Genomic DNA, 57,671 nt, shown 5'->3' with positions numbered 1-57,671 from the left:
TGGGGTTGCATCATGTATTTGATGGAAATGGAGATGAGTCCAACGGTTGCAGCAGAGTAGACCCTGACTACTGCACCGATACGCCTTTTTATGATCGAAAAGGCTACGTCGATAACTACCGAAACCTTCGGCAGCGGCGACAAGCCTGCAATGGCGTCAGTTATGAGAGCAACAATATCATGGATTATTATCTTTCCTACGAAAACTCATTTACCCGTCAGCAGCGGGAACGCATTCGCCACACATTGACCTACGGACTTTGGGTGCCTCAGGGGACCAATAGCCGCGCCAGGCAGGAAGCAGGGGAGGGGTTTGTTAAAAAACCGGATGATTATCGCTACGTACCCCCGGAGATTTGTGCACTGGAAAGCCATTAATCCTATTTTTTTGAAAATAAATCCGCAGGTGGACTTACTGTACCAGGAAAGCGCACCTGCGAATTATCCTGTTTTCCTGGCTACACCTCGTCCAGCTTTTTAATGGAAGCCGAATTGATGCAATACCGCAAACCTGTCGGTTTTGGTCCATCCGGAAAAATATGTCCTAAATGACCATCACATACATTACACTGCACCTCCACGCGCCGCATGCCGTAGCTTGTATCCATAATATACTGAATGACATTGTCAGCAACGGGAGCAGCAAAACTCGGCCAACCTGTACCTGATTCAAACTTCACCGTGGAGTCAAAAAGTGGTGTGCCGCAGCCCCGACAGCCGTAAAGTCCCGGCTCGTGGCGCTCGCAATATTCGCCGGTAAAGGCCCGCTCTGTTCCCTTCTGACGCAGAATGTGGTATTCTTCCGTAGAAAGTCGCTCCTTCCATTCCGCTTCGCTCAGCTGTACCCGGCTTGGTGGCTGAGGATTGCCTTTGGCGGCATATTCGATAACATCATTCCAATTCATGCATAATTTTTTTAGTGATTAATAAATCCACGTTTTTCAAAACATACAAATCAGTATTTTGAAAAAATGGGTGCTTTTATTCTTAACAATAAAAAAATTACTGAAAAGATTAACTGCATAAAGTCATGTACGCAGTAAGATTTTTTTATCTGACGTACATATAGTAAAACAACTTCTTTATATAATACTATCTATCTTACTATTATTCAATTTTCTACTGGTTTTGAGGTAAAAAAAGTGTATACTTGTCTTATGTACACATCTAAGAAAATTTCATACCTATTTTTAATTATTTAATGTAACCAAAGCGATGGAAGTCGGTTTGGTTGCAGGGTTATTTTTTTATAAAAACAAAAAAATCAAGAGCTAGTGAGAAATGTGATGATAGTAGCCGGGTGTCTTGCCGGATTGCTGAGTCTTCCGGTGCACGGTGGAACAAATGCAGCAGAAACTCTTTTGGAAACGCATCTGACAGTTCCCAAAGACCGGGGCGAGATACTTGGAAAAATACTGGATGCGGCCGATGAAAACCCGGCAGCATTTGCTACCGTAGCCCTCATGAACCTGGATTCCACGGTTGTCAGTGGCGTGGCGGCTGATGAAAACGGTGTTTTTCTGTTGGCAAATGTAGCACCGGGCAACTACTTGCTTCGCATTACTCTGCTGGGCTATACCACCCTTTTTGTGCCAAACGTCACGATGCCTACCGAAGTAACTACTACCGATTTAGGTATTATACGCCTATCTTCCACTTCGCAGGATCTGAACGAAGTGGTGATTCGGGCCGAGAAAACCATGATTGTTTCTGACATTGACAAAAAGATTGTCAACGTCGGAAAAGACCTGTTGGCCACAAGCAGCAACGTAAGTGAATTGCTGGAAAAAGTGCCGTCGGTTTCATTGGACGAAAACGGAACTCCGATGGTCCGTGGCAAAGGCAGCGTAGTGGTGCTCATCGACGGGAAGCCTTCGACGTTGTATGGCAACGATGTGGCTACCGTGCTGCAATCGTTTCCGGCTGAGTTGATTGAACGGATTGAGGTTATGACTACGCCCTCCGCTAAATATGAAGGCGAAGGCGCTTCGGGTGTGATTGACATTATTACTAAAAAAACCAATATTCGGGGTACTAGCGGGAGCGTACGGGCATCGTTGGGTACGTTCCAAAACAACAACGGCTCCGGTTACATCAGCTACAAAACCGGTAAATGGGCTCTTCGGGCTTCGGGCAGCGCGCAGAGCCGGCAATGGTACTTTCGGCGGGAATTGAATCGGGAAAATTTTCCGGGAGATACTTCCACTTTTTTTACGCAAAATGGAACCGGAAAAGACCGAAACACAAATCTGTTTGGCCGTTTGGGGGTAAATTATGAATTTAATGAAAAAAATACGCTGGGTCTTACGCTGAATTATTCCGAAGACAAAGGCCTGAACCAAAACGGGAATTTCAACGAAACCCGTTCAGAGTCAGGAGCACAGCTCGAACAGTTTGACCGCTACACCAACGGAACTTCCTCCGGCGATAATATCAACATGAATCTGGATTACCGCAAAACGTTCGATAAAGAGCGGCAGGTTTTTACGTTCACGGCTAACTATTCCGAAGGTGACTCCGAAGGCGAATCAGAGTTTGATCAGACGAGCGATTTTCCTGCGCTTGTGCGTCGTCAGCGCAACCTGCGCAACAGCGACCGCAAAAGCCTGTTTCTGGATACGGATTATACCTGGCCCATCACGGTCAACTCTACTTTGGAAGTGGGCGTGCGCACCCGCCTGAACCGCCGGACAAGCACCAATTCTTTTTTTCTGTACGATCTGGAAACAGAAGTTTATGAGTTTGATGAAGACGTAAGCAACGAATTTGGCTACTCGGATGCCATTCATACGGGTTACATGACTTTTTCCCAAAAGTCGGACGCGTGGGGAATTCGCGGAGGTTTGCGCCTGACCGATGCCACGCAAAACATCGACCAAAGTATTCGTCAGCCAGCCTTTTCGGCGCACTTTCTGATGTTGGTTCCTTCGCTCGCTATCACCCGCATGCTCGACGAAGAAACGCAGATTAAGCTTAATTACAGCCGCCGGGTACAACGCCCGCAGGCCGATATGCTCAATCCGTTCACAGATATTTCGGACCCGCGCAACATTCGGGAAGGAAACCCAAATCTGACACCGGAGTTTACCCACAAAGCCGAAGTGGGCTATTCACAGTACAAGCAGGAAGGCGGCTGGGGACCCTCGCTTTTTCTGGATTATTCCAACAACTCTATTACCCGCATTCGCACCATTGACGACGCCGGTATTTCGTATTCAAGGTTTGACAACGTGGGCCGTGAATTGTCCTATGGTTTTGAAACCGACGTTTCTAAGAAAGTAGGTGAAAAATTAAAACTCAACGCGAGCGGACGGGTATTTAGAAGTGAAGTAGTGTCGGTAGCAGCGAATATTAACAATCAGATTTGGAGTTATTCGGGCAATCTCAACGCATTTCTTGAACTTCCCCTCGCGCTTCGAGCCTCTGCCTACCTGACCTACGACGGCCCCCGGGCTATTGCCCAAGGCACGCGGCAGGGTGTGTTTGTGGCCAATATGGGCTTACGTAAAGATTTCTTTGAGCGCAAAGGAACGCTGTCCTTCAATGTGCAGGATTTGCTTCTGTCGCGAATGTATAAAAGCGAAGTAAGCACCGACAGCTTTGTTCAAAACTCGCTTTGGCAACGAACCAACCGCTATTTGGGGGTAACGTTCCACTATCGTTTTGGAAAAATCTCCGGCTCAGGTGGAGAAGGTTCCGACGCTTAGTTTCTCTGTTTATAAAAAGGGATAAGGTTTCAAAAACCTTATCCCTTTAATTTTCCATTTCAGCTTTCAGATTCAGTCTAAGTAGTCATAGCCGCGAGCAAATCTGCCTGCGTGATGATATGTACCTGATTGCCTTCGTCCCGAACGAGCAACGCTTTATTTTCCCGGTCAATAAGCGACGAAAGTGTATCAACCGTGCTATCAAGCGCTACAAATTTGAACGGCTTATCCATCACATCGGCCACGAGTTGCGTACTCACCTCGGGATTTTCTATTAGTCGGTGCAAAATGACCGAATCCGTCAGACTGCCCACTACCTCGCCTTCGGCATCCATCACCGGAATCTGCGAAATACTTTCCCGATTCAAAAGCCGGATGGCTTCCGCTACCCGCGTATCGGGCGTAACAGTCAGCAGGAGCGATAGCCCATTTTTTCGATGCACAATATCTCGGGCCGTTGCGTAGGTTCGTTCCAGAAACCCATGATCTTTCATCCAGGTATCATTATAGATTTTGTTCAGGTAGCGGGTGCCGTGGTCTGGTAAAATGATCACCATCACATCGTCTTCCGTGAGGGTAGTTCTGGCGTATTCCAGCGCTCCATGCACCGCCGAACCGCAGCTCCAACCCACAAAAAGTCCCTCTTCGCGGGCAAGTCGGCGAGCCATAATGGCTGCGTCTTTATCAGTAACTTTTACAAAATGATCTATGACTGAAAAATCGACATTTTCAGGTAAAATATCTTCTCCGATTCCTTCGGTGAGATAAGGGAAAACCTCTTTTTCGTCAAAAATTCCAGTTTCCTTATATTTTTTAAAAACTGAACCGTAGGTGTCAATGCCTACCGTAACGACCTCGGACTTCTGTTCTTTCAGAAATTTTCCGATGCCGCTCATTGTTCCGCCCGTCCCTACGCCTGCGGCAAAATGCGTGATTTTCCCCTTGGTTTGATCCCAGATTTCGGGCCCGGTTGTTTCATAATGTGCCAGTGAATTGGACGGGTTGTCGTACTGATTGGGATAAAAAGAGTTTGGAATATCCCGGTTGAGACGCTTAGCCACCGAATAGTAGCTGCGAGGATCGTCGGGCAGTACGTTGGTTGGGCACACAACTACCTCGGCACCTACGGCTCTCAGAATGTCAATTTTTTCCTGCGATTGCTTATCGGCCATTGTAAAAACACAGGAGTAACCTTTGGCAATAGCCGTCAGGGCAAGGCCCATGCCGGTGTTTCCGCTCGTGCCTTCGATGATCGTGCCGCCGGGTTTAAGGCTGCCGTCTCTTTCGGCGTCTTCTACCATCCGAATCGCCATCCGATCTTTGACCGAATTGCCGGGATTGAAGTATTCAACCTTCACGAGGATTGTGCCTTTTATACCTTTATTGACTAGGTTGAGCCGCACCAACGGAGTATTTCCAATGGTGTCAATGATTGATTTATAGTAGTTCATAGGATTAAATTGATGAAGTTCTTGTGTAAAAATAGCCTTTTTTATCCATAGAAACGGGAGGCGGTTGTCAGTCAAAAATCAAGTTTCAGACGCTGGAACAGTTTTTGTAATACTTAAATAGTTTAAACAATCAGAAAGGAAATTTGCAAAAAACGACTATTCTGTTGAAAATTAGCGTTTCATTAAAAAAGCGTCAAGCCCTTACTTCTTTTATTCATTATACTTTAAAATACCATGAAAAAGCTCCTCATTGTTTGTAGTCTCATTTTAGCCGTAGTAGTTAGCTCCTTTGCTCAAAAACCCATGCCTGTCGATTCGGTGTTTGCCCGCTACTACGAAGCCACCGGCGGAAAAGCACTTTGGGATGGACTCAAAACCTATACGATCAAACGCTCCTATAAATCAGGTTCTGCTGCAGATTATGATGCAGAAATCTATGTCTCTATGCCGGAGAAAGCCATTAGTAAGTCTAAAATTATTTTGAAACGTGACTTTGTTTACGCTGTGAAAGGGAATGAAGGATGGCTAAAAATTCCGCTCGGAAGCTCTGATAAAGTTACCAAATACCAAGTGAAAGATCTGAGTCAGGCCGAGCAGGGCAACCTGCGCATGGAAATGTATGATCTGCTGGCACCATTCATTGATTTCAAAACCCGTGGTCTTGTAGGTACGTTGGTTGGTACGGAGAAAATCGATACTACAAGTGTATATCACGTTGAATTACAGGGGAAAGGTGTAAAATATAATCTTCATTTTGGCGTAGGTTCGGGCTTGCTGATCCGTGAAAAAGCAACGCAGGGTACGGAAGTAATTACGCGGGATTACAGCAAATATGTCAAATCCAAATACGGCATTTTGTACCCTTCATCCATCACTGAAACATCAAGCAAGGATAAATCCAAAGTAACTATTACTTCCGAGCTTGCAGTAAATGAAGCTATTAAGCCCGAAGTTTTTAAGAGATAAAATCTTGATTTTGCCGGTGGGATTTTCTGCCGGCAAAACGAATTACCCGAACAGAGAAATCTCATTTTTAAACCAGCATCATTCAGGAGTAGGTAAAATTATTCCTAAGGTCTTTTTGACAAGCGTCTCTTTATGAGGAAAGCAGTAACCGTATTGGCTATCATCTTTCTGGTGCTCTTTTTGCTGATTGGGGGAGTGTTTTGGGCACTCGAAACTCCGGCCGGGCAAAATTTCCTTACGAAACAGGCGACTGCTTACCTGCGCAAAAAACTTGATACACGCATTGATATTAAGGCCATCCGCCTGAGTATTCCCGATTGGGTGGCTCTGGAAGGCGTTTACATTGAAGATAAAGCCGGCGATACTCTTGTAGCCGGAGATCGGCTGTACGTAAACATTGATATGTTCAGCCTGATCAAAGGCAACATTGGGATTAACGAAATTGAGGCCGAAGGTCTGCGGGCAAACGTGAGCCGAACGCTGCCGGATACGGTGTTTAATTATCAATTCATCGTAGATGCTTTTGCCAGTAAAGAACCCGTGCCGGAAGACACGGCGTTTGCTCCACTCGACATGCGGTTGGATAAAATATCACTCAAACGTGTCCATGTAAGTTATCAGGATGTTGTTTCGGGTACGGATGCCGAAATCCGAATTCCTTCGGGTGAAGTTCTTTTCAGTGCTTTCAATCCTTCCTATTCCCGCTACCATCCCCAACGGACCGTTTTGACGGGCGTTCGTGCAAATCTGAAAATGTATGCGCCGTTGGTTGCGGCCACGCCTTCATCATCCACAGCTACCGCTCAAAATGTCGCAGATACACTCGATGTAAACGTAGGCGATGTAGATATTCGTGATTTTGGATTGACGTTTGTCGATGATGTTTTGGGACTTTCGAGCGCGGTTCAGTTGGGTCGTCTCAATGGAAAGCTGGAACAGGTATTTGTGAATAGTCAGCAAATCACGGTAAATACCGTAAATCTGGAAAAGACTTCGGCTACCGTTGAATTTGCCAAAAGAGCCAAAGTTGTATCTAAAAATGAACCATCAACTTCCGGCGAAGCGTCGCCCGGCGAAGCGTCGCCCGGATGGACGATTCGGGTCGGGAGTTTGAAGTTGACGGATGTAAACGCCGCCTACGACGATCAGAATGAAGCAAAAATTCCGAGAGGAATGGACTATGCTCACCTGGGAATTACTGGTCTTACGGCAGATTTAACCAACTTTATTTTCAGTACAGACAGCATCGCCGGATCGCTGGAACGAGCCGCTTTCCGCGAAAAAAGTGGTTTTGTGTTGCAGCAGGCAAAGGCAGATTTTGCCTATGCCTCCACCCAAACCTATCTGCGCAATTTTTATCTCAAAACTCCTTCTACCGTTTTGCAGGATGAGCTTGTGCTTCGCTACAAAAATCAGGAACAACTTACCGAGCAACTCGGACAGGTAGGCGTGTCGGTACGCCTCAAATCCAGTCAGTTGGCGTTTCGTGATGTACTCTTGCTCGTTCCGGATTTAAAGGACACCCCGCCTTTTAGCAAAAATCCAGAGGGTGTACTCAAAGGTGATGCGCTGATTACGGGGACTGTCAATAATTTACAAATCAAACAGGCAAATTTCAGTACGCTTGATGGCACGATTCTACGTACCACGGGCCGCATTCGCGGACTACCGGACACGGATCGGTTGGCTATGGAAATTGATTTGGGTGAATTTTCTACGACCCGACAGGACCTTATGAAAATTTTGCCGGATAGTTCGCTGCCGTCTTCTATCGAACTTCCTGAGCGCCTTGCCTTGCGTGGAAAACTAAACGGAACACTGGAAGACCTGACGATGGATGCCGTGATCGAAACTTCCCTGGGTAACGCAAGCTTTGATGGTGCTATCAAAAATGCCACGGATTCAGTGCGGGCTATGTACAATGGACAGCTGAGCCTGGAAGAATTTGATTTGGGGAAATTTCTCAAACAGCCTCCCGAAGAGCTGGGGAAACTAAGTCTTCGGGCCGACGTCGACGGGCAGGGCTACGATCCCAAAACGATGCAAACTCGCATCAATGGAACTGTGCAAAGCGCTTCTGTGAAAGGCTATACGTACCAGGACCTTAATCTGACCGGAACGCTGGAAAACGGAAGAGGCGATTTTAAAGCAGGAATTACGGACCCAAATGTCGATTTGGCGCTCAACGCGCAAGTCGATTTAAATCCTGAATTTCCAACCGTAACAGCTTCGGGCACTATTCAGAAACTTGATTTAAAAGCATTAAATCTTTATGCAGAAGAGCTAAGCCTTTCGGGTGCTATTGATGCCAATATGACATCAACGGATCCAGCAAATCCGCTGGGCACCGTATCAATCCGAGATTTGGTAATGACCACCACCGGTGAGCCTGTTCGGATCGATAGTGCAGTAGTGGAGCTGAGCAGCGAAAATTCCATAAAAACCGCCCGTGTCGAATCGCCGTTCCTAAAAGCTACCGTTGCAGGCACCTTTGATTATGAACATTTGGGCGACATCGTTCTCTCAGAACTGAACACTTATTTCACGCTCCCCGACAGCCTGTTTGCTCCGGCGCCCACGCCTTACGAGCTTTCCGTAGATATTCGTTTGGCCAATCATCCGCTCATTCAGCAGTTTGTGCCGGCGCTTATGCGTATGGATACCGTCCGCCTGAACGCCAGAATTGATAGCGACGCTGATAGTAGTTTGCTGGCAACACTGAGCGTACCGTTGCTTGAATACGATAGCATAAGGACTGACAACGCACGGTTAAATCTCGTTGGGCTGGGACAGGAAGCTACCGTTTCCGGGCAGGTTGAAAAGGTAGAATCAGCGGCATTTCGGGTCAGAAATGCTTCTATTGATGGTACTGTGGCCAACAATACGGCGCTGCTCACGCTGCTGGTCAGAGACTCCGTCGATAATCCACAACATACCGTGGGCATGCGCCTGGCGCAGGTCGACAACGCCTATCGTTTTTCGCTGAGAGACCCGCTGGAACTCGACTATCGCATCTGGCAGACTGATTCGGCAGGCTATGTTCAGTATTCGCCTGCGGGCATTCTGATTCAGAATTTTGGTATTAATCGGGAGGGACAAAGTATTTTGGTTCAATCACAAACCGAGCAACCCAACGGCCCGCTGAAAATTAGTGTGGATAGTGTCGGCATTGGGCAGTTCATAGCCCTGGTAACGCGCGATTCTACGCTGGCCGATGGTAAGCTGGACGGCGATATTGAACTAAGAAATTATATGGAAACGCCATCCTTTACCGGCGATTTACACATAAAAAACCTGACAGTTACCAACATCCCGATTGGTGATGTAAACCTTGACGCCACCAACGAAAAAGCTAACCGTATTTCTTTGGATGTAAATCTTATCAGCGACCTGAATGATCTGAAATTGACCGGAGACTATATCACCAATGGAGAAACGTCCCTTGATTTTGATCTTGATATAGCCAAACTCAGTGCCCGTACGATCGAGGCATTCAGCTTCGGTGAATTGCGCAACGCACGCGGAAATCTTACCGGCAAAACTTCGCTGGACGGAACTGCTGAAAGCCCCATTTTAAACGGCGCATTGCGATTTGACAGCGTGGCTTTTGACGTGACGCAGCTCGGTGCCCGCTACCGGCTCAACGATCAGGCGATTACTTTCGACCGGCAGCGAATTTTGTTTAATTCCTTTACTATACAGGATACGCTGAATCAAAAACTGGAAATCAATGGCAACGTTTCTATCGCTACGCTGCCCGATGTGGGCTACGATTTGAGCATGCGTGCCAACGATTTTACGGTGCTCAATGCCAGCCGAAAAGACAACGACTACTTCTACGGCAAAGGTATTATTGATATGGTCCTGAATGTCAAAGGAAAGGGTGCAGAGTCAATTATTGACGGAACCATCAAACTTCGGCCCGGAAGCGATATAACGGTGCTTTTGCCGGATGATGCGCAGGGCGCAGGTTCTACCGAAGGCATCGTGCAGTTTGTAGACATGAGCGATTCCAGCGCTGTGGCAACCGTCGATAGCAGTGACATTGAATCCAGTTTACGAGTCGATTTTGCTTCCGAACTTTCCCTGAACATTGAAGCTGATGACGAATCGCAGCTAACGATTGTGATTGATGAACTCAATGGAGATAATATCAAGGTCAAAGGAAACGCTCAGCTAAACGCAGGTATTGCGCCAAACGGACAGCTCTATCTGCTGGGACTTTACGAGCTCACCGAAGGCTCTTATGACCTGACTTTTGAGGTGTTGAAAAAACAGTTTACGATTCAGAAAGGAAGTCAAATTCTCTGGACAGGAGATCCGCTGGAAGCACAGGTCGATATTACGGCTGTATATGCTGTTAATGCCGATTTGGTAGCCCTTGATGCTACGCAGACTGATTTGGGAAAAATTCCGCTGAATGTACTACTCAAAATCAACGGGAATTTGAGTAGTCCCGTCGTGTCCTTCGACATTGAAGTTTCTGAGCGTTTAGGCGAAGACGATGCCCAACGGGTGGAACGCAGCAACGTATTGACCAACCTGCGCAACAACACGGCTGAACTTAATAAACAGGTATTTGCGCTCCTGGTTCTGAATCGTTTCATCACCGATCAGACAACGGGTAGTTCAACTTCGGGCGTTAGTGCGGAGGCAATTGCGCGGCAAAGCGTAAGTCAGTTGCTGAGCGATCAGCTCAACTTGCTGGCTTCGGACTTAATCAAAGGCGTAAATGTGAACTTTAATCTTAATTCAACAGCCGAAGGCTCGGCCGCCCGAACCGATCTGAACGTAGGCCTGAGCAAAGCCTTTTTAAACGATCGGCTCACGGTATCGGTGGGACGTAATTTTGAACTGGAAAACAGCAATGGCTCCGACGCTTCTTCTACCGAATTGTTTGACAATGTAGCCGTTAACTACGCACTTACCAAGGATGGACGGTACTTGTTCCGGGCCTATCGAAAAAATCAATATCAGGCAGTTTTGCAAGGGTTTATTGTAGAAACAGGCCTAAGTTTTATCGTAACACTCGACTATGACAAGTTTAGGGAGTTGTTTCAAAAAGAAGTAGAATGAGACTAGCCGTAATCTATTGTGTTTTGGCCGGATTGCTTGCCACCGGATGTTCCGTTTCCAAATACGTTCCGGCCGGGGAAAGTCTGTATGTGGGCGGAAATGTGAAGGTAATTCCGGATTCTTCTGCCAAAAAAGATGTGGGTGATCTGGAAGATGAACTGGAAAATTTGCTACGTCCTACGCCCAACTCTACCATTTTTGGTTTTCCTCATAAGGTTTGGCTATACCATGTAATGGGCGAGCCCCGGAAAGAAAAAGGGTTTAGAAACTGGTTTCGGAAGAAATTCGGAGAGCCGCCGGTCTACGCTTCGCAACGGGTGGTATCGGCCAATAGTGAAATTTTGACAGGCTACATGAACAACAACGGGTACTTTCGCTCGACTGCTACGGGGGAGCTGCGCGAAGGTAAAAATCGTACGGCAGAAGCCTACTACGAAGCATTTGTGAAGCCACGCTATTTTTTAAATGAATTGACTTTTGTTACAAAAGATACCATCAATACTTTCAACCGGGATTTTCTGACTACCCAAAAACAAGGAAAAGGGACGCTTCTCAGAAAGGGGGATCCCTACCGGCTGGAAGCAATAGAAGCTGAGCGTCGGCGGGTAGACCGCCTTCTGAAAGAAAAAGGATACTACTATTTTAACCCCGATTACCTGATTGCCAAAATCGACTCGACGATCGGAGAGCGCAAAGTCAATGTATTTCTGGAAGTAAAACCAACAACCTCGCAACTGGCTTTGAAGCAATATTTTATCCGGGATGTATACGTTTACGCCGACTATAATTCTCTATCACCGGATACGATGCCATCGCAGGCACGACTGAGTGAAGGGCTGCGAATTGTGGATCCGGAGCGGCTCTATCGGCCCCGGATTTTTGATGACGCCATCGGTTTTACCCGGGGGAGCATGTACAACAGCTCGATTCACGATGTGTCGTTGTCGAGGTTGATTAATCTCAAAAATTTTAAATTTGTTAAAAACCGCTTTGAACTCGTAACCCGTTCTGACTCGGCGATGCTCGATGTGTTTTATTATCTCACGCCTGTTCAGAAAAAATCGTTGAGAGCCGAATTTAGCGGAGTAACCAAATCCAACAACCTGGCAGGTTCGCAGGTTGATTTGTCGTGGAGCAATCGAAATCTATTTCGTGCCGCAGAATTTCTGCGAATCAGCGCCATTGGCGGGATCGACTTTCAGGTAGGAGGAGGCAATGCAGGAGGAGGTGACAGCCTGGCCGCCAATGACTTTGTGCGGTTCAACGTGCAGGGCGAGCTGTCGTTTCCCCGGTTCATTATCCCGTTTTACAAGCCTAATCCGGCTGAAAGTCAGTCGCTGCCGCAGACCATTTTGACCACCGGCTATGAAACGTTGAATCAGCAGGGGCTATTTACCCAAACCTCCATTCGGGGACAGTGGGGCTACGTGTGGCGCCGAAATGCGGAAGTAGAACACAGCCTGACGCCTTTTGCCCTGAACGTGATTCGACCACGAAATATCAGTGAGTTGTTTATTGAGCGAATTTTTGATAGTAATAATCCAAACGATCTCATACGATACCTTAGAATCCTGGAAAATCGCCTGATCTTTGAAGGACTTTATACAATAACCTATCGACCTACCCCCGGCCTTTTTTCCAAAAATCAGTTTTTTCTAAGTGGCGGTATCGACATTGCCGGGAATATAGCCGGTTTGTTTGACAAAACTCTGGGCGGAGACGACGGCCAATTGTTTGGTATTCCTTTTGAACAATTTGCCCGTTTTGACGGCGAGGCTCGGTACTATCGCGATATTTCGCCAAGTCTGCGATGGGCAAGTCGCTTCGTGGGTGGACTTGGAATTCCCTATGGAAACTCAAAATTACTACCACAATTTAAGCAGTATTTTGCCGGAGGAAGCACCGGCATCCGGGCGTTCAGAGCCCGTACGCTGGGACCGGGCGCTTTCTATGCTGACTCCGTAACGCGGTCTATTTTTGGTAATAATTCGTTTGGAGATATACGGCTGGAACTGAGTTCTGAGCTGCGAATCAAGTTCTCATCGCTCATCAACGGTGCACTGTTTGTCGATGCCGGAAACATCTGGACCTATGGCAACACGGAGGATTATGGACAGCAAGCTGCATTTTCCAAAGACTTTTACAAGCAAATCGCCGTGGGGGGGGGCGTCGGCCTGCGGCTGGATTTTTCTTTTCTGGTCTTTCGCCTTGACCTTGCCACACCCTTTCGGAAGCCATGGTACCCAACCCTGGAAACGCCCAAAAATCCGTGGGTATTCAACGAATTTAATTTGAGAGATAAAAACTGGCGTCGGGAAAACCTGATTCTTAATATTGCCGTGGCGTATCCCTTTTAACGCTCATGGCTCCTTATTCCCGAATCGACTGGCAAAGCTCAATCAGTACGCCGTGCGTATTTTTTGGATGTAAAAAACATACCAATTTCTGGTCCGCCCCGGGTTTGGGTTCCTCGTTGAGCAGGACAAACCCCTCGGCTTTGAGTCGAGCCATTTCCGCCCGAATATCGTCTACCTCAAACGCAAGATGATGGATTCCTTCGCCTTTTTTTTCAAGAAATCGGGCAATCGGACTATCGTCCCGGGTTGCTTCCAGAAGTTCTATTTTGGTTTCATTGATTTTAAAAAAAGATGTTCTAACGCCTTCTGTCGCTACTTCCTCGTGTTTGTAAGGAGTCGAATTCAGTAGGGTAGAAAAAAGCGCATCCGCAACGCTCAGGTCTTTGACGGCAATGCCGATATGTTCTACGTTGGTAAACAAAACGATGAATGGTTTAGGAGATTATACAAAAAAATCAACGGCGATTGTCCTGTCCGCCCACCATGCTCAAATAGCTTTCGTAGCGGCTTATGGCAATGCATCCTTCGTTTATACCTTCCTTGACAGCACAGCCCGGCTCATTGATGTGCAGGCAATCGTGGTAGCGGCACTGATTGAGGAGCTCACGCATTTCGGGAAAATAATGGCTGATTTCTGCCGGGGCAATGTCGGCCAATCCCAGCTCTTTAATGCCCGGTGAGTCCACAAGGTAGGTGTCCGGTTCAAGCTCAAACATTTCGGCAAAAGTGGTCGTGTGAACGCCTTTATTGGCAAAGGACGACACCTCTTTTGTCCGCAGAGCAAGATCGGGTGCAATGGCATTAATCAACGACGATTTGCCTACACCCGAATGCCCCGAAAGCACCGAAACTTTCCCACGCAGAAGCGCCCGGACCTCTTCGATCCCCTTTCCGCTGAGGGCCTCGGTTGCGAGGCAGGTGTAGCCAAGGCTCTCGTATAGTTCCCTGAGTTCAGCCTCAAATTCCAGCATGTCGGCATTGAGCAGATCCTGTTTATTGAAGATCAGAATCACCGGAATACGGAACGATTCTGCCGTGACCAGAAAGCGATCTATAAAGCCCAAAGAGGTACGGGGAAAGTAAAGTGTAGCCACCAAAATCGCCTGATCAATATTCGCCGCCAACATATGCGCATGCGCCGTTTTGTGGACAGACTGCCGGATCAGGTAGTTCTCACGCGGATCTATGTCCAGAATGATGCCCGTGTTTTCAACCGCATCTTCAATATCAAATTGTACTTTATCGCCAACAGCAATTGGGTTGGTAACTTTTAAGCCCTTAATTTTAAACTTACCTTTCAGACGGCATTGCCACATGTGCCCGTCAGCGTCGCGTACGTCGTACCACGAGCCGGTTGAGCGCATCACTAGTCCTTTTTTCAAATTCTCCTGGTTTTGAGTGTTTTTATAACTAACACGAAGATAACAGATGTTTAGGATTGATTTTTGATGATCTTTTTCAATCAAACCTCAAAAACATTTAAACGAAAGATTTTTTTAATAAAAATAAAGGGATAAAAAATCAGAACTTTGTTCTTTACTAAATAGGTAAAAAGCAAAAAAGAGAAATAATGGGTGGAAAATAAGAAAGAAAACCAAAATTTATTACTTGTTTATGTATCTTCATGGTTATTAATATTTTTTAATAATTATTTTTTTACCTTTACAAAAGTGCGCAAAAGTAGATTGTGCAACCTTTTTTGGCCTGGCACTAAAACCTTTTTTTAACCAAAAAATACTTTTCTAAACCCGCTATACACATTTATGACAACTATTTCCGAGGAAGCCAATTCCGTCATTGATATTCGAAGAAATCGCCTGAGAAGTAGTCTGATTCTGGAATTATACAAAGCAGGGCAGACATCAATTAATAAAATGGCCCGCCTGTTTCACGCAAGCATTCCTTCGGCCACGGGCATTGTTAACGATCTTATCAAGGAAGGGTGGATCCACGAAACCGGTACCGGCCCTGCGCGCGCCGGGCGCCCGCCAGTGCTGTACGGGCTCAATGCTCAGAAATATTTTACGCTTATTATGGACATCAACCGTCATGATACGCAGCTAGTCATATTTGATCTTGCCAATCAGCTGATTGTAAGGCGTCAGGTGGATTTGAAACTGGAAGATGCCGAAGGTTTTCTGGATGCACTTTTTTCAAAAACGGACGCATTTTTAAAATTTCATGGCATCAAACCTGAAAAACTTTGGGGCATTGGTGTGTCAATGCCGGGTCTGATCAATGCACAAATAGGAATCAACCAAACCTACCCCAATCTTACGCGTGCGGACCAATCGCTGACAGCTCGGTTGAGCGAATATTTTCAGCTGCCGGTAGCGCTTATCAACGATACCCGCGCCACCACAATTGGTGAGCATCGCTTTGGTTTGGCCAAAGAAAAAAAACACGTACTGACCGTAAATATCGACTGGGGCGTTGGTTTGGGTATTTTGGTCAATGGAGAAGTATTTACCGGAGCGTCGGGTTTTGCCGGCGAGCTTGGGCACATTCAGGTGCAATCAGACGGTCTGCTGTGCCACTGCGGAAAGATTGGCTGTCTTGACACGGTTACTTCCGGATTTGCCCTAATCCGGCAGGCCGAAGAAGGAATTCGGTTGGGTCGCATTACGATTTTGCCACAACTTTTGCAGGAAGGTGAGCGGCTCGAAACCCATCATATCATCCGGGCAGCGCATAATGGCGATGAATTTTGCATTGATCTTTTGAGCAGGCTGGGCATGGAACTCGGCAAGGGAATCGCAACTGCGGTACATCTTTTTAATCCCGAAATAGTAATTGTAACCGGAGTTTTAGCCGAAGCCGGTCCATTCATTTCCAATCCGGTCGAGCAGGCAATTCATAAATACTGCCTGTCAGATTTCAAAAATTCACTGACCGTCCGAATTTCACAGCTGGGAAGTAAAGCTCGTTTGTTGGGAATTCAGGCTCACCTGATTGAACATTTGGTGTCAAAAGAATTCAGCTAGATCAACTTTTCGTACTTCTAGGATTTCAATAATTTCTCAACCTGCTTCATCACGGCTGCGGTAGCGCCCCTGTGTGCCTGCACGTAGGCCTGATTGATTTTGCCGCGCTTTGTACGTAGTTCCAAATCGGTTAAAAGCTCCGTAAGTGCGGCCCGGCAAGCTTCCGAATCAGGCAGCGCAAGGGCGCCTCCCTGCGAACAAAGATCGACGGCTTCCTGAAATTTCAGGTAATTTCTATTGCCAAACAGCACCGGCAGGCCGTACGTGGCTGCTTCAAGAATATTATGTAAACCCGCCCCAAAAGCCCCACCAATGTAGGCGACGTGCCCATAGCGATACAGCGACGATAACATCCCGATGTTGTCAATCAATAAGTTGGAGTACGAAGAAAGCGATGCAACATCAAATTGCGGGGACGTATATACAGAGTAGCGCAGCGTTTTGCCGGGCAGGGTTTGCTCCCAACGCTGCAAATCTGCCTCATGAATTTCGTGAGGCGCTACGATGGTTTTTATTGGAAAAGATAATCCTGAAAGCGCCGAAACAAGCACTGCACGGTCAGCTTCCCAGGCTGAGCCGACAATAAGACAAGGCAAACTGCCAACAAAAGCAGCGATTTCAGGGAGTTTGCGGGCAGCTTCCGCAAGTTGACCGACACGGTCAAAGCGTGTATCTCCGGCTATGGTAACATCTTGAATTCCAGCATCTTTTAGCAATTCTTCCGATTCTTTATTTTGTACAAATAAGTGGTTGAAGTAAAGCAGGATATTTCTGTAAAATTGACCATAGGGCTTAAAAAACAGTTGGCCCGGCCTGAAAATCGCTGAAAAAGAAAGAATTACAGCGTGGTTTTGGCGTAGTTCGCGCAAATAGAAATGCCAGAATTCATATTTAATAAAAAAAGCAATTTGTGGCTGCAACAGCTGAACCAACTGTCGGGCATGCGTGGGAGAGTCGATGGGTAAGTAGGTTACGTAGTCAGCGCCCGCATAGTTTTTCCGAACTTCATAACCCGACGGAGAAAAAAACGTCAGGAAAATAAAATACTCCGGATACTGCAACCGAAAGGCCTCAATGACCGGGCGTCCCTGCTCAAACTCGCCCAACGAAGCGGCATGAAACCACGCCACGGGCCGATGCTTTATACGGCCCGGAAGTTCGGCCTGAAGCTGCGCAAGCAAGCCCCGGCGGCCCTGCACCCACAAGCGGGCTTTGGGATGAAACAAGGCTGCAAACCGCATCAGCAGTGCGTAGCCTTCAATAGACAGTCGATATAGTAAAATAGCCAAGAAGCAGATCGTAAAAGTTGCACAAAAGTAAGGATCATAAATCATTCTTTGTTGCCCGGAAGAAATACCTCACCGACCTGTCTGTTTTTGTGTACATTTTTTTAGCTACCCAAAAGACAGTTTGCTTAGGCAGGTCAAAGCTATCTTTATGTATTTTTTGATAAATTTTTGGGATTCAGAATTCTGCCTCGTCGAGACCTGGGAAACTTTTTAGGAATGGCTTTCGGTTTTGGAATCAGGGAGAAAATAATCACTCCGTTTAGAAAAGAACTTTAAGGAAAATACCTATGAATTGGACATCACTCGTGGAGGAGTCTCAACTGGAAAATATTCGGGAAGAATCTCAGCAACACCCGGTCTTGATATTTAAACACAGCACACGGTGCTCCATCAGTTCAGCCTCGTTGGCGCGATTGGAAAGAAACTGGAAAGAATCAGACGTAGCCGGAACCGTACCCTACTACCTGGATTTGATTGCCAACCGCACAGTATCTGCCAAAGTAGCCGCAACCTTCGATATTCCTCACCAATCGCCGCAAATTCTGTTGATTTCCAGGGGTGAATGCATTTATGATGCCTCTCACTTTGACATTAATTTTGCAGAAATTCAGCAACAGTTGAGTGGCATCGAAGCCTGAATTTTAGCTTTGATAAAAAAGGCCGGACCTCTCACTTTTTTGGGAAGTCCAGCCTTTTTTTGGTTTTAAAAACTAGGCAACTTCCCACGAAAACACCACGGCCTGCTCAATATCCGGGTGAAGGCTCAGGGCTACGGGACAGGTATATGCCGCTCGTTCTAATTTTTGTTTATCGGATTCAGCAATGGGCTGAGCCGTGCGCATCGTCATCAGAAGCTCAATTCGGTGAATGCGGCGCGGAGCCTCGGAAGTCATTATCTTCGTAATTTCCATCGAAGAACCTATCAGGTCAATGGCGTCGCGCCGGGCCACAATGCCCATAATGGTCATCATACAACTCCCCAAAGCGCCTGCTACGAGATCCGTGGGAGAAAATGCCTCGCCCTTTCCCTGATTGTCGGTGGGGGCGTCGGTCAGTAGTTGGGTAGCGGACTGCACGTGCATGGCACGGGTGCGCAAGTCGCCCAGGTATTCGGTGGTAATCGTTGGCATAAGATTATCTAATGTAGGAAAAGAACATAAATTTATAAAAAACCGTTAATGTGATACGTTAGAGAGGTAGGAATTAAACAAATTTCTCTATTTTCACTTACTTTTAGATCAGAGAAATCCAGAGGGTTATGAAACATAAAGACATTTTACTGGTGGGGAGTTTGCTGCTTTTACTGGCCAACACAGCCTGGTCACAACGGCGAACGGAGCCGGACGCAGATATAGAAAAGTACAACTCCCTGGCTTCGCTTGGAGTAACAACTAACACTAATTCGGGGATTTTGGGCGGAATTGTTGCCCGGCATTCACAATCCATTTCGGGTACCTTTTTGGGCAAGCAGCAGTTTAGATACCTGGCCGTTGAGCTCGTAAATGTAAAGCATCCCAAAGAGCTCTCCTCACAAAATTTTGTGACCGGCTCGCGATTTACCTATGGAAAACAGAATTACCTGTTTGTGCTACGTCCCGAATATGGCCGCGAGATCATGTTTTTCAACCGCCACGCAGACGAAGGGATTTCTATTAGTGGAATAGTGGCAGCAGGGCCGTCTATTGGACTCGAAAAGCCGTATATGATTCAGTTTCAGTCGCGTCCGGGCGTAATCGTCAACGAGCCGTATGATCCGGCCAAGCATGGCCAAACGGAACTGATTGTGGGATCGGGAAGCTTTTTTTCGGGTTTTGATAAAATGAAAATTGTGCCGGGCCTACATCTGAAAACCGCCCTCAGTTTTGAATTGAGCGCTTTTCGGGAAAACATGACGGGCCTGGAAATTGGCTTTATTGCCGAGGCTTTTTCACGGCAAATCATCATTATGCCTTTTGCCGATAACCGTAGTTTTTTTACTTCGGGCTATGTGACGCTTTACTTTGGAAATAAAAAATAGTGGATGCAGCACCCGGTTTCTGCACTAGGTTTCCGGGCATTTTCTTTTTGAATTATTACTAAAAATTTACATGATCGAATTACCTGTAATACCCTCTGAGCGTAAAAAACGTCCTGATTGGCTTCGCGTAAAACTACCGTCCGGGCCTGATTTTCTTCGGGTGCGTCAGCTGGTGGATACCTATAAATTACACACGATTTGCGAAAGCGGCAGTTGTCCCAATATGGGCGAATGCTGGGGAGCTGGCACGGCTACTTTTATGATTTTGGGGAATGTCTGTACCCGAAGTTGCAGTTTTTGTGCCGTAGCTACGGGCCGCCCCAACGAATACGACACCGACGAGCCGCAACGCGTAGCCGAGGCGATTCGGCTTATGGGCGTCAAACACGCCGTGATAACGTCTGTCAATCGGGACGAACTGAAAGATCGGGGTGCCGAAATATGGTACCAAACCGTGCGGTTGGTAAAAGAACAAAGCCCGCAAACGACCATCGAAACGCTGATTCCGGATGTGAAAAACAACTGGGATGCTCTGCATCGAATGATCGAGGGCGGACAGGAAGTTGTGTCGCACAATGTCGAAACCGTGGAACGCCTGTACCGTGGGGTGCGTCCGCAGGCAAAATATAGCCGTAGCCTGGAACAGATCCGCCGAACCAAAGAGGCTCGCTGCCGGACAAAATCCGGCATTATGCTTGGTTTGGGAGAAACAAAGGAAGAAGTATTTCAGGCAATGGACGACCTCGTTGCGCACGGTTTGGATATTCTGACGCTGGGCCAATACCTGCAACCAACCAAAATGCACCACGAAGTAATCGAGTGGATTACGCCCGAGTTGTTTGAACTTTACCGCGAAGAAGGACTGAAACGTGGACTAAAATACGTAGAATCCGGCCCGTTGGTGCGGTCGAGCTATCATGCGGAGCGACACGTGAATGTGCCGATCTGATCGGGCTGCCGGCTGCGCTGGCACGATTTATTTTATCCTTGGGTAAACCAGATCAGGAATATTCTGTTTAGGATCATAGGCCCCTGTCATTTTTCTGGCGGGGGCTATTTACTTGATACACTTCCCTTTGCCCGGCAAAGGATTCTACAGGCCTATGAAACGTTACGATTATATCCTTGCAGGCGGCGGACTCGCCGGATTGAGCCTTGCCTATTACATGAATCAATCGGTGCTGCGCAACAAGTCCATTTTAATTATTGATAAAGAAGAAAAAAAGAAAAACGACCGTACGTGGTGTTTTTGGGAGAAAGATTTGCCCAGTGCCTTTGATCCAATTGTGTATCGTAGCTGGGAGAAGGTCATGTTTTTTGGCAGCGATAATTTTGAAAAAAAACTGGATCTTGGCGATTATATGTACAAATGGATTCGGGGAATTGATTTCTACGATTTCGTCCGCACTGATCTAGCATCCAATCCCAATATTACCTTCCTGTACACGTCTATTGAGCGCATCACCGATACGGCTGACGGCGGTTTTGTGATTACCGAAGAAGGGCAGTTTATTGCAGATTATGTATTTGACAGCATTACTCCGCTCGCCATTGACAAGGACAATCGCCACAACATGCTTCAGCATTTTAAGGGCTGGGAGATTTCTACACCACACGCCACTTTTGATCCGCTGTGCCCCACTATGATGGATTATCGGGTACCGCAGGAAGGGCCGGGTGTTCGCTTTTGTTATGTTTTGCCCGTTGACGAGCACCGCGCAATGGTAGAATACACCGTTTTTTCAGACAAACTCTTAGAGCCGCAAGACTATGTGCGAGAGCTGCACAGCTACATCCGCGATGTTTTGCAGATCACAGAGTTTACCATCGAAGCTGAGGAATTCGGGATTATTCCTATGACCGACGAGCACCCCAAAACCTCCAAACGCAACCGCGTGATTCGTATTGGAACGTCGGGAGGATTTGTGAAGGCCTCTACGGGCTACGCTTTTGTGCGTACTCAACGGTTTACACAGCAACTGGTAAGTCAGCTACTGACGGTGGGAAAGCCGTTGCGCCGGAAAAGAACGCTCTTTCAATGGTTCAAAAATCTACTGGACAGCACCCTCCTGAACGTGCTGCTGAAACAACGCTATTCGGGCAAAGCGGTTTTTACACGTTTGTATAAACACAATCCTACACCCCGTTTGCTGGCTTTTCTGGACGAGCAAACGAGCTTTTGGGAAGATCTCAAAATCATGTCAACGGTTCCGATTGCTCCGTTTACCAAAGGTATGTTTGATTCCCTCGTCAGGCGATTTTAGAAATTACTGTTCCGGTGGCGAAAACTTATTTGGTTAATTTCCCGAAAAAATTCAATTTTGTGCCAGCATCCAGAAGCTTCGGCAGAAGCGCCAACCGGGTTAGAACACCACGGTGGTAAAATGAACGATGTGGGTTTGAAAGAATTAAGTCCTGCACGGAGCATTTCCGCTAGTCCAGTGCGGATTTTTAACAACCAAAAAAGTTCGATCTTCCTGCCTCTTCATTGGATAGAAATACTGTATCAATCCAACTTATTTATTTTCAAAAAATCTTTTTATGCCCTATCTATTTACTTCGGAGTCTGTGTCGGAAGGACACCCCGATAAAGTAGCCGACCAGATTTCGGATGCCCTCATTGATAACTTCATGGCGTGGGATCCGAGCAGTAAAGTAGCCTGCGAAACACTTGTAACCACTGGGCAGGTAGTTTTGGCCGGAGAAGTAAAAACCAATACCTACCTTGATGTGCAGAAGATTGCGCGGGAGGTGATTCGCAAAATTGGATATACCAAAAGTGAATACATGTTTGAGGCCAATTCCTGCGGCATTCTCTCGGCCATTCATGACCAAAGTGCTGACATTAATCAGGGAGTTGACCGGGCAGCCTTAAGCGAAGATTTTGAGTCCAAGGCCAATGCACAGGGAGCCGGAGATCAGGGCATGATGTTTGGCTATGCCACTCGTGAAACCGAAAACTACATGCCGTTGGCGCTCGATTTGGCCCATAAAATCCTGAAAGAGCTTTCGCATATTCGCAATCATGAATCAGGGTTGATTCCGTACCTCCGGCCCGATGCCAAGTCGCAGGTAACGATTGAATACAGCGATGATAATGTACCGCAGCGGATTGACACAATTGTGGTTTCGACGCAGCATGATGACTTTGCCAGCGAAGCAGAAATGCTCGAAAAAATTAAGTCTGATATTATTTCATTTGTTATTCCCCGTGTAAAAGCGACGCTTAGCGAGGAGTTGCAGGCGCTGTTTACCGAAGATATTACGTACTACATCAACCCCACGGGCAAGTTCGTTATTGGCGGGCCCCACGGCGATACCGGTCTGACGGGCCGTAAAATTATTGTGGATACCTACGGTGGCAAAGGTGCCCACGGTGGCGGTGCCTTCTCGGGCAAAGATCCTTCCAAGGTTGACCGCTCGGCGGCCTACGCTACCCGGCACATTGCCAAGAATATGGTTGCTTCCGGTCTGTGTGATGAGGTGTTGGTACAGGTATCCTATGCTATTGGCGTGGCTAAGCCCTGTGGGCTTTTTATTGATACCAAAGGTACAGCCAAGGTAGATTTGACGGACGGACAAATTGCCCGTGAAATTGAAAAGATTTTTGACATGCGTCCTTACGCAATCGAAGAGCGGTTGAAACTTCGCAATCCTATCTACTCAGAGACAGCTGCTTACGGGCACATGGGTCGGGTAAATGAAGTGGTAACGAAAACCTTTAAAGGCGCTGACGGAACCGAAAAAGTATTGGAAGTAGAACTATTTACCTGGGAAAAACTAGATTACGTAGACGCAATCAAAACTGCATTTTCAATCTGATTTTAGGTAGAACCAGGTTTTAATTTATAAGCAATCGGCCCGGTGTTTCCACCGGGCCGATTGCTTGTTAGTCCCGTACATACACCTTCACACCGCCGATTCGACCGGCTAAGAAGTTGTAAATAACCGCCACAAGCGCACCGGCGATCAGCCCCAGAACCCCGTACATAATCGGGAAAAGGATGGCCATAAAAATGCCTCCACCGACGAACATTCCAGATTGCTCCGAATTAATAAGAGACCCAAACAGAGATCCAAAGGCAGCCACAAATAAGCCAATAACCAGACCAATCGTGGCCAGTATAGCACCGTACATCATGGCAACGGAGCCTACATCCAAACGGGTAATTTCTTTTTTCATGCGTACAAAGAGGTTAAGGATAAAAAAATGGGGAGCAGATCGAACGATCTACTCCCCAAAATACTACATTATGAGCATATTATAAAAACTGAACGACACTTTCGAGCCCTATGCCACGAGAGCCTTTAATCAGAATGTCTGTCTCTGCCTGTGGGTTATCCATAATCCAGTTGTGCAGAGAGAATTTATCCGGGAAATAGTACGCCTTTGGTAAATGCATTAACGCGTGCCTGATATGGTTTCCTGAAAGAATCACGATGTCAAAATTCCCCGAAGCGATCAGCTGACCCAGCGCCAGATGCTCCGCCTCGGTTTCGGTGCCCAATTCAAGCATGTCGCCTAAAATAACCATTTTTCGGACAGCCTGCCGTTTTATGAAATTTTCAAGAGCCGCTTTCATCGAACTCGGATTGGCATTATATGCGTCAAGCAAAATTGTGTTGCTGCCTTTTTTGAATAATTGCGAGCGATTGTTGTCGGGTTCATACTGCGAAATGGCACAATGTGCGTCCGTTTCGTCTACCCCAAAATACCGGCCAATGGCAAGTGCAGCGCAGATATTATCAAAATTATACTGTCCTGGCAGGTGCGTGACGATGGTTTCTTCATGATTTTTTTCGTACACTACAAAAGGATTTTCTTCCACCAAAACAGGCTCTGATTTTGCATTTTCGGAGCGATAAAATACAATTTCACCAAAGGAATGCCGCCGGGCTACCATTTCCATCAGCGTATCGTTTGAGGCATTTACAAACACCACTTTTTTCTTTTTGGCCAAAAAGTCATACAGCTCTCCTTTGCCCTTTTTGACGCCATCAATTCCTCCAAAACCTTCCAGATGCGCTTTCCCAATATTGGTGATCAGGCCGTGCGAAGGCTGTGCTATGCTGCTGAGAAGAGCAATTTCCTGCTGATGATTGGCACCCATTTCTACCACTACCACGTCATAGTCAGCCGGATTAACAGCCAAAAGCGTGAGTGGAACGCCGATGTGATTGTTCAGATTTCCCCGTGTAGCGTAGGTCCGAAACTTACGGGCAAGCACCGCCGCAATGAGTTCTTTGGTTGTCGTTTTTCCGTTGGAGCCCGTCAGGCCTATCACCGGGATTGTCCAGCTGCGGCGGTGGTGCCGGGCAAGGTCCTGTAATGTAGTGAGGACATTTTCAACCAGCAAAAACTGATCTCCCTGTACTACCAAAGGATCATCCACAACGGCGTAGGCGGCGCCCAGTTGCAGCGCCTGCGCGGCAAAGGCATTGCCATCAAAATGATCTCCTTTAAGGGCAAAGTACAGGCAGCCCGGTTCTATTTTTCGGGTGTCAGTACTGACCAAAAAGTTTTTAGAATAAAGTGTATACAGCTCTTCAAGTGTAATTTCCATGATTTTTTAATTTTCTTATGACAACAAGGGGCTGGAATTCGTTGTAATTTAGTACACCACTGCATCTGCACAGGGGTGTACAGCTATTAGCGGATTCTTTTCTGAACCATTGCCTGATTTAGAAGGAAACGCTCCAAAATTACATCAAATTATCCTCAATGAAACGGAATCTGTACCTATACTTTGCGTGTCTCATCGGCCTAAGTGCTGCATCTCCGGTTCGAGCGCAGCAGGCGTGGTTTCAGCTCGATACGCTTACCCCCGTGATCCGCAACGCGGTTCCGTTGCAAAATCCATGGGCCGGAGGGCTCAATGCAGGGCAATTTTCGACCATGGATCTGAACAAAGACGGTGTGCCGGATCTGGTCGTTTTTGATCGCACCACCAACCGCGTCAGTACGTTTGTGGGAGATGCAGCCACTAAAACCTACCGGCACGCTCCCTACTTTGAAACGCTGTTTCCGTCGATGGAAAACTGGATGTTGCTGGTTGATTTTGATGCCGATGGTCAGAAAGAACTTTTTACCCACACGCCACAGGGAATTCGGGTATACAAACAAACAACAACCGCCACAAACTGGACCTGGAAACTGCACAAACCTTTACTCAATTCGTACGGTTTTTCCGGGCCTCTCAATTTGCTGGTAGTTGCTACGGATATTCCTGCATTAATCGACGTTGACGATGACGGGGATATGGATATTGTGACGTTTGAGATTCTGGGGAATTTTGCTGAAATGCACCAAAACATGAGCATGGAGCGCTATGGCGTGCCCGATAGCCTCGAATTTGTCAGAAATGGATTGTGTTGGGGTAATTTTGTAAAAGAACACTGCAACGATTTTAGTTTGGGAGTAGACTGTGGGTCGCTCGAAAATCTGAAAGACCCGCTTCCCAACGGGCGCATCATGCACGCCGGGAATTCTATTCTTTTGCAGGATTTGAATGGAGATGGCAAAAAAGATATGCTCATGGGGCACGTCACCTGCGACAACGTAGCCCGGCTCGTCAATACGGGTACCAACCGGGTCGCTAGTTTTACAAGTTTTGATATAAATTTTCCGGCCAAAGATCCCATCAACTTTACGATTTTTCCGGCTGTATATGCCGAAGATGTTGATTTTGATGGCAAAAAAGATTTACTCGCCGCGCCAAATGTCTACACCAACGAAGGCAATCTGATGGACTTTCGGGCTTCTGCCTGGTACTATCACAATGCGGGGACCGAAAACCTGCCGGAGTACGTGCTTCGTCAAAAGGATTTTTTGCAGGATCAGATGATTGATGTGGGTGAAAATGCCGCTCCTTCGTTTTTTGATATAGATGGTGATGGCGATCAGGATATGCTGGTGGGCACGGGCGGAGTGCGCGGTGCAACCGGTTTTAGGGGGAGTTTGCTCTTGTTTCGTAATGTTGGCACGGCACAGGAGCCTCGCTTTGAATGGGTAAACGATGAATATCTGGATTTCTCCAAAAGTATTCAACTGACGCAGGTAAAACCCCAATGGGCCGATTTTGATGGAGATGGCGTGGCTGATCTGGGTTTTGCCGGAATTTCTTTCCAGGGTTTGGAATATCGCTATTTGCCCAATCGTGCACCACAAGGCGCTGCCGTTCGGGTGACCATGAGCGAAGCGGTTGTTGTCAGACTCCCGGCGGGTGTGCAGGCGAGTGATTCGCCCTATTTCTATGATACTGATCAGGATGGTGATCTGGATCTGATTGTGGGAAAAGCGCAGGGAAATATTGAATATTATCTAAACACAGGAACTGTCCGTCAGCCGGTATTTGACCTGCAAACCGAGTCACTTGCGCAGGTCCGTTCAAATTTTGCCGGACGCTTTGTCTCCATTTCAGTGGCAGATATGGACCTGGACGGGCGGCCCGATTTGCTGACTGCCGACCAAACAGGCATGGTACGTATATTTCATTCGGGAGCCTGGGGCCAATGGACCCGCCGTGATAGTTTGCTGGTTGGCTTTGGAACCAATACCCTTGCCCCAAAACTCGGTGCTTATCTTCATGCCACCACGGCTGATTATTCGGGAGATGGCAAACCCGATGTAGCCGTTGGAACTTACGGCGGGGGCGTGCGACTGCTGCGCAATATTCTCCCAGTCAGCATCACGTCGGTGGAGCCCTCGCCCGCAGCTACGCTGGTCGTGTATCCCAACCCAGCCAGAAATTATGTGCAAATCCGAAGTAGGCAGGAAGCATTTCTGGATATTTTTACCTCCGATGGAAGGCTAATGAAAGAAAATTTACAGCTAAAATCTACTACCGAACTAAGCCTCGAAGTGTCAAAATGGACCCCGGGGCTGTATATTTTTCGGGCTCGTTACCCGGACCGTCAAGAGAGCCACAAAGTGATGGTAGAATAATCGTACGCAACTATTTTCATGTAAAATGGCACGCTTTTTTCTTGGAAAATCAGTTTTAGTAGGAAAATTTGCAGACCCGGCGCCCGAAAGAGGTTCCTGGGAACCGATGATCCATCGGGGAGAAACGATTGGCGCAGCGCTCCGCACCAAAAACAAAGTGAATCCCGTGTTTATTTCTCCCGGTCATTTGATTGATTTATCGACCTCGGTGGCGCTTACTTTACAGTGCTACACGGGCTATCGCTTGCCTGAACCAACACGGCAGGCGCACCTTTTTGTAAATGAACTTCGGCGGAAATATAAAATCGCACAAACCGATTTTCCGACAACTCTTTTTGAAAGCTGAACTACCCAAACAAATCACTCGACAGGTAGCGGTCGCCGCGGTCGCAGACAATCGTCACGATGACGCCTGAATCCAGTTCCTGAGCCAGTTGCACGGCAGCCCAGGCAGCGCCTCCGCTGCTCATGCCCGCAAAAACGCCCTCTTCACGAGCAAGGCGGCGAGTTGTGGCAGTAGCATTATCAGCCGAAACTTCAATAACCCGATCTACCCGCTCGCGTTCAAAAATCTTTGGCAGATATTCTTCGGGCCATTTCCGTATACCCGGAATACTCGATCCATCCGTAGGCTGACAGCCGACAATCTGAACGTCAGGGTTTTGCTCTTTCAAAAAACGTGACGTGCCCATGATGGTACCCGTAGTGCCCATTGAAGAAACAAAATGAGTGACTTTCCCGGCCGTATCCCGCCATATCTCCGGTCCGGTGGTGCGGTAGTGTGCTTTCCAGTTATCCGGATTGGCAAACTGATTAAGCATAAAATAGCCGGGTTCCTGCGCCTTTGCGTCGGCGTAGTCACGGGCACTTTCAATGCCGTCGGTCAGGGTTACTTTGGCGCCAAACGCTTCCATGGTCAATACACGCTCCCGGGTTGAGTTCGCGGGCATTACGAGCTCAATATCAATTCCATAAATACTCGCAATCATAGCAAGTGCAATACCCGTATTTCCGCTTGTCGCTTCGATGAGGCGGGTTTTGGCGTTGATTTCCCCTCGATCCAAAGCGCCCTTAATCATGCTGAATGCTGCCCGATCTTTCACGCTGCTTCCGGGATTATTCCCTTCCAGTTTTCCGTAAATAGTTACGTTTGGATTGGGATTTATGCGTTTTAATTCAACAAGTGGCGTGTTGCCAACGAGGTCAAGAATTGAAGAGGCCATGTAGTGTTCGGTTGGAAATTGCAGGAGTAGCAACGCCTGATAGTATAGTAATTGAATAGACTTTTAACGCAGCAAAGCTATCAAAAGGTTCTTTTAAAATTTAGAGGTCAGACTTTTTTTCCTGCCATTTTTCTACAAAGCCTTCCCAACCCTGTTTTAGGTTTAGGTCAAATTGATTGTACGGAATTTCAATGGAATTTTCCCGAAACTTTTCAATCAGCTCAAATCGAATTTCGCTCTTCACGTATTCAATCCGCCAGGCACTGTACGTCCAGAAAAGTAATTCGTAGTGCATGCCCGATTCTCCAAAATCCATGAGCCGAACGGTTACCGGCGGATTCTGCGCTACTTCCGCATGAGTTTGTGCGGCTGCCAGCAGGAGTGCTTCCACTTGCCGCGGATCGTGCTTGTAGGCTACACGAACGGTAATGATAAACCGGGTCAGGGAACGATTATGTGACCAGTTAATGATGTTATCATTGATAAATTTTGAATTCGGAACGATTAATCCGATCGAATCCCGGGTTTCGAGCTTGGACGTTCGCAGGCCGATGTCGGTTACCCGGCCTACCAGTCCGTTGTCAAGTTCAACAATGTCGCCAATATTGATACTTCCTTCAAAAAGCAAAATCAAACCCGATACCAGATCGTTGAATGTTTGCTGCAAGCCAAGCCCGACGCCCACCAACAGCGCCGCCGAACCTGCTAAAAGCAGCGAGAGCTGAACGCCGATGACTTCCAGGCCGAAGATAATGACAAGCACATAAATGAAGTATTTGATCAGCTGAATGACCGCTTCCTGCCGCCCCTGATCCACCTGTTTGCGACGAAAAAAGCCCTGCCGGAGTATCTTACTAAATACCCAAACCAGCAACCGGGCCACCACAATCAGCAACAGAATCAGGAGTACATCAAAAACCGTAATCTGATAGTTTTTAATTTTCAACAAATCAAATTCCAGAAAGCGCTGTACCTCCCGGGGAAGCCCGCGACTGATTTTCTGCGCTCCTTTTTCAAGTGCAGGTTGTGCCTGAGCCAGAATGAATTGGAATATCATTGGTTTCAAAGCTTAGTCAGAAACAAAAATGCGATCATGGGTTGGTTGTAAAAAAGCTAAGCGTACCCAACAAAAATTCGTCGAGAGCGGTATCGTGATCAGCATTTTGAATTGGAATCAGGGAGACATTCGTAGCACCGCGATTTTTCATCGCATTGAAAGCATTCTCAGAATTGAAATAGAAAACCAGCCGATCAGCAGTGCCGTGGTACAATTGAGTGGGCGTACGGGGTTTCCAGTCGAACACATCGTTGTCCGCAACGGCGTTCAAAAAACCGGTGTCCGTTCCCGAATTTATTGCCTGTTTGAAGCTATCTGTAAAAATGGTATTGAACGAAACCGGAATAGGAGCATTCTCCGCCTGTTGTTGAATCTGACTTGCGTACGGTTCCTTGAAATAGTACGACGCCGGGCGGTTGAGGCCGTACACGCGGTCGTAGGTCAGCGTTACCCACAGATAGGAGCGATTGAAGCCCGAAATTCTGTGAGTTTCCGTATTGATCAGGTACTTCATGAACGAGGTTTTGTCGTAGGCGCCCGCTCCGCAACTCGACGCCCGCAGGTTAAATTCGGTAGCCGCATTTTCTTCGATTTCTTTTTGCAAACTCATCGTGGCATAGCCGCCTTCTGAGTAACCTGCAATGTACAGCCGCTCGTCCCAGTCGATTTCGTCCTGATTGGCCAGAAATTCTTTGGCCGCCCGCAACATATCCAAAGATGCCGAAGCCAGGCTTGCCCGATGTTCGTAGGGATGCGGCAAATCTTTGGAAGCACCATAGCCGATATAGTCAGGATAAGCAATAATATAGCCCAAAGCGCCAAAAAGCGATCCGGCAAGGTAGGCTTCACTGTTTGCATTGAAGTTGGATGGTGCCTGCTCGTCGCTTGTAATGGTACCGTGTTGCACACTAATCAGGGCGGCGGGCTGAGTAGTAATCGGAATAATGAGCGCACCGGAAGCCAGGATTTCGGTGCCGTCCGTATTTTTTGTTTTGTACGTGAGGCGATACGCTTTGACGCCATTTCTTATAAATCCCGGCAAGAGCGGATTAAGACCGCTGACTTGCTGAATGATGTTTTCACTGGAAAGTTCAGTGATGACGCTACTTTCAACAAGATAGCTATTTTGGGGTGGGGTGGGGGAATCTTCGCGTGAGCAGGAGGTAATTATCAATAAACTCCAAGCCAGTAGCCAAAGACTTTTTCTAAAAATAAATAGTTCAGAACGCTGTTTCATAAAAATCTCAAAATAGTATTGTGTATGTGAGCTATAACGAAGGGTCGGTGGTTTTCGTTTGAGTTCCTGGTTTGTAAATGTACGGGCAGGCTGATTTTCGATTCAGAGAAATTTATTTTTCCAGTAAATCTTACGCATAATCGTGGAAAAGGTCTGCTTGAATCTTGACTAGGGAGAAAATCTAAGGTGAGATCATGGAATGAAATTGCTCAGGAATCCTGCATACATGCAACCGCCATCAAACTTTCTGGAAGTCTAATGGCGATTGGTATTCTAATTGAATTCAATTTATTTGGTAATCAAGCAGAATCAGAATGAACTATTTTACAAAAAACATTTTAATAGTCTGAAAATCAATTAGATGAAAAAGCTAATAACCAAAAGCTAACAGCTACTTTATTCCTGATCCATGTACCATTGCAGAATACGTGCGGCGGCGTCGGGCCGTTCGACCATTCCCATGTGCCCGGCTTCGGCCAGAATAAACGGGTAGCCCTGACGGGGAAGCCGTACCTGCTCCATGACTTTCTCAAAGGGCACGAGCTGATCCTGCATGCCAATCACGAAAAGTACCGGAAAAGGGAGCTGCCGAAGTACGTCCGTACGGTCGGGGCGGTCGCGCATCGCCTCCATACCCACGGCAAGGGCCTCCGACGATAGCTGACCATAGCGCTTGCTGTGCTCCTGAATTTTCTGAGGAAAAACTTCCTTGAACCTGTCTCCGAATAAATTTCCAGTTGTATGTTTAATAAAAGCTTCGGCTCCGTGCGTACGAAGCAGATCGATCATTTGGTTGCGCTGATGCTTCTTGGCATCCGGATCGGCAAGTGCCGACGAATGAAAAAGGCCAAAGCCTTCCAGCATTTCTGGGTATTTTGCCGCAAAAGCCAGGGCAATATATCCGCCCATAGAATGCCCGATGAGCGTGCAGCGGGAAATACTGGCATTGGTGAGCAGGCGATGCAGCTCGTCTGCATAGTCGTCCATGGAATGGCAACTCGTCAAAAACGAAATATTGGGCCGAATAATGGTATACGACTCATTAAGCAGAGGGCAAAGTTCATCCCAAATGGTATGATCCATTCCGTGGCCGTGCAGTAGTACAAGTGTTTTTCTTTGAAGTCCCATGAGGCGTCGGTTGGTTAGGGTTAGGTTAAAACTACAAAAAAGCGCGCTGTGTCTGAAACATCAACGCGCTTTTTTATGATTAATCTTTTGTGAACAAAAATCGGGAAGTAGTAAACTACCCGCAAAAGAGAGGGCTAGGCCGATGTTTCATCACGTAGCGCCCGGCGCAGGATTTTTCCTACGTTGGTTTTGGGTAGTTCGTCCCTGAATTCAATATGACGGGGGCATTTATAAGCCGTCAGGTGTTCTCTGTAATAGGTCATTACCTGCTCTTTGGTCAGGTTTGGATCTTTTTTGACCACAAATATTTTTACAGCTTCCCCTGACTTTTCGTCGGGCACGCCCACGCAGGCCACTTCCAGAACTCCCGGACATTGGGCTATAACTTCCTCTATTTCATTTGGATACACATTAAAGCCTGAGACCAGAATCATATCTTTTTTGCGATCCACGATTTTGAAATAACCATCAGCACTACGGACACCCACGTCTCCGGTTTTGAACCATCGCCCACTTTCATCTTCAAACATAACCTTGGCGGTTTCGTCGGGGCGGTTGTAGTAGCCGGGCATTACCTGCGGTCCTTTGGCACAAATCTCGCCGGGTTCGTCATCGTCGGCCCAGGTGCCATCTTCCCGCATGATACGCATTTCGGTACTTGGCCAGGGAATGCCGATAGATCCAATGCGGTTTTCGCCAACAAGCGGGTTGGAAGAAAGCACCGGTGATGTTTCCGAAAGACCGTAGCCTTCGGCGGGCAAACAGCCGGTGGCTTTGTACCAACGCTCAGCCACGACGCTTTGCAGTGCCATGCCGCCAGCCGAAGTGATTTTTAAGAGGCTAAAATCAACTTCGCTAAATTTTGGGTTGTTCAGCAGGCCATTGTACAAAGTATTCAGGCCGGTAAAGATTGTTACCCGATATTTTTTCAAATCCTTAATAAACCCATCCATATCGCGCGGATTGGTAATTAACAGATTCATGCCGCCGCTTTTCAGGGCTGATAGTGCGTTAACCGTCAGGGCGTATACGTGATAGAGCGGTAGCGCTGCTACAATTACCGGATTGTGCAGGTTTTCGCCCATCAGCGGTTTTAGCCATTCGTTGTTGGCTTCCACGTTAGAAATCAGATTGCGGTGGTTGAGCATTGCACCTTTGGATACGCCCGTGGTGCCGCCGGTATACTGAATGAAGGCTAGTTCAAGGTTAGAAACATTTGGGCGTTTGTAGCTCGCAGCAGCGCCTTTGCTAAGGGCCGTTCCAAAAGAAACCGCCGTAGGAAGGCTATATGCCGGAACCATTTTTTTGATATATTTTACTACGGTATTGACAATCAGTTTTTTAGGAAAACCCAGCAAGTCGCCAATTTCTGTAACTATTACATGCTCAATTTTTGTTTCGGGCAGTATTTTTTCAAGATTATTGGCAAAGTTGGCCAGGATTACAATGGCTTTGGCACCCGAATCCTTGAACTGATGCAGCATTTCGCGGCACGTATAAAGAGGATTGGTGTTAACGATAGTAATTCCCGCACGCAGAGCTCCGAACATTACTACCGGATATTGCAGCACATTGGGCATCTGAATCGCCATACGGTCGCCCTGCTGCATGCCGATGCTTTGCAGATATGCCGCAAAATCGCGCGACAGGCGGTCGATCTCACCGAATGTCAGCTCTTTACCCATATTTGAATAGGCTGCCTGCCCGGCATATTTCTGGAAACCTTCTTCCATTAATTCGAGCAGCGAAGGATACGCATCAGGATTTATCTCATAGGGAACTCCCTTAGGATAGGCGCTTAGCCACGGATATGTTTGTTGATTGACGACGGACATAAGATATTTTATGGAGGTTAGTAGGTTGATTTTGCTTTTTAAAGATAACGAAGAAATAGCGTTTCAAGTTAAAAAAATATTGGTTGAATACCATTTTTGAATCAAAAATTGGCTTTTCCTTCGGGAAAAATATTTTTTTTAGTCTCCTATAACTACTCTTTTGTCCACTTTTCACCTAATTCCAGTACATAATGCGGGGTTTGGTATTGTTGCGCAGCTTTTACAAAAACCTGCGGATCTTCGGTATTGAACTCAAACATGTCAAAATGATGCGGAATGACGCAGCCCGCACCAATGACCGAGCCAAGGCGGGCGGCTTCGTCGGCGCTGAGATTGCCAGCCACCCGACGTTCGGGCCGGTTGCCGTTGATGGGCAAAAAGGCCAAATCCAAAGCATACGGCATGAGCAGATCAGCCAGGCCGTCAAACCATAGCGTGTCGCCGCTGTGATATACCCGATATCCGCCAAATTCTACCACAAAACCCATGAAGCGACATTGCCCCAGCCCGTCGCGTTCGAGCTCGTTGTGGGCAGCCGGGATTCCAAAAAAACGGAAGCCACCTATATCTTTGACAAATCCGTCGGTCATGCCGATGGGGAAATCCGATGCGCAGCCCAAACGCTCCGTTACAAATTCGCGGTTTGCTTCGGGAATGACAAATTGTATGTCCGGGTTTGCTGTGAAAAGCGGACCGAGCGTTTCGGCATCAAGATGATCGGTATGGTTGTGGCTACTCGTTACGACTTGTATGAAGTCCAGTCGGGCAGGGTCAATCACCCGTTCGCGCAGGCGGGTGTGAGGCTTATCGGTTTTGGCATATTTATGCGTTAGAGAATCAGAAAGATACGGGTCAAAAAGCAAGTGTTTTCCCTGCCATTGCAGCAAAAATCCACTTTGTCCCAGCCACCATACCCGAAAGCCTTTGGAAACTGACAGCGTAGATCGAATGTCGCTCAGGAGTTGATCATCTTTTTGACTTCGATCAATTTTTGCAGAATCAGGTCGTGAAGAATCGAACATTTCAGGCGGATTTATAGGTGAGACGAATTACTTCCCATCGTGTAAATTGCTGACCATCGGTTTCGATGGGCTCAGGAATTTTGGTGAAGCCTAGTTTTTGTAAAAGCAGCGACGAATGATTTTCCTCAGAGACGGTATGCGCAATTACTTTTTGGACCGCCTCATGGCTAAATGCATGTTCGACCAAGCCACGGGCTGCTTCCGTAGCGAGCCCTTTGCTGCGATGAGAATCACGTATTTCGTAGCCAATTTCTACCACGCCCTCCGCATCGGGCTCTCCTTTGTAGCCACACACACCGATCAAAATATTGTCTGGACGGTACACGATCAGGTGTGTCCACCAGTCATGAAGTTCCGGATGCGCCTTCCACCGAACATACATTGGCCCAAAGGTATCACGAAAATCAGTCCATTTTTTAGGTACATTGGCACCCAATACACGTGCCAATATATTATTTCCCATGCGAATGGCGTCAAAAAGTGTATCGTCGCACGGAATGAGGCGTAATCTCGGGGTCAGTATCATATTTTTTTGGGTGAAGTTCGGACAGTACAGCCGAAAACACAAATAGTTTGGAGGATTGAGTAGGAGGTTGTGGAGAATAAATAAGAAAAATCAGATAATTAACCCTACCCATAATCCCGGGAAATTTCGCTGATTTACCTACCTTTAAATGGTTTATGCTACTAGCTTATAAGTCAGAACAACGTACCTTTGATAAGGTCTGGATAAGAAAAGTAATTAATTGATACCTTAATTCTCCCCATGATTCAGGATAAACGAATACAGGATTTTTCGCTGCCAACCCGTAAGAAGAAAATTCTGTTGATTGAAGACGACGCCCACGTGTGCTCATTTATCAACAAAGGGTTGAGTGAAGAAGATTTTGAGGTCAGCGTGGCGATGGACGGAAACATTGGCCTGCAAATGGCGGTTTCGTCCCAGTTTAATCTCATTATTCTGGATATTATGCTGCCTTCGATTGGCGGACTGGATCTGTGTAAAATGATCCGAAGTCACGATCCGGAAGTGCCTATTTTGTTGCTCTCAGCGCTTGGAAGTACCGAAAATGTGGTCATGGGCCTGAATACAGGTGCAGACGACTACCTGACCAAACCTTTCAAATTCATTGAGCTCCTCGCTCGGATTCGGGCGTTGCTCCGGCGCAAAGACACCGTAAAAGTTGAAACCCTTCCGGAAGAAAATATCATTCAGTTTGGGGATTTAAAATTGAATGATTACACCAAAGAAGTAAGCCGAAACGGAGTTGATATTTCGCTTACGTCTACTGAATACCGCCTGTTGTTTTTGTTTATGAATAATCCCCGGCGGGTACTTTCACGAGTGGAGATTCTGGAAGAAGTTTGGGGCGTAAACTTTGATTTGGGTACCAATGTGGTGGATGTATACGTCAATTATCTACGAAAAAAACTGGAAAAATCGGGAGCTTCCCGCCTGATTCATACCGTCATTGGCATGGGCTACGTCCTGAAAGAAAGCCATGAAAACTGATAAACAGATGAAAATTAAAACCAAAATTATTCTGCTGTTAAGTGTCATTCTGCTTTCGCTGATTTTTTTGTACAGTGGGTTTATATACTATGCATCGGCGAGTTATTCGTTTGAAGATTTTTATAAAAGATTGGAAATCAGGGCAATCACAACGGCAAAGATTCAGTTGGAAAACCGGCAGGATCTGAACGCCATCAAAGAAGTAAAGCAGGAATATCTGGAAAAACTCCCCCGGGAGGAAATCATTATTCTTCCGGCGACTTCGGGCGACTCGCTCCGCAAAGCTGCTGATCGACTTAATGTGCCGCTTGAATACATGCAGGAAATCAACAGCCGGGGAACGGCCAATCTGCGTAAACAGAATATTTTTTATTCGGGCATTCGCTACACTACTTCCGGTAAAAACTACCTCGTCATTGTGTCGGCTGAGAACTACTACCACACGCACCACATTGTGTATTTGCGCAACCTGTTGATTTCCTCGCTCGTGATTGCGATGGTGCTCGTGTTGGTTATTTCCTTCTGGTTTTCGCGCAAAATCATTCAGCCGTTGCAGGATATTACCATTAAAATGGAAGACATCAGCTCGGAAAATCTGCAAATGCGGCTCAATGTATCTTCGCACGAAGATGAACTGCGAACCTTGGCAAGTACCTTCAACGGCATGCTCGACCGCCTGGAAGCGGCTTTTGAAACCCAGAAAAACTTTGTGAGCAATGCCTCCCACGAGCTCAACACGCCGCTGACGTCCATCATTGGCGAGGCGGACGTTATTTTGTCCAAACCCCGCACCATTCTGGAATACCAGGAAGCTATTATGACGATTCTGGAAGAGGCTGAGAAACTGAGCAAAAAAACCAAAGCATTGCTTTTTCTGGCGCAGACGGGCTACAACGGGAAGGTGCAGAAATTTGACAAAGTACGCATCGATCAGCTGATTTTGGATGTGAAGGAAACGGTGGATAAGATTTATCCGAACAATAAGATTGTGCTGGATTTTAGCTTTTTACCCGAGAATCCTGAAAAACTGAAAGTAAAAGGTAACGAGCAATTGCTGCATTTGGCACTTTCAAATGTAATCATGAATGCCTGTAAATACTCCAATAATAACACGGTTAAGGTTTCTTTGGGCGCATCGTCACAACAGATAGTAATTGTAGTAAAAGATTTAGGCATTGGGATTCCGGCTGATGAAATCAAGTTTATTTATGATCCGTACTTCCGTGCCAGTAACACCAACACCTACGAAGGCTACGGCATCGGGCTGCCAATCACACGCAATGTAGTTAATATGCACTCGGGCGAAATCATCGTGAGCTCAGTATTAAATCAGGGCGTTACGGTCGAAATTAAGCTTCCGATTGGAAATTATAGTTTATAATAACTATACGTATAGTGATTTTAATGTGTTTTTAATCTTTTTCTCATGCCATTCTAACGTTATTCTCAACATATTCTAATTTTGTTCACAGCGCATTCTAATTCCCCTCTTAAATCGTTCTAATACCCCTGCCGTAGCTTTGTAGAGTAAAAAAAACATCGCTAACGCAACTATGAAAACGATACTTATCCCAACTGATTTTACGATTGAATCACTGAATACCGTAAAAGGTGCTTTCAAACGAGACTCCCAGGAGAAGGTAAATCTGATTTTGCTGTATGCCATTGGCATGTCAGATTCAATTACGGATTTGCTTTTTTTCTCTAAGGAAAAGTTCATCGCTTCGCAGCAGAGCGGCAAATTTGCGGAGGCTTTTCAAATTCTTCAAAACACCTACGATTCCCAGATCAATTCATTTCGGGTAGAGCTTTTTAGTGGCTACACGCAAAATGCCTTTGCCAATTTTCTGGAAGCAAATCAGGTAGATGAGGTTTTTATCCCCAAAGACTACACGCTCAAATTGCAGCACAAGCGCAGCTTTAATCCCCTGCCGTTTTTGAAGAAATGTAAGTTGCCTAAAACAGAAATCAGCTGGAACGAAGGGCCGTTTGTGCACGAAAAGGATCATGTGTCCGAGTTGTTTCTAGTCTCCAATCATGCGTAGGATTCCTTTCCATATCAGACAGGCGTTTGTATACGTTGGTGGCCTTGCCGCCACGATATGCCTGTTTTTCGTGCTTGTCAGTAGCACTGCAAGCCCCGATCAGCTCATCGTGGGAACGTGGGAGGAGGTGACCTGGAAGTATGAAAAAGTGGATAAAAGTCAGGATGATTCGATTTTTTCCGGAGAGGAAATTTCCGAGACTTTAAAAAATCAAATTGCAAAAAATCTGATTATTCATCAATCTGAGAAATGGCGTTTTCGGAAGGATGGTACCCTGCAGCTTTCTTCGCGTCAAAAGCCCGACAAGACCATTCATTGGACTATGAAAGGCCGGGGGCATGTGCTCGTCATGCAGCACAATCAGACCGTGGAGGAAAGCTACGACATCGCCAAATTAACCGATAAGGAACTTGTCCTTCATTTTCATACGCAGATGCAGGCACGGGGCATTGCAAAAATTACCTTTAAGAAAATACGATAATCCATGCTACGAAAATTTAGCAATAGCCGAAGTCTGAAAGATAATATTCAACTGGGAGCCCTGACGGCTTTTTCAGCGGGGATGGTCAACGTTGCCTCGCTGATTATCTTTTTTGCGTTTACATCTAATGTAACGGGGCACTACGCTATCTTGGCTGAGGAAATAGCGAGCGGACAGTGGTATCAGGTGGCGGTGGTGATGGGCTGGATCGTACTCTTCTTTACAGGTAACTTTTTATCCAATTTTATAATCATCAATCTCAATCAAAAGAATGCATATATCGCTCATTCTTTGCCGCTCATTCTCGAAATCGGCTGTCTGCTCACGGTGGGTATTTATGGACAATATTACTATCAGGAAACGCTCACGGAAACCGAAATTATGGTAGCGCTCATGCTGTTTGCTATGGGTTTACAAAACGGTCTGACGGCGAGTATTTCTAATTTTACCGTCAAAACTACCCATCTTACCGGTCTCACAACCGACCTTGCAATTCTGTTTTCGATGTTTACCCAAAAAAAATACCGCACCAACGACTCACTCGTTGGACGCGCCAAACTATTGGTTTCCATTGCGGTGTCCTACCTGTCAGGCGGCATTATTTCGGGCTTACTTTATGGTCGTTTGCAATTCCGGGTTTTTTATGTGGTCGTTTTCGTAATTCTGATCATTCTCGCCTATGATTATTCAAGATTGCGGGTATTGAAACTCATCAAAAGCAGAAGGATTGACCGGATGCGGAAAGAGAAAAATGACAACATAACCGTCCCGACACAAACCAAGCAGCCGGAAGAGCAGTTTGTCTGAAACGACTTTCCACTACCTGCTACTTCCCGCAGATTATTCCACGCCCATTTTCTGGGCCCATTGCGAATAGTTTTGTTCCAATTCTCTAACTTTTTGCGGGAAGGCAGCTGCCAAATCGTTGGTTTCCGAACGGTCTTTCGACAAATCATACAACTCCCATTTTTTGGTCTCCCGTGACCACACGAGCTTCCAGTCACCCTGTCGAATTGCCCGACTATCGAAGTGCTCCCAGGCAATGAAATCATGTCCGGGTCGCTTCTTTCCTTTCAATATCGGTACCAGGCTTTTGCCTTCCATGGGTTTGACAGCCAGTTCTTTGTGAGTTTTTGGCGCCACTACACCGGCCAGTTCCAGACAGGTGGGCATCAGATCCATGATATGTCCAACCTGCGGCGTTTTAAATCCTTTTTTAATTAAATCAGGATAATGAATTATAAGCGGCGTAGCGATGCCGCCTTCGTGGGTATACTGCTTATAGAGCCGAAAAGGCGTATTGCTCAGCGCCGTCCATTCTTTTCCGTACGCTACATACGAGCCTTTCTTGCCGGCCGGTGTGGTAAGCGAAGCGGTGTAGGCGGGCTCGCCCAAATCCTTTTTGGCCCGGCCTTCCAAAACTTCGGCACAGGCGCCGTTGTCGGACAAAAACATCAGAGCAGTATTTTCAAACTGTCCGGTAGCTTTTAGTTTTTCCACTATTTTCCCAATTCCGGCATCCATACGCGTTACCATTGCGGCATATGCAGCCATTCTTAAATCCCACTCGTCTTTGTTCTGTGCCTCTTCCCATGTACCAATCGTGGAGTCACGGACAGACAAAGGCGCCGATGCGGCGGGCAGCAGACCAAGTTTGAGTTGTTTGTCGTAGCGTTGCTGCCGCAGTACGTCCCAGCCTTTTTGGTATTTGCCGCGGTATTTAGCAATTTCCTCATCCGGTGCATGTATCGGCCAATGCGGAGCCGTGTAAGCTACGTACAAAAAGAACGGATCTTTGCTTGCCGCACCCCGCTCAATGTACCCAACGGCACGATCCGAGATGGCATCCGTCAGGTAAAAATCCTTAGGTGGAGTGTAGGGCTCATTGTCATTCAGCATCAGCCGATTGGGCAATACTTCATAGTAGCTTGAAGCTCCGCTGATTAATCCAAAATAGGAGTCAAAACCCCGTTGTAACGGCCAATCGGGCTGCTGCTCGCCTACATGCCATTTGCCCGACATGTACGTTTTGTATCCGGCAGTTTTCAGCACTTCGGCAACGGTGGCCGTTTTTTTGCTCAGCCAACCCTGATACGGTGTTTCGGTGCTGCGGTCTTTGGGGTTTGAGACCACCATTTTTCCCATACCAGCCTGATGCGGATAGACACCCGTCAGCAGTGATGCCCGGCTTGGGCAGCAGCGGGCGGCATTATAAAATTGAGTAAATAAAGCACCGTTCTGAGCCAGTTTGTCCAAATGCGGTGTGCTGATTTCGGAACCGTAGCAGCCAATATCACTAAAACCCATGTCGTCAACCATGATAACTATGATATTCGGTTTTTGGGCAAAAGCCGTCGCTGCGTAACCTAACGTAAGCAAAAACAGTACTGCAAATTTTTTCATACCGGCCGGTTCGTGTTAAATCATAATACCTGCTCCTTCTATAAATGAAAGAGCAGGCATTATGAATAACTTACTTTAAATCACCGAAAAATTCGCGTACAAAAAAGAGATCTACTTATTTTTTGGTTTAGGATACAGGTCGCATTCCGGCTGATTGACTTTGGGTACGGACCATGTTTTGGCGCTTGTTCGTCCGCTACCAGCACCTTTTGTCAGCCCACGATTGGCCCGAATTGCATCATCCCAGTTATAAAACACGTCCCACCAGTTCGTGAGTGGTCTACCGTCAAACGAAATGGAGTTGCCTTCGCCCGGAATCGCCTGCCACCAGTACATGAGCCATTTGGAATGCGCATCGTTGGTGTAGTCATTTACAACCTTCAAGCCATTTTGGTAAAAAGTATTTTTCAGGTCAAAAGTATACACGACGTTTTTCCAGTACGCATTATTAACCATGATAAACTCACCGCCGTAGGGTTGCCAGGTGTGAATATCGCTTTCCAGAAATTTTGGATTGTCATAATCATAATCGACAAATGTATTTGGCGGAAAGTGCGTCATTCCGGCACGGTGAAGAGGTCTGTTTCCCATTTTGGGATTTACTCCCACAAATTTGTTGTAGAATAGTTCAAAATTCGGCGCCGGGTTGTCTGTTCGTTTTTCTATATAACTGAGTTGAGCCTCAATCTGATGACCCCGATTGTGCAGATTGGTGTCGAAGCCCCGGTGCCCGCTGTTGCCATACACCACATACGTATGTTCATACACAGGAAGATCGGTCGAAATGCGGTAGCTGTTGGATATATCGCCCGTCAGCGGACTCGACATGTTCGATTCGGGCATCCCGTAGTAGGTGTTCGGATCATTGTACGGACTATTGACCACCGATGGGTAGGCATCTTTCGGAAAAATAGTAAACCAAACTTCTTTTACGCCCTGATTATTCACCAAATCTTTCATATTTAGTTTGGCAAAAAGCGTTTTGTAATCAATGGTTTTCTGATTATTTACCCATTGAACCAGCTCCACTTCATATACATTGAAGTACTTCACGACTTTGATCCCGGCATACGGTTTGACGCGCGCATTTGAGGTAAATTGTCGAAATCGGGTACCTTCTTCAATCCCGAATTTTGTCAGTTTCAGCTCGCCCATGATCCGCTGCTTGGCTTCGGCAAGCGTCGAGTTTCTTAGCGTCCAGTAGTCGTCCGGTGCGCGCATCATGTCAAGATTATAGCCATCTATGGTAGGCAAAAAATTGATCACAACCACCGGGATTTCTACGCTAGCCCCGGCCGCAGGTGTTTTCAGAAACTCATCAAATTGACTCACATCGTCAATCTCCGACACCCGTAGAAAAACCTGTTTACTTAGCTTGCCTGAGGTAAATCGTAAGGTTAAATTTCCACGCTTTATGGCCAGAAAATTTAGTTTATTGCGAATTGCTATCCCGTCTCCCGCAACGTAGTTAACCACAAATGAATCCGTCGGCACCTCTACTTTTTTTCCTGATTCGTAGATCAGTTTTACTGTGATCGGATATTCATGCGAAATAATCAGATCCTGATCCAGCCCGCTGACATCCATGCCAATTGGCTCGTCCTTTTTAAATACAGCCTGTATAGTTTCGGGTTTATTGACTGTAACAACCTGTGGATTTTTCGTCTGTGAAGTGTCCGAATTCCAATGCCTGAACAGCCAACCCTCCGCAGGAATAGCGGTAAGTTCTACCACCGTTCCGCTCGGGTAATCGGTAGTAGTACGCCCGCTTTTCAGGACTTTTTCCTGCACAATTCCCTCACCTTCAACGGTTACCGTTAGCGGATATTTTCTTTTAACAAAAACTGCCTTAACGGCTTGTGGCGTAGAAATCGTAATCTCGCGCGGATTAGCTTTTGATGCTGTGTCTGCATCCCAATGACTAAACAGCCATTCTTCGGCGGCTACGGCGGTAAGTTCCACCACCGTTCCGCTCGGGTAATCGGTGGTTGTGCGCCCGTTTTTCAGGACTTTTTCCTGCACAATTCCCTCCCCTTCAACGGTTACCGTTAACGGATATTTTCTTTTTTCAAAGACCGCCATCAGTTGTTTATCGCCCGTCATCGTTACAATGACCGGGTTAGTTGAGCCATTGACGGCACCTTGCCATTCTTTAAAAATGTACTCGGGGGCGGCGGTAGCCGTAATTTGTACCTGCTTATCTTTTTCAAACTCCCCGGCCAGGGGAGTGACCGTCCCGCCACCCATTGGAGTTACATCAATTTTGAGCGTATACAGCGTGATTTCTTTTTCTTTACAGGAAAAAACAATACTGAGCAGCAGGAAAAGCAGCAGGGAGTTTCTCATAGCGATCGGAGATAACAATGGGCTAAGAATACGATTCAATGTTACCCAAAAATACCTTTTGTGCACTCGCTAAATTATGATCGGGATCAGCTGAATTTCTGAAATGTATTTTTTTAAAAACCTAGAAATCAGGATCCTGAAAGGCTTCTTTATACCAAACTAACATGTCTACTAATTCTTCCTGAGTAAGTGGCCCTAAGTTCTTTTCGTCCAGGACGGTCATCATGAAATAGCGCTGTCCGTCGTGCTTGACAATCTGACAAAATTCCTCGTATGTTTTGCTGATTTTAATGATATATATTGCTTCCCCATCTCTCAGAATCCATTTGGTATGCGTGGTTGTCTCAGGGTCGTAGAGCAGCTAATATTTATTTAAATCTTGGTTTTTCACTTATAATTGAGTTATAACGTATATAATATACGTCAGTTTTCCGGTAGAATGAAGCTCTATTCTAACATTTTACCAAAATGAGTTTCCAAAAATAAACAAATTTTAAAAAATTAACCGATCGATCAATTCAGTTTCAAAAAATATTGATTATTTGGTAAAAACATGTAACTTATATAGCAAATAGATTCAAATAATTTAGAGTATTGGAATGCATTTGGAAACTCTGAGAAAAACTATACGCACCATATTTACTAAAATACTCCTGAATCAGGCTATCACTTCTGGAAGAATCCCGCAGTCATTTTACTGCATTTTTACCTTCTTATACCAATTGCAGAGTTGCATCAGATGAGTTTTGGAAAGCTTTCCAAAACGATCTAAATCGGATTTTACGGTGACAAAAAAAGGTTGATCTTTTAGAACAACAGGGATGCTTTCAGGACTCAATGAATTCGGACTTATTTCCAGAATATACATCGGGAAGGTGCCTTTGAGAATCAGCAAATTGGTGGATTCCTGCTCTTTTTGGCTTTTCATGACCAACCATTCCGGTAAACCGGAATTTTCTTTTTTTATCAGGGATGATTTCATTGTAACCGAAGGGTTTTAAAAATGAGATACATACTTTCATTAAGAACTGCCACAAACAAGGGTATAGACCCAAAAATAGCGCTTCGGTCCGGGCTAAAAAATGATATGAATCAGTTGGAAAAGAATTAAATCTGATAGCAGAGTTTGAGAATGTCAGGTTGGTAAACAAACATGACAAAGTGCTGACTATCAGACTTAAATATTGTGGGTTGAAGTTGGATTTGCTAGCGGGAAATCTTCTTTATGGATGGCTCAGTACCATTTTTGGTGTACCAGGTACACAGATCATCTAAATGACTTTTTGAAGGATTTCCACAGGAGTCAAAATCTTTACGAACGGTCACATAAAGATCGAAGCCTTTAAAAATATATTTGAAACTTGCCGAAGTAAGCGCTCTGGAACTGATTTCAATTATATAACTTGGGTAACGTGATTTGTAAACTAAGATAGTGTCAGAAGAGTTTTCCGGGCTTTGTAACAGCATGAACCGTGGAAGGCCGTCGTTAGGTTTACTAATTTTGGTAACATTCATAGGGGTTTATTCGTAGGGTTTAAGAATATATAGAATAGGTAGTTCTGCTGAGCACCAATCAGTTAAGTATTAATTGAAGTAGAATAAATTGCTGGTATTTGTACTAAGTGGTTGATAGTCAATAACTGAATTTAAGAAGAGATTGAATTTTAGTGTGTGTACATATATGTATAAACACATAAAATAACGACATTTTTCGCAGAAATGAAAACGAATTCATCATTTTTATTGTAACCAGCATTTTTCTATTAACTTAAAAATTTGTAGAAAATATAGTATAGATGTAAAATAATGCAGGAGAAGAATAGCTACTTTTAAAAGAATGACGAAGAGTGGAATTACTCAGGTACTATAAAATTATTACTAGTCAATAATTATTTAACTAGTTGAAAATGAGTAAATAAAACTATTTGAGCTGCGTAATTGGCACCGAGAAGCCGACTTAAAAGCGATTGATCTAAAAGCCCATCTTGATTCCCAAAGCAAGATTTGTGACGTCAGAGAGGCGTAAAATTTTTCTATTTTGTATGTAACTAATTAGGAGTAAGTCATAACTACCAATTTCATAGTAGAGTTTAATATGTTTTACTTTCCGATGAGCAGAGCCTGACCGTTCAATTGCGCCTCCTGCAAACGCCGCCGGACGCAATGCCGTTGACCACCAATAGTAGCCACGCGGATAGTGTCCGGGCCAACGTATAGAAAACTGATTTCCAGGGGTATATCCTACCAATGCTCCCACAGTAAGAGGCGTAATTTCATAGGTGTCATTGAGTTCAATGTGCCATGGGGAGTAAGATGATTTGACAGTCAGGGTCGTAAGGTTGGTGCCGCCGATACTTTGAGGCAGATAGCCCAATAAAATATCTATTTCCAGTTTCTGATTTGCTGATTTGTAACCGGGGCCGACAGCGAGAAATCCAATGTTTCCTGCAAATTGTACGGTTGAGTGATCTGGAATGAACCATTTTTTGAGTCGAGGGCGAAAGTTATCCTGCGCAATCACAGGCGAACAACAAACCATTACCAAATACAGTACGCAAAGCTTTTTCATAGGATGTCAAAACTTAATTCGATCTACTAAATAGCCTCCTTTCCAGGTAGTTATCAAAAGATAACCCCGATCCTGCATGCTCGTGGTAAGATAATATTCAACACCATCATTATAGAACGTTCCGTTTCTGAACGTATGTTGATGTCCATAAAGGGTGAGATTTACGTGCGGATCTGCCGCTAGAATTTCTGCATATTCTTTTTCCAGTTTTGGATCAAAGTCAGCGTCAAAAGGCGGAATGTGTGCGATTACGAAGGCATTGTTTTGCAGCGGATTATTGGCAAGTTCCTGTTTCAGCCAGGGCAAGTCCGGCACTGTGCCATCAAAATTAAACTCGCGGGAGTTGGTATTGATGAAAATAAACTTGTTGGTTCCAAACTCAAAAGAGTAGTTAAAATCGCCGTACATTTTTCTGTAAGCCGTTGATGCATTGGCAATTAAATCATGATTACCGAGAACCGTCAAGTATGGCACCCGCAGATCCTGCATAATTTCATGTACCCATTTAAACTCCTGTGTTAGGCCAAAATCCGAAATATCACCTGCATGCAGCACAAACGATATATCCCGCTGCTGATTGGCGCTTTCTACAAAATCCGCGAGTTCGTCATAAAAGCGTTGCGAGTCGCCCATAAGAATAAAGCGCACAGTATCTGATGGAATCCGTTTTTGGATTCGGGCAATGTTTTTTGCATTCAGATCTTGTTGGTTTTTATCCAAAATAACCTGATTGGGATTGTACTGAAAAGGGTCAGAACACGCCATAATACCGGTTACAAACAGGCTGCTCAGTAGCAATGAAGGGCGAGAAACGTAAAAAGACCGGTGAATGATCAACGCCCGGCAAATGTGCTGTATTTGCTTAAATTTTATTTGCCATTTTGATGAACTCACTTCATTTTTTGTAAAATCTTCACGCTTCATATCCGCTTCCTGTTTCTGGTTTTACTGACCACACCCGACTCATTAGTCGTTAACCAAAGACTATAAAAATTATGCCTTACATGTAGTGCAATTCAGATTGATAGCTTGAATTGTACTACATGAACAGAAAAACAGGAAACAAGAATAGGGGGTTTCAAAAAAACCCGGATTTTGGACAAGCGGTTTATATTCAGTGCAAACAGACGTTTACCATTTTTTGAATATAAAAAAGACGGCGAGAATAATGAAAACAAAACCCACGATATAATTCCAGCGAATGGGTTCTTTGAGGTAGAAGGCGGCAAACCCAACAAAAACTACTAAACTGATCACTTCCTGAATAGTTTTGAGCTCAAATGCATTGAATTGATAAGAGCCGATGCGGTTGGCAGGTACCGCCAAACAGTATTCTACAAAAGCGATGAGCCAACTGATCAGGATGACTTTCCACAGCTGGGTTTCTTTAAATTTCAGGTGCCAATACCAGGCAGTGGTCATAAATAGATTGGAGAAAAATAGCAGTATGAGCGTGCGCATCAGGTAGTAAAATATAGTGCATAAATATGTTCCAGCCTGACAAAGCTGTCAGACTGGAATCAAAACGAAATCTACACCAAAATTCAGATGAAAGCAGTCGTACCTGCACATACTTTTTTTAGCTGGTCAGCACATTCAATTTAGGGATAAACAGCCACGAGTTCGATCTCAATAAACTTATTGGTGTTGGCCAAACCCGCAATCCCAATTGTTGAGCGAATAGGTTTCGTCGGGTTGGCGGCGGTTCCAAAGTACATGGCATAGGCATCGTACCAACCTTTGTAATCGTGTTGTCCGCTTTGTTTGTCCGGAGCAAGGTATACGCGCAGCATCAGTACATCCCTCAGACTAAGCCCTTTTTCTTTCAGCGTTTTTTCAAAATTCGCCAGGATACTTATCCCTTGCGTTTTTGTGTCGCCAAAGCGTGCCCGACTGTCTTCCTGCGCGGTACTATCCGCAACTCCGCCTGTGGCCCCGCTCGTCCAAAGCATTTTTTTCCCTTCCGGAATCAGCGCCCCGGCAGATATGACAGACTTAGGCGAACCATAAAACTCGACGGATTGGGCACGCACACAAAAAGCCGAAGCGGCCATTAATACAATGAGGCAGATTTTTTTCATAAATTTTGAATTTTTGTATTTTATGTATTAAAAATTGTAAGAAAATGGAATTAATAAAAATTATATTTTGAATTTATGAAATAATGCAGGATTTTGTTTGTAAGCAATAATTTTCATTTTTAAATTTAAACACAAACATTTTACGCAACGCTTCTCCTTAACATTCTCCTTATCAATGGATCGTAGAAATTTCTTTCAAAAAGCAGTAGTTAGCGGTGTAGGACTTTCTTCCGGCCTGTTGGCGTCCTGTAACACCAGCAAATCGACAACCTATGCCGACAAGCAGTTTCACATCAATCGCGGCTACCATCAAATTCCAAAACTCCGGTTGTCGATGGATCGGATCGTTAAAGAAACCGTCGGACTGCGGCCGTTTCGTCCGTCGGGCCCTCGCATCGAAACCGAAAAGCTGGGCAACAAAACGATTGTCCACAACTACGGCCACGGTGGCAGCGGCTGGTCGCTGTCGTGGGGAACGGGCAACATGGCCCGCAAGCTGGTCATGGCTACTGCTACTGACCGAAAAGTAGCACTTTTGGGGTGTGGTACGGTGGGTATTGCGACTGCGCGCCTGTTGCAGGAAAGTGGCTACGAAGTTACGATTTATACCAAAGATGTACCGCCCAATGTCACAAGCAATCTTGCAACCGGCACATGGTCTCCGGCGTCGCGGGTGTGCGATCCGGCAGTTGCCAAACCGGAGTTTAAAGGCATTTGGGAAGATGCCACGATGTTTTCGTTCAAACGCTTTCAGTTTTTGTTGGGCATGAACGACATTGCCTGCTGGGTTGAAGAGTATAATGTACAAAACGAAGCACCGCAACAACGGTCGGAGCATAGCGCTGGGGGAGAAGTCTACGATATTCCGGGGTTGTTGCCGGAGCGCATGCAATTGACCAGAAAAGAACATCCCTTTGCCGCTGATTACGTGACCCGACGTTCCAATCTGATGTTCAACATACCTACCTATCTGCACCATCATTTGCAGGATTTTCTGGCTTTTGGCGGCAAGGTTAAAATACACGAAATCAAAAAGCTGGAAGATATTGACGCGCTTCCCGAACAGGTAGTGGTCAACTGCATGGGACTTGGTGCCAAGCCGGTTTTTAATGATGAAGAACTCACGCCCGTGTCCGGGCAGCTTTCGTGCCTGATTCCTCAAAGTGATTTGCAGTATAAACTAAGCACCAAAGGTGCCAATTTCATTGCACGAAAAGACGGGATTTATCTGGGCAGTAACGGCATTGTCGGCAATTGGGACACGACCCCAAGCAAAGAACAAACCGAAAAAGTGGTTTCTATTTTACAAAATCTGATGGAAACTATGAGAGGATAGTTTTCCCTCGCTCATTGCATTTTTTACCGGCCCTGTGTTACCTTTACCTTCCCCGACCTGGAAAAGTAAAGGTAATTTTTTATGCGTAAAGCGATCAACATAGTTTTAAGTGCAACCCTGGGATTTGCCCTGCTGACGGGCTGTGCCACTCCCAACGAAAATGTGGTGATTGCCACCGCTGCCAATGTGCAGTTTGTGATGCAGGAATTGCAAAAAACATTTGAGAAAGATACAGGTATCAAAACGGAACTCATAGTAGGTTCTTCCGGAAAACTGACCGCCCAAATTCGCGAAGGAGCACCCTTTGACCTCTTTGTTTCGGCGGATACGCGGTATCCTCAGGAATTATTCGAAAATGGCGGCACGGAAGGTCCTCCCAAAATTTATGCAAAAGGCGCACTTGTCCTTTGGTCACGCGATTCTACGGTTGCGCCTGAGCTTTCTCAGCTAACAACCTCTGCTGTACGTAAAATTGCTCTCGCCAATCCCCGTACGGCACCTTATGGAGAAGCAGCCGTGCAGGTGTTGCAAAAGGCCGGACTCTATGAATCCGTAAATTCCAAGCTCGTATATGGTGAAAGCATCGCCCAAACATCACAGTATGTTTCCACCGGCGCAGCCGATATGGGGTTTACGGCACTGTCGATGGTTTTATCTCCTTCGTTAAAAAATGCGGGGCGGTGGACACTTTTGGATACGACCTCCTATGCGCCTATTGAACAGGCCGCTGTGTTGCTTCTTCACAGCGAATCGTCACCCAAACGGCAGCCAAGTCAGCAGTTTTATGACTTTCTTTTTTCGGAAAAAGCCCGGGCGATTTTTGAAAAATATGGCTATACCGTTCGCTAATCGCTGAGTTTTATGGATACCCAACCGCTATGGCTTACGTTTAAACTAGCCTCCATCACCACGCTCATTCTCTTTGTTTTGGCGCTGCCGTTGGCGTACTTGCTGGCCTTTGGCCGTTTTCGCGGGCGCGTACTCGTTGAGGCAGTGATTGGTATGCCGCTTGTACTTCCGCCATCGGTGCTGGGTTTTTATTTGCTGCTGGCGTTTAGTCCTTCGTACAGCTTTGGGGCGTGGATAGAAGCTACCTTCGGCTTACGGCTCGTTTTTTCTTTTCCCGGTTTGGTGGTTGCTTCCATTATTTATAGCCTGCCGTTTATGGTATATCCTTTGCAGGCAGGGCTTCAGGCACTGCCTGCTTCGCTGCGTGAGGCGTCGTATACGTTGGGAAAAAGCCGCTGGACAACCTTTTATAAAGTGTTGCTTCCCAATTGCAAATCAGCTATTCTGTCGGCTTTGGTGCTTACTTTTGCGCATACCGTTGGCGAGTTTGGCGTGGTGCTGATGATCGGTGGAAACATTCCGGGCGTCACCAAGGTTGCTTCCGTAGCGATTTATAATGAGGTAGAAGCATTGAACTATACCGCTGCCAATCAGTATGCCCTGGTGCTATTTGTGATTACTTTTATTGTTCTACTGATCGTTTACTCTGTCAATAACCGTTTGCTGCGTGTCCGATACCCCGCTTGACATACAGGTGCTGCACGCCATGCACACGGCCCTCGGGCCCATGCAGCTGGATCTGAGCCTGACGCTCCAATCGGGGAGCATTACGGCTTTGACGGGCCCGTCGGGTGCAGGTAAAACCACTATTCTACGGATTTTAGCAGGTTTAATAAAACCACAGCAAGGCTATATTCATTGGAAAAATGAAACCTGGCTCGATACCAAAAAAGGTGTATGGAAGTCGCCGCAAAACCGAAATACGGGGCTGGTTTTTCAGGATTATGCACTCTTTCCGCACCTGACCATAAAACAGAATATTGCCTTTGGCCTGAATCCTGCCGACGATTCGACACGTGTAGATGACTTGCTGGAAGAAATGGAACTAAGTCAATTGGCTCATCAAAAACCGCAACAGCTGTCGGGTGGGCAGCAGCAGCGCGTAGCTTTGGCCCGGGCGTTGGCGAGGCGTCCGCCACTTTTGCTGCTCGACGAACCCCTTTCGGCGCTCGACCGGGGCATGCGTCAGCGGATGCAGGATTTTTTACTGGAAATTCATCAAAAATATCAGCAGACAATTGTACTAGTGACGCACGATCCTGCCGAAATTTTTCGCATGGCCGATCAGGTAGTAGAGTTGGAACAGGGAAAAATAAAAACTCAGGGAACACCGGAGGCCGTTTTTACTTCTCAGTATCTTCCCGCAGACGGAAACGCACTGCTGGCAGAAGTGCTCTCCTGCCACGTTGAGGCTGACGGAGTAACCGTGAAAGCGTTGATTGACCAACGGATTCATACCATTCGATTATCGGTCGGGCAGGCTGCGGAACTGCGGCCGGGTTCTTTGTTTTTGCTCCGATATTCGCTCGACTCCCCACAAATTATGGTTGTACGCTAAAACCCTTTTCATCCTGTGAATATCCTGCTTCTGGAAGACGAACCACTCGTGGCTCGTTCGCTAATTTTAGCTTTGGAAACCCTCGAACCTGATGCCCGGATTCTGGGTCCGCTCGACAGCGTGCAGCAAAGCCTCGATTGGTTTGATAAAAACCCCGAGCCTGATCTGATTTTGGCTGATATTCAGCTTTCTGATGGGGTTAGTTTTGATATTTTCAGACAAAGAAATATCCAATGCCCTCTCATTTTCTGTACGGCATACGACGCTTACGCCGTGCGGGCCTTTAAGCTAAACAGCGTGGATTATCTGCTGAAACCCATTGATCCTGACGAGTTGAAGAGAGCGCTCGAAAAATTTCATCGCTTACATACCGCATCAATTCCTGCGACTGAAAATCCGCTCGCTACGCTCCTGGAACAACTCGAACAGCGGACGGTACCCGCATACAAACGTCGTTTTCTGGCAAATTTTCACCGGACCGTCGTGGCGGTTGCCGCTGAACGCGTTGCTTTTTTTGTGCGTGATGAAGTCATTTGGCTGGTAACTACCGACGGACAGCGGCTGATTACCGATTACAATTCGCTGGACGAGCTGGACGAACTGCTGGACCCTACTGAGTTTTTTCGGGCAAGCCGAAAACATACCGTCCGCAAAATAGCGCTTGAAGGCTACCGGACGCATTATACAGGTAAGTTGGAACTAGTCATTTCCAACTGCCCCGAAGAGGAAATAACGGTAAGTAAAGAAAAAGCTGCCCAATTCAGAAAGTGGTTTGAAGAGGAGTAAATCGGTAGATTTTTTTGTCTGCGACTTTTGAAATGCATCAACCATCCTTTTTATTAATACTATTTTTTAGTTCAATGAAAAAACTCTTCAACTATCTCCGTCTCACGTTCTTTACTTTGCCTTTTCTGGCCATGCAGCAGGATAAACCCCTGCGGGTTGTTTTCTTCGGTGATTCTATAACGCAGCAGGGCGTGAGTGAAAAAGGCTATATTACTCAACTTCGGTCGATGCTTGATGCCAAAGGGCTGGGCAATCAGTATGAACTGATGGGTGCCGGAATCGGTGGTAATAAGGTGTATGATCTTTACCTCAGAATTGAAGATGACGTTTTGGCCAAAAAACCGGACGTAGTTTTTGTGTACGTAGGAATCAACGACGTGTGGCACAAGCGCTCGCATGGCACAGGTACCGATTTGGACAAGTACGTTAAATTTTATGAAGCGATTATTAAAAAGCTGAAAGATAATAATATACGCCCGATTTTGTGTACTCCATCCGTCATTGGAGAGCGTATGGATTACAGCAATGAACAGGATGGCGACCTGAATCTGTACGCTGCCAAAATTCGGGACCTGGCCAAAAAGCACAGCCTCGGGCTAGTGGATTTGCGGGCAGAATTTCAGGCATATCTTGAAAAAAATAATACAAATAACGACGAACGAGGAATTCTAACGACCGACCGGGTGCATTTGAACGAAACCGGAAATACGTTTCTGGCCGAAAAAATGATGGCCGCGCTGCTACAAAAATAACAACTGTACGTACCTGCTTTCCGAAAGTTTCGAGTATCCGGAAAGCAGGTATTCTCAGGATTCCTTATCTTGCGGGCTTCACCTCATACTTTATTACATGAAGCCGATTGTTGCCTTTTTTCTTTTTATTGCCTGTTTAACCCCTTCTTTTGCCCAGGAAACAGAGTATAATCTTCTTCCTTTTCCTGCTCAGTTTGCCGGTGGTGAAGGGCATTTTTCTATTCAGAACTCTACCCAATTAGTTTATAATCTGAAAGATATTCGTCAAAAGCAAGCTGTTTTGCTACTGGCCGATTATCTGAAAAGTGCTGCCGGACTCACGCTGAAAACTACGGCCTGGACGGCTGCCGCTGCCAAGGGAAAAAACATTGTTTTTCAGGCACATACTCAAAAAAAGTGCGGACCAGAAGGTTACGTATTGCGGGTCTTTACGGACCGCGTGCTGGTAGAGGCCGAAACGGCAGCGGGGTTTTTCTATGCCGTTCAAACGTTCCTGCAACTTCTTCCTACGGATATTTACAGCCCCAAAAAAATCACGACCCAAACTTCCTGGAACGTACCTTCCTGTGATATTCTGGATAAACCGCGTTTTTCGTACCGCGGGCTGCAACTCGACGTAAGCCGGCATTTTATGCCCGTTTCGTTTATCAAAAAATACCTGGATTTAATGGCGCTGCATAAGCTCAATACGTTTCACTGGCATTTGACCGATGATCAGGGCTGGCGAATTGAAATCAAAAAATACCCAAATCTTACTAAAATAGGCTCCAAACGGGCTGAAACGTTGGTTGGGCAGTACTATCAGAACTATCCGATGCAGTTTGATGGTAAGACACACGAAGGGTTTTATACGCAGGCTGAGATTCGGGATGTGGTTAATTATGCAAAAACAAAGCACATTACGATCATTCCCGAAATTGAACTTCCCGGCCACGCATTGGCAGCTTTGGCCGCCTACCCAAATTTGAGCTGTGACCCCAAAAAAACGTATGAAGTAGCTACAAAATGGGGAGTTTTTGAAGATGTTTTTTGCCCCAACGAAACCACCTTTAAGGTTTTGCAGGATGTACTTACGGAGGTAATTACGCTCTTTCCCGGCAAATACGTCCACATTGGTGGCGACGAATGCCCGAAAGATGCCTGGAAGAAAAGTGAGTTTTGTCAGAGTTTAATCAAAAAACTGAAACTCAAAGATGAACACGAACTGCAAAGCTATTTTATCAAACGAATCGAAAAATTCGTCAATTCCAAAGGCCGGGTAATTATTGGCTGGGACGAAATTCTGGAAGGCGGCCTGGCTCCCAAAGCTACCGTTATGAGCTGGCGCGGCGTGCAGGGCGGAATTGACGCGGCCCGGCAAAAGCACGATGTCATTATGACTCCCAATGAATTTATGTATCTGGATCATTATCAGGGAGATCCCAATACCGAACCTTTGGCGATTGGCGGGTATTTACCCCTCGAAAAAATATATGGCTACGAACCCGTACCTGCCGAGCTAACGGCTGCCGAAGAAAAGTATATTCTGGGTGCGCAGGCCAATGTATGGACGGAGTACATGCCTACGCCCGAAAAGGTAGAATACATGGTGTTTCCAAGAGCGGTGGCTTTGGCCGAACTCACGTGGATGCCCAAAGGGCCGCGTAATTTTGAGGATTTTTCGTACCGTCTTAAAAATCATCTCAAACGGCTTGATCATGTAGGCGTAAATTATTCGCGACGCCTTTTTGATGTAACAGCCGATACGCAGTTTACGGGGGAGGATCAGTTGCAGGTAAGGCTGGAAAAGATGGATTCGGATAGCAAAATGTACTACACCACCGATGGCAGCGAACCGACACGCTCCTCAACGCTGTACGAAATGCCGATTACGCTGAAAAAAACAACCACGATTCGGGCCATGACAACGTCCGGCGGGCAGTTGCAGCAAACATTTTTTATTCATAAAGCCAAAGGAAAAAAATATACCTACGCAGCTAAACCAACCTCCGACGCACAAGCCGATAAGCTGACCGATGGCATCGTGGGACGCAGCCCGCAAAGTCGGCGGGAGTGGGTGAGTCTTTATGATCAGGATCTGGATGTGGTGGTAGATTTGGGTGAGGTAAAGCCTGTTTCGAAGGTGAAGGTAAATTTTTTAAAGGTTATTCTGGAAAAAGGATTTCCGCCTACCTCCGTAGAAATTGCTGTCTCGCGTGACGGGAAAGACTTTAAAGAAGCGATTTCTCAGCCCATCACCTACGAATTGGAAGGCCCGTGGACATTGCTGCCCGCCGTGGCCGATTTTCGGACCTCCCGCGCCCGTTATGTTCGGATTCGTGCCAAAAACGCTGGCGCTTGTCCTCCTTCGCATCCCGATGCTGGTGCCAAAACCTGGTTTGCGCTGGATGAAATTGTGGTGGAGTAATCGCTCTGTCGTTTTCTACAAACGGGTCGTCCTGCCAGGACTTTTTGAATTTTGGTTAATCTGTATCAAAACTCAAAAGTTCCGTAGGAACGACCCGTTTCTTATTTTCTTGTTAAAATCAAAAATCATCCCCAAAGCTGCGCGGGGTATTCGCCGGAGGCGTGAAGGGCATCAAGTGCTGCCTGCACGCCGGGTTTGTCTTCGGGATAGGTTACGCCAAACCAGTCGGACTGACTGCCAAAAACCCGGCAGTGTCCTAATTGATTATAAATCAGGTGAGAAACAATCGTAGGAATATAAAACTCAGCCTTTGGAGTCATATAATTGGCTCGTGCGTAGTCTTCAAAAAGAGTTTGAATAAGCGGGAAAACCGACGGCTTAAATCCCCAGAAATTCATGGAAACCGGCGTTGACGGCGCAAGTTCGGTCAGCGTTTCCTCTTCCTGAAAATAAATTACTCCTTTATCCTCAAAAATCTTTGTCCGCTCTACCACAGACGACAGGTTTCCATCAGCCCGCACAATACAAACGCCGCGTGAAACGGTCCCGTTTTCGGAAAGCGTCCGTTTCAATTCGTAGCCAATCATGGCATGTTGGGTGGGGTCTGCATCTTCCATCAGAAACTTTGCCATAGTGGCGAAAGACTCGCGTCCATAAAAATCATCGGCGTTGATTACGGCAAAGGGCGTATCTGTATGTGGCCATGCGCAGAGCGTTGCGTGGCCGGTGCCCCAGGGTTTTACACGGTCAATCGTGCCGAGTTCCTCAGGTACATACGACTGCACGCCCTGAATTGCAAAATCGTAGTCAATCAGTCCTTTCAGACGAGGGGCAAAGATGGCTTCAACTTCGGCCTTAATTTCTTCACGAACAATAAATACGACCTTCCCAAAACCACCACGAATGGCGTCAAAAAGGGAATAATCCATGATGGTTTCGCCGTTGGGTCCAAAAGGATCAATTTGTTTGATGCCTCCGTAACGACTGCCAATGCCGGCGGCCAAAATCAAAAGAGTTGGTTTCATGTGCTGTAATTAGTCAATAAAAAATATAGTAAACTGCTTTTGCAGCCGGTTTTCTGGAATGTACTAGTTTGAAGAATAGTAGGTGAGAAGAGGTATATTTAATAGACTTGATGCAATGCTGATTTTCAAGTAGATAAGTAAAAATTCCATAATCCAGCACATGCTTCCATGGCTGAATCGTGGTTGTCAAGATTATGTGCTCTAATACGGTCAGATATGATACGATA

49 protein-coding genes (1 of these 49 running past the window's edge) are annotated in these 57,671 nt (G+C 46.3%); 25 read left to right on the top strand and 24 right to left on the bottom strand.

Going from position 1 to position 57,671, the window contains the following annotated elements:
- Window positions 1–377, top strand: the end of a protein-coding gene (locus EZE20_RS21485; RefSeq protein WP_132121628.1) for a M43 family zinc metalloprotease. Its footprint begins 862 nt before the window's first position; the window shows 377 of its 1,239 coding nt (coding positions 863–1,239); its start codon lies beyond the left edge, outside the window; the stop codon is at window positions 375–377.
- Between the two features lie 80 nt (window positions 378–457).
- Here EZE20_RS21485 and msrB read toward each other — a convergent pair whose 3' ends face one another.
- A complete protein-coding gene (gene msrB, locus EZE20_RS21480) occupies window positions 458–904 on the bottom strand; it encodes a peptide-methionine (R)-S-oxide reductase MsrB (RefSeq protein ID WP_132121626.1) in 447 nt (148 codons plus the stop codon).
- Window positions 905–1,273: 369 nt separating this feature from the next.
- On the opposite strand from msrB, the gene EZE20_RS21475 reads away from it, so the two are divergent.
- Window positions 1,274–3,706: a TonB-dependent receptor domain-containing protein gene (locus EZE20_RS21475; RefSeq protein ID WP_228713942.1), complete on the top strand. Its 2,433-nt coding sequence runs from the start codon at window positions 1,274–1,276 to the stop codon at window positions 3,704–3,706.
- A 77-nt stretch (window positions 3,707–3,783) separates the two neighbouring features.
- Here EZE20_RS21475 and EZE20_RS21470 read toward each other — a convergent pair whose 3' ends face one another.
- Window positions 3,784–5,157, bottom strand: coding sequence for a cystathionine beta-synthase (locus EZE20_RS21470; protein ID WP_132121624.1), 1,374 nt, complete (start codon window positions 5,155–5,157; stop codon window positions 3,784–3,786).
- 234 nt (window positions 5,158–5,391) lie between these two features.
- Between EZE20_RS21470 and EZE20_RS21465 the strand changes: the two genes are divergently transcribed.
- The 3 genes from EZE20_RS21465 to tamL all read left to right on the top strand — a co-directional run bounded on the left by EZE20_RS21465 (window position 5,392) and on the right by tamL (window position 13,556).
- A complete protein-coding gene (locus tag EZE20_RS21465) occupies window positions 5,392–6,123 on the top strand; it encodes a hypothetical protein (RefSeq protein ID WP_132121622.1) in 732 nt (243 codons plus the stop codon).
- Between the two features lie 132 nt (window positions 6,124–6,255).
- Window positions 6,256–11,199 carry a translocation/assembly module TamB domain-containing protein gene (locus EZE20_RS21460; protein WP_132121620.1) on the top strand — a complete coding sequence of 1,648 codons (4,944 nt, stop codon included), beginning with the start codon at window positions 6,256–6,258 and terminating at the stop codon, window positions 11,197–11,199.
- Window positions 11,196–13,556 carry a translocation and assembly module lipoprotein TamL gene (gene tamL, locus EZE20_RS21455; RefSeq protein WP_132121618.1) on the top strand — a complete coding sequence of 787 codons (2,361 nt, stop codon included), beginning with the start codon at window positions 11,196–11,198 and terminating at the stop codon, window positions 13,554–13,556. Before EZE20_RS21460 ends, tamL begins: the two co-directional genes overlap by 4 nt.
- Before the next feature lie 13 nt (window positions 13,557–13,569).
- Here tamL and mce read toward each other — a convergent pair whose 3' ends face one another.
- Together mce and rsgA are read right to left on the bottom strand one after the other, a co-directional pair.
- On the bottom strand, window positions 13,570–13,977 hold the full coding sequence (mce, locus tag EZE20_RS21450) for a methylmalonyl-CoA epimerase (RefSeq protein ID WP_132121616.1): 408 nt from the start codon (window positions 13,975–13,977) through the stop codon (window positions 13,570–13,572).
- 34 nt (window positions 13,978–14,011) lie between these two features.
- The gene (gene rsgA / locus EZE20_RS21445; protein ID WP_132121737.1) at window positions 14,012–14,920 is read right to left on the bottom strand and encodes a ribosome small subunit-dependent GTPase A; all 909 of its coding nucleotides are present in this window, start codon (window positions 14,918–14,920) and stop codon (window positions 14,012–14,014) included.
- A gap of 399 nt (window positions 14,921–15,319) precedes the next feature.
- On the opposite strand from rsgA, the gene EZE20_RS21440 reads away from it, so the two are divergent.
- Window positions 15,320–16,540 (top strand): ROK family protein, encoded by a 1,221-nt coding sequence (locus tag EZE20_RS21440; RefSeq protein WP_132121614.1) that lies wholly within the window; start codon window positions 15,320–15,322, stop codon window positions 16,538–16,540.
- A 17-nt stretch (window positions 16,541–16,557) separates the two neighbouring features.
- Here the strand turns inward: EZE20_RS21440 and EZE20_RS21435 are convergent, their stop codons facing one another.
- The gene (locus tag EZE20_RS21435; RefSeq protein WP_228713938.1) at window positions 16,558–17,829 is read right to left on the bottom strand and encodes a 3-deoxy-D-manno-octulosonic acid transferase; all 1,272 of its coding nucleotides are present in this window, start codon (window positions 17,827–17,829) and stop codon (window positions 16,558–16,560) included.
- A gap of 287 nt (window positions 17,830–18,116) precedes the next feature.
- Here EZE20_RS21435 and ytxJ point away from each other — a divergent pair, with 287 nt between their 5' ends.
- Complete coding sequence (ytxJ, locus tag EZE20_RS21430) at window positions 18,117–18,467, top strand: bacillithiol system redox-active protein YtxJ (protein WP_132121610.1); 351 nt, start codon at window positions 18,117–18,119, stop codon at window positions 18,465–18,467.
- Between the two features lie 72 nt (window positions 18,468–18,539).
- Here the strand turns inward: ytxJ and EZE20_RS21425 are convergent, their stop codons facing one another.
- The gene (locus tag EZE20_RS21425; protein ID WP_132121608.1) at window positions 18,540–18,959 is read right to left on the bottom strand and encodes an OsmC family protein; all 420 of its coding nucleotides are present in this window, start codon (window positions 18,957–18,959) and stop codon (window positions 18,540–18,542) included.
- A gap of 128 nt (window positions 18,960–19,087) precedes the next feature.
- On the opposite strand from EZE20_RS21425, the gene EZE20_RS21420 reads away from it, so the two are divergent.
- From EZE20_RS21420 to metK, 4 genes are all read left to right on the top strand, one after another.
- Window positions 19,088–19,846, top strand: coding sequence for a hypothetical protein (locus EZE20_RS21420; RefSeq protein WP_132121606.1), 759 nt, complete (start codon window positions 19,088–19,090; stop codon window positions 19,844–19,846).
- A 70-nt stretch (window positions 19,847–19,916) separates the two neighbouring features.
- Complete coding sequence (gene lipA, locus EZE20_RS21415) at window positions 19,917–20,795, top strand: lipoyl synthase (RefSeq protein WP_132121604.1); 879 nt, start codon at window positions 19,917–19,919, stop codon at window positions 20,793–20,795.
- 154 nt (window positions 20,796–20,949) lie between these two features.
- Window positions 20,950–22,110: a lycopene cyclase family protein gene (locus EZE20_RS21410; RefSeq protein ID WP_132121602.1), complete on the top strand. Its 1,161-nt coding sequence runs from the start codon at window positions 20,950–20,952 to the stop codon at window positions 22,108–22,110.
- Between the two features lie 277 nt (window positions 22,111–22,387).
- The gene (metK, locus tag EZE20_RS21405) at window positions 22,388–23,668 is read left to right on the top strand and encodes a methionine adenosyltransferase (RefSeq protein WP_132121600.1); all 1,281 of its coding nucleotides are present in this window, start codon (window positions 22,388–22,390) and stop codon (window positions 23,666–23,668) included.
- A 67-nt stretch (window positions 23,669–23,735) separates the two neighbouring features.
- Here metK and EZE20_RS21400 read toward each other — a convergent pair whose 3' ends face one another.
- Together EZE20_RS21400 and EZE20_RS21395 are read right to left on the bottom strand one after the other, a co-directional pair.
- The gene (locus tag EZE20_RS21400) at window positions 23,736–24,029 is read right to left on the bottom strand and encodes a MotA/TolQ/ExbB proton channel family protein (RefSeq protein WP_132121598.1); all 294 of its coding nucleotides are present in this window, start codon (window positions 24,027–24,029) and stop codon (window positions 23,736–23,738) included.
- Between the two features lie 79 nt (window positions 24,030–24,108).
- Entirely contained in the window at window positions 24,109–25,410 is a 1,302-nt protein-coding gene (locus EZE20_RS21395; protein WP_132121596.1) for a UDP-N-acetylmuramoyl-tripeptide--D-alanyl-D-alanine ligase, read from the bottom strand.
- A gap of 158 nt (window positions 25,411–25,568) precedes the next feature.
- On the opposite strand from EZE20_RS21395, the gene EZE20_RS21390 reads away from it, so the two are divergent.
- Both EZE20_RS21390 and EZE20_RS21385 read left to right on the top strand, forming a co-directional pair.
- Window positions 25,569–27,791 carry an FG-GAP-like repeat-containing protein gene (locus EZE20_RS21390; RefSeq protein WP_132121594.1) on the top strand — a complete coding sequence of 741 codons (2,223 nt, stop codon included), beginning with the start codon at window positions 25,569–25,571 and terminating at the stop codon, window positions 27,789–27,791.
- A 25-nt stretch (window positions 27,792–27,816) separates the two neighbouring features.
- A complete protein-coding gene (locus EZE20_RS21385) occupies window positions 27,817–28,137 on the top strand; it encodes an endonuclease V (protein ID WP_132121592.1) in 321 nt (106 codons plus the stop codon).
- A 1-nt stretch (window position 28,138) separates the two neighbouring features.
- On the opposite strand, the gene cysM is transcribed toward EZE20_RS21385, so the two are convergent.
- From cysM to EZE20_RS21350, 7 genes are all read right to left on the bottom strand, one after another.
- Window positions 28,139–29,014, bottom strand: coding sequence for a cysteine synthase CysM (gene cysM, locus EZE20_RS21380; protein ID WP_132121590.1), 876 nt, complete (start codon window positions 29,012–29,014; stop codon window positions 28,139–28,141).
- Between the two features lie 100 nt (window positions 29,015–29,114).
- Window positions 29,115–30,071 (bottom strand): mechanosensitive ion channel family protein, encoded by a 957-nt coding sequence (locus tag EZE20_RS21375; protein WP_132121588.1) that lies wholly within the window; start codon window positions 30,069–30,071, stop codon window positions 29,115–29,117.
- 34 nt (window positions 30,072–30,105) lie between these two features.
- Entirely contained in the window at window positions 30,106–31,308 is a 1,203-nt protein-coding gene (locus tag EZE20_RS21370) for an alpha/beta hydrolase family protein (protein WP_132121585.1), read from the bottom strand.
- Between the two features lie 396 nt (window positions 31,309–31,704).
- Window positions 31,705–32,436 (bottom strand): alpha/beta fold hydrolase, encoded by a 732-nt coding sequence (locus tag EZE20_RS21365; protein WP_132121583.1) that lies wholly within the window; start codon window positions 32,434–32,436, stop codon window positions 31,705–31,707.
- A 134-nt stretch (window positions 32,437–32,570) separates the two neighbouring features.
- On the bottom strand, window positions 32,571–34,271 hold the full coding sequence (locus EZE20_RS21360) for an AMP-binding protein (protein ID WP_132121581.1): 1,701 nt from the start codon (window positions 34,269–34,271) through the stop codon (window positions 32,571–32,573).
- Window positions 34,272–34,423: 152 nt separating this feature from the next.
- The gene (locus tag EZE20_RS21355; RefSeq protein WP_132121579.1) at window positions 34,424–35,293 is read right to left on the bottom strand and encodes an MBL fold metallo-hydrolase; all 870 of its coding nucleotides are present in this window, start codon (window positions 35,291–35,293) and stop codon (window positions 34,424–34,426) included.
- Between the two features lies 1 nt (window position 35,294).
- On the bottom strand, window positions 35,295–35,819 hold the full coding sequence (locus EZE20_RS21350; RefSeq protein ID WP_132121577.1) for a GNAT family N-acetyltransferase: 525 nt from the start codon (window positions 35,817–35,819) through the stop codon (window positions 35,295–35,297).
- 240 nt (window positions 35,820–36,059) lie between these two features.
- On the opposite strand from EZE20_RS21350, the gene EZE20_RS21345 reads away from it, so the two are divergent.
- The 5 genes from EZE20_RS21345 (at window position 36,060) to EZE20_RS21325 (ending at window position 40,139) form a co-directional block, all read left to right on the top strand.
- The gene (locus tag EZE20_RS21345) at window positions 36,060–36,806 is read left to right on the top strand and encodes a response regulator transcription factor (protein ID WP_132121575.1); all 747 of its coding nucleotides are present in this window, start codon (window positions 36,060–36,062) and stop codon (window positions 36,804–36,806) included.
- 7 nt (window positions 36,807–36,813) lie between these two features.
- Window positions 36,814–38,187: an ATP-binding protein gene (locus EZE20_RS21340; RefSeq protein WP_132121735.1), complete on the top strand. Its 1,374-nt coding sequence runs from the start codon at window positions 36,814–36,816 to the stop codon at window positions 38,185–38,187.
- A 172-nt stretch (window positions 38,188–38,359) separates the two neighbouring features.
- Window positions 38,360–38,851, top strand: coding sequence for a hypothetical protein (locus tag EZE20_RS21335; RefSeq protein WP_132121573.1), 492 nt, complete (start codon window positions 38,360–38,362; stop codon window positions 38,849–38,851).
- The gene (locus EZE20_RS21330) at window positions 38,844–39,332 is read left to right on the top strand and encodes a lipocalin family protein (RefSeq protein ID WP_132121571.1); all 489 of its coding nucleotides are present in this window, start codon (window positions 38,844–38,846) and stop codon (window positions 39,330–39,332) included. Before EZE20_RS21335 ends, EZE20_RS21330 begins: the two co-directional genes overlap by 8 nt.
- 3 nt (window positions 39,333–39,335) lie before the next feature.
- Complete coding sequence (locus EZE20_RS21325) at window positions 39,336–40,139, top strand: YoaK family protein (protein ID WP_132121569.1); 804 nt, start codon at window positions 39,336–39,338, stop codon at window positions 40,137–40,139.
- Window positions 40,140–40,172: 33 nt separating this feature from the next.
- On the opposite strand, the gene EZE20_RS21320 is transcribed toward EZE20_RS21325, so the two are convergent.
- The 8 genes from EZE20_RS21320 to EZE20_RS21285 all read right to left on the bottom strand — a co-directional run bounded on the left by EZE20_RS21320 (window position 40,173) and on the right by EZE20_RS21285 (window position 48,731).
- Window positions 40,173–41,735, bottom strand: a complete 1,563-nt coding sequence (locus EZE20_RS21320; RefSeq protein WP_132121567.1) for an arylsulfatase — start codon at window positions 41,733–41,735, stop codon at window positions 40,173–40,175.
- 111 nt (window positions 41,736–41,846) lie between these two features.
- Window positions 41,847–44,081, bottom strand: a complete 2,235-nt coding sequence (locus EZE20_RS21315; RefSeq protein ID WP_132121565.1) for an InlB B-repeat-containing protein — start codon at window positions 44,079–44,081, stop codon at window positions 41,847–41,849.
- A 694-nt stretch (window positions 44,082–44,775) separates the two neighbouring features.
- Window positions 44,776–45,063 (bottom strand): hypothetical protein, encoded by a 288-nt coding sequence (locus tag EZE20_RS21310; RefSeq protein ID WP_132121563.1) that lies wholly within the window; start codon window positions 45,061–45,063, stop codon window positions 44,776–44,778.
- A 224-nt stretch (window positions 45,064–45,287) separates the two neighbouring features.
- A complete protein-coding gene (locus EZE20_RS21305; protein WP_132121561.1) occupies window positions 45,288–45,596 on the bottom strand; it encodes a hypothetical protein in 309 nt (102 codons plus the stop codon).
- A 457-nt stretch (window positions 45,597–46,053) separates the two neighbouring features.
- A complete protein-coding gene (locus EZE20_RS21300) occupies window positions 46,054–46,650 on the bottom strand; it encodes a hypothetical protein (protein ID WP_132121560.1) in 597 nt (198 codons plus the stop codon).
- Between the two features lie 6 nt (window positions 46,651–46,656).
- Window positions 46,657–47,574, bottom strand: coding sequence for a metallophosphoesterase family protein (locus EZE20_RS21295; protein WP_228713936.1), 918 nt, complete (start codon window positions 47,572–47,574; stop codon window positions 46,657–46,659).
- 207 nt (window positions 47,575–47,781) lie between these two features.
- Entirely contained in the window at window positions 47,782–48,111 is a 330-nt protein-coding gene (locus tag EZE20_RS21290; RefSeq protein WP_132121559.1) for a DMT family protein, read from the bottom strand.
- A gap of 140 nt (window positions 48,112–48,251) precedes the next feature.
- Window positions 48,252–48,731 (bottom strand): Rid family hydrolase, encoded by a 480-nt coding sequence (locus tag EZE20_RS21285; RefSeq protein ID WP_132121557.1) that lies wholly within the window; start codon window positions 48,729–48,731, stop codon window positions 48,252–48,254.
- Between the two features lie 175 nt (window positions 48,732–48,906).
- On the opposite strand from EZE20_RS21285, the gene EZE20_RS21280 reads away from it, so the two are divergent.
- The 7 genes from EZE20_RS21280 (at window position 48,907) to EZE20_RS21250 (ending at window position 56,419) form a co-directional block, all read left to right on the top strand.
- Window positions 48,907–50,067, top strand: coding sequence for an FAD-dependent oxidoreductase (locus EZE20_RS21280; RefSeq protein WP_132121555.1), 1,161 nt, complete (start codon window positions 48,907–48,909; stop codon window positions 50,065–50,067).
- Between the two features lie 81 nt (window positions 50,068–50,148).
- Window positions 50,149–50,916, top strand: a complete 768-nt coding sequence (gene modA, locus EZE20_RS21275) for a molybdate ABC transporter substrate-binding protein (RefSeq protein WP_132121553.1) — start codon at window positions 50,149–50,151, stop codon at window positions 50,914–50,916.
- Window positions 50,917–50,928: 12 nt separating this feature from the next.
- Window positions 50,929–51,603 (top strand): molybdate ABC transporter permease subunit, encoded by a 675-nt coding sequence (gene modB, locus EZE20_RS21270; protein WP_132121551.1) that lies wholly within the window; start codon window positions 50,929–50,931, stop codon window positions 51,601–51,603.
- Window positions 51,584–52,474, top strand: coding sequence for a sulfate/molybdate ABC transporter ATP-binding protein (locus EZE20_RS21265; protein WP_132121549.1), 891 nt, complete (start codon window positions 51,584–51,586; stop codon window positions 52,472–52,474). The genes modB and EZE20_RS21265 overlap by 20 nt, the downstream gene beginning before the upstream one ends.
- A gap of 15 nt (window positions 52,475–52,489) precedes the next feature.
- Window positions 52,490–53,260 carry a LytR/AlgR family response regulator transcription factor gene (locus tag EZE20_RS21260; RefSeq protein ID WP_132121547.1) on the top strand — a complete coding sequence of 257 codons (771 nt, stop codon included), beginning with the start codon at window positions 52,490–52,492 and terminating at the stop codon, window positions 53,258–53,260.
- Between the two features lie 74 nt (window positions 53,261–53,334).
- Window positions 53,335–54,012, top strand: coding sequence for an SGNH/GDSL hydrolase family protein (locus EZE20_RS21255; RefSeq protein ID WP_132121545.1), 678 nt, complete (start codon window positions 53,335–53,337; stop codon window positions 54,010–54,012).
- Between the two features lie 97 nt (window positions 54,013–54,109).
- On the top strand, window positions 54,110–56,419 hold the full coding sequence (locus EZE20_RS21250; protein WP_132121543.1) for a glycoside hydrolase family 20 protein: 2,310 nt from the start codon (window positions 54,110–54,112) through the stop codon (window positions 56,417–56,419).
- Between the two features lie 125 nt (window positions 56,420–56,544).
- Here EZE20_RS21250 and EZE20_RS21245 read toward each other — a convergent pair whose 3' ends face one another.
- Window positions 56,545–57,444, bottom strand: a complete 900-nt coding sequence (locus tag EZE20_RS21245; RefSeq protein WP_132121541.1) for a nucleotidyltransferase family protein — start codon at window positions 57,442–57,444, stop codon at window positions 56,545–56,547.
- Window positions 57,445–57,671: the final 227 nt, after the last annotated feature.

It is taken from the genome of Arundinibacter roseus (assembly GCF_004348825.1).
Classification (GTDB): domain Bacteria; phylum Bacteroidota; class Bacteroidia; order Cytophagales; family Spirosomataceae; genus Arundinibacter; species Arundinibacter roseus.
Note: the sequence above shows the minus strand (reverse complement) of the source record. Positions and strands in the feature narration are given on the sequence as shown.

Coding starts and splice junctions, on each gene's coding strand:
- modB (WP_132121551.1), top strand. CDS start 50,929: ATGGATACCCAACCGCTATGGCTTACGTTTAAACTAGCCTCCATCACC.
- modA (WP_132121553.1), top strand. CDS start 50,149: ATGCGTAAAGCGATCAACATAGTTTTAAGTGCAACCCTGGGATTTGCC.
- EZE20_RS21325 (WP_132121569.1), top strand. CDS start 39,336: ATGCTACGAAAATTTAGCAATAGCCGAAGTCTGAAAGATAATATTCAA.
- EZE20_RS21425 (WP_132121608.1), bottom strand. CDS start 18,959: ATGCCAACGATTACCACCGAATACCTGGGCGACTTGCGCACCCGTGCC.
- EZE20_RS21375 (WP_132121588.1), bottom strand. CDS start 30,071: ATGATATTCCAATTCATTCTGGCTCAGGCACAACCTGCACTTGAAAAA.
- EZE20_RS21245 (WP_132121541.1), bottom strand. CDS start 57,444: ATGAAACCAACTCTTTTGATTTTGGCCGCCGGCATTGGCAGTCGTTAC.
- EZE20_RS21285 (WP_132121557.1), bottom strand. CDS start 48,731: ATGAAAAAAATCTGCCTCATTGTATTAATGGCCGCTTCGGCTTTTTGT.
- EZE20_RS21395 (WP_132121596.1), bottom strand. CDS start 25,410: ATGGAAATTACACTTGAAGAGCTGTATACACTTTATTCTAAAAACTTT.
- EZE20_RS21410 (WP_132121602.1), top strand. CDS start 20,950: ATGAAACGTTACGATTATATCCTTGCAGGCGGCGGACTCGCCGGATTG.
- EZE20_RS21320 (WP_132121567.1), bottom strand. CDS start 41,735: ATGAAAAAATTTGCAGTACTGTTTTTGCTTACGTTAGGTTACGCAGCG.
- EZE20_RS21250 (WP_132121543.1), top strand. CDS start 54,110: ATGAAGCCGATTGTTGCCTTTTTTCTTTTTATTGCCTGTTTAACCCCT.
- EZE20_RS21330 (WP_132121571.1), top strand. CDS start 38,844: ATGCGTAGGATTCCTTTCCATATCAGACAGGCGTTTGTATACGTTGGT.
- EZE20_RS21465 (WP_132121622.1), top strand. CDS start 5,392: ATGAAAAAGCTCCTCATTGTTTGTAGTCTCATTTTAGCCGTAGTAGTT.
- EZE20_RS21255 (WP_132121545.1), top strand. CDS start 53,335: ATGAAAAAACTCTTCAACTATCTCCGTCTCACGTTCTTTACTTTGCCT.
- cysM (WP_132121590.1), bottom strand. CDS start 29,014: ATGGCCTCTTCAATTCTTGACCTCGTTGGCAACACGCCACTTGTTGAA.
- lipA (WP_132121604.1), top strand. CDS start 19,917: ATGATCGAATTACCTGTAATACCCTCTGAGCGTAAAAAACGTCCTGAT.
- EZE20_RS21400 (WP_132121598.1), bottom strand. CDS start 24,029: ATGAAAAAAGAAATTACCCGTTTGGATGTAGGCTCCGTTGCCATGATG.
- msrB (WP_132121626.1), bottom strand. CDS start 904: ATGAATTGGAATGATGTTATCGAATATGCCGCCAAAGGCAATCCTCAG.
- EZE20_RS21390 (WP_132121594.1), top strand. CDS start 25,569: ATGAAACGGAATCTGTACCTATACTTTGCGTGTCTCATCGGCCTAAGT.
- EZE20_RS21315 (WP_132121565.1), bottom strand. CDS start 44,081: ATGAGAAACTCCCTGCTGCTTTTCCTGCTGCTCAGTATTGTTTTTTCC.
- EZE20_RS21420 (WP_132121606.1), top strand. CDS start 19,088: ATGAAACATAAAGACATTTTACTGGTGGGGAGTTTGCTGCTTTTACTG.
- EZE20_RS21345 (WP_132121575.1), top strand. CDS start 36,060: ATGATTCAGGATAAACGAATACAGGATTTTTCGCTGCCAACCCGTAAG.
- rsgA (WP_132121737.1), bottom strand. CDS start 14,920: ATGCGCTCAACCGGCTCGTGGTACGACGTACGCGACGCTGACGGGCAC.
- EZE20_RS21385 (WP_132121592.1), top strand. CDS start 27,817: ATGGCACGCTTTTTTCTTGGAAAATCAGTTTTAGTAGGAAAATTTGCA.
- EZE20_RS21360 (WP_132121581.1), bottom strand. CDS start 34,271: ATGTCCGTCGTCAATCAACAAACATATCCGTGGCTAAGCGCCTATCCT.
- EZE20_RS21460 (WP_132121620.1), top strand. CDS start 6,256: ATGAGGAAAGCAGTAACCGTATTGGCTATCATCTTTCTGGTGCTCTTT.
- EZE20_RS21290 (WP_132121559.1), bottom strand. CDS start 48,111: ATGCGCACGCTCATACTGCTATTTTTCTCCAATCTATTTATGACCACT.
- EZE20_RS21365 (WP_132121583.1), bottom strand. CDS start 32,436: ATGGGACTTCAAAGAAAAACACTTGTACTACTGCACGGCCACGGAATG.
- metK (WP_132121600.1), top strand. CDS start 22,388: ATGCCCTATCTATTTACTTCGGAGTCTGTGTCGGAAGGACACCCCGAT.
- EZE20_RS21305 (WP_132121561.1), bottom strand. CDS start 45,596: ATGAATGTTACCAAAATTAGTAAACCTAACGACGGCCTTCCACGGTTC.
- EZE20_RS21300 (WP_132121560.1), bottom strand. CDS start 46,650: ATGAAAAAGCTTTGCGTACTGTATTTGGTAATGGTTTGTTGTTCGCCT.
- EZE20_RS21355 (WP_132121579.1), bottom strand. CDS start 35,293: ATGTTCGATTCTTCACGACCTGATTCTGCAAAAATTGATCGAAGTCAA.
- tamL (WP_132121618.1), top strand. CDS start 11,196: ATGAGACTAGCCGTAATCTATTGTGTTTTGGCCGGATTGCTTGCCACC.
- EZE20_RS21335 (WP_132121573.1), top strand. CDS start 38,360: ATGAAAACGATACTTATCCCAACTGATTTTACGATTGAATCACTGAAT.
- EZE20_RS21440 (WP_132121614.1), top strand. CDS start 15,320: ATGACAACTATTTCCGAGGAAGCCAATTCCGTCATTGATATTCGAAGA.
- EZE20_RS21310 (WP_132121563.1), bottom strand. CDS start 45,063: ATGAAATCATCCCTGATAAAAAAAGAAAATTCCGGTTTACCGGAATGG.
- EZE20_RS21340 (WP_132121735.1), top strand. CDS start 36,814: ATGAAAATTAAAACCAAAATTATTCTGCTGTTAAGTGTCATTCTGCTT.
- EZE20_RS21295 (WP_228713936.1), bottom strand. CDS start 47,574: ATGAAGCGTGAAGATTTTACAAAAAATGAAGTGAGTTCATCAAAATGG.
- ytxJ (WP_132121610.1), top strand. CDS start 18,117: ATGAATTGGACATCACTCGTGGAGGAGTCTCAACTGGAAAATATTCGG.
- EZE20_RS21470 (WP_132121624.1), bottom strand. CDS start 5,157: ATGAACTACTATAAATCAATCATTGACACCATTGGAAATACTCCGTTG.
- EZE20_RS21370 (WP_132121585.1), bottom strand. CDS start 31,308: ATGAAACAGCGTTCTGAACTATTTATTTTTAGAAAAAGTCTTTGGCTA.
- EZE20_RS21350 (WP_132121577.1), bottom strand. CDS start 35,819: ATGATACTGACCCCGAGATTACGCCTCATTCCGTGCGACGATACACTT.
- EZE20_RS21280 (WP_132121555.1), top strand. CDS start 48,907: ATGGATCGTAGAAATTTCTTTCAAAAAGCAGTAGTTAGCGGTGTAGGA.